Below are 57671 nucleotides of genomic sequence, written 5' to 3'. Positions count from 1 at the left end.
CCCTCGGCCGCGTGGGCGATCTTCATCACGCCGGTGATGCCGCCGTCCTCGTAGACTCCGGACCGCACGAAGTCCGTTCCCCCGTTGACGACGAAATCGACGTGCTGCTCCAGGCCGAAGATATGCTCGGTCTGCAGAATCGGCGTGGTGATGTGTTCCCGCAGCTTCTTGTGGCCGAATATGGACACGCCGCCGTCCTTGTAGGGATCCTCCAGCCAGAAGAATCCGGCTTCGTCGCAGGCCCGGCCCACCTTGAGCGCGTCCGCCCAGGTATTGTATTCGCAGGCGGGATCGATCATGAGGTCCATGCCGTCTCCCACGCGCTTTCCCGTGACTTTCACGTTGGCGACCTCGCGCTCGATGGGGGCGTTGCCCCAGCCATGGATCTTGAAGGCGCGGTATCCCAGGTCCCGGCACTGTTCGGCGAAGTCCGCGAAGGCCTCGGGCGTATGCAGCCCACCGTTTTCGTCGCCGTGGTACGTGCTCGCGTAAGCCGGCAGGGAGGTCCTGTAACCGCCCAGCAACTGGTAGACGGGCGCGTTGTAGTACTTGCCCGCGAAGTCCCACAACGCCACGTCCACCGCGCCGATCTGGGTGCGGTCAGTGTGCCGCAGCCCGCGCTTCAGATCATTGTAGGTCTTTTCCCGTTCGAAAGGATTGCTGCCCAGCAGGTACTGGACCGCCGGTCCCGACGGCGAGGGACCGCCCAGGTATTCGCCGACGATCCCCAGGTTGGTGTGTATCCGCAACAGGCCACCGCCGAGCTTGCGCGTGGCGCCTTTCTCGTACACCAGGTTAAATCCGTTATAGTCCACGCCCATGTTTTCGACGGTGTACTGAAAAACAACGGTTTCGATTTTAGTGATTTTCGGGGTCATAGCCGGCAGCCTCCCTCGGGATGGGTTACTGGGTTGGAAAAAGGTTTCAGGTGTGGTTTCATGGGGCGGATTCCGGTTTCATCCTTCTTTTCATCCAGTCTTCTTTCATCCAGTGCGTTTTTTGGTCAGGTCCGGCTCTCCATTCTTCTTTAATACGAAACGTACTATCGCTCATTTGCGGCGTCATCCGCGCTTCCACTTTCCCGCGTCTCGGCATTTCCACTTCCTTCTTCAGTCCTTTTGCCCTTTCATTCCGTCCGGTCTACTTTTTCATCAGTCTTATCTGATTCGTGTTGATATTGATCGTAACATTATTATCAAAAGTAATATTAATAACTATAGTACTAATCGTACTAAACTAATCCGCAGTATAAACCCTCGGATATTCGCCGCCGAAATGCACATTGATTTCGGGTTCACCTCACCTTCCTGATGTCCCGAATGGCCCCGTAGGGCACCCCGGTGATATCTACCATTTCCTGGGCCCGGCGCTCCGTCTCCTTGACCTCTTCTTTCACGTCATCCGGATAATAAACCCGACCGGCCCGCACGGTAAGTTGCGGCGTGATCATGCTTCCGCCGGTTTCCTCCCTGCCGTGGGCATCGGTAAAGGTATAATGCCCCTCCTCCACGCTGAAAACGGCGATGTCGGCGACGCTTCCTTCCTTCAGCGTTCCGATTTCATCCGAGCGTTTCAGGATACGTGCGGGATTGATGGTCGTCTGTCGTACGATCTCCTCGAAATCCAGCCCCATGTTCAGCAGTTTCGAGGCCGTTTCGGGCAGGCTGTGCACCGGGGACTTCAGGCTGTAGACGTGCAGGTCCGTGCTGATCACGTCGGACAGGAATCCCAGTTCGACCGCGCGCTTCGCGATACCGTAATGAAAGCTCCCGGCGCCGTGGCCCAGGTCGAAGAACACGCCGCGCTTTCTTGCGTCGTATACTTCCGGAATCACCCGGTCGTCGTCGCCGAGGATGTGATCTCCCTTGCCCTGGTAGCAGTGGGTCACGATATCGCCCGGACGAAGAAGTTCCAGGATATCCGGCAGAGCGACACCCTTGTCAATATGGACCATGACCCGGGTGTCCACCATTTCGGCCGCTTCGATGGCCCGACGGAGCGGTTCCACGCCGTGGCTTCCCACCTGGAAGGCCCCCTGACGGACCTTGACGCCCACGCAGTGTTGCGGCCACATGGAAATGACCCGGGCCGTGTGTTCGGGATCGGCGTTCTTGATGTCCTCCATCTCGCCGCGCATGGAATTCAGGAGCCCGATGCTGCTGATATGGACGAAGGTGAGCACTTCGGTCCGGGACGGTTCGATGATGTACTCGAGAAAGCCGCGCAGGTTCGTCCATCCCGGGCTTCCGGCGTCTACGATCGTCGTCACGCCGGTGGCCAGGCAGAGGGCGTCGGCCTTGATGCCGAAGGTCGTAGCGCCGGCGTAAACATGGGCGTGCAGGTCGATCCAGCCGGGCGTAAGATACTTACCCGAAACGTCGATGGTCGTGTGCGCGCCGGCTTCAATACGATCGGAAATCGCGGCGATTCTGCCGTTAGTGATCCCTACGTCGCCTCTTCCGTTCTTCTGCTGGGAGGGATCGACAATCGTCGCGCCCGACAGCACCAGGTCGAAAGCCATGAAAATCCTCCGGTATCGGTTTCATTCGGACGCCGCGGTCCTGATTCCTTTCAGCGCCCTAGTTGTTGACATTTGAAAAGTATAATCATATCGTTTTGTCGCATCAATGGACATAACCCCGATGGAATTAAGCCGGTCCAGCCACCTGAAGGATTCGCGCCATGGCGAGCGCTCTGACCGACCACCAGAAAAACCAGTATCTCGAAGACGGCTTCCTGCCCATCGAAGGGCTGTTCGACCCCGCTTCGCTCGATCCATTGATCGCGGAATTGAACCAGGTCGTCGATGCGTGGGCGGAGCGGTATCACGCGGAAGGGAGGCTGTCGGAACGGTTTGCAGGCGAACCCTTCGAGCGGAGACTATACCGGATCCATGAGGCCATGGACGGCCAGTGTCGTGAATTGCTCGAAGCCGTGCTGGGAAAACGGAAAACCGCGGGGATGTTTCACGTCATGACCCTGCCCGAGATCCTGGACGTGGTCGAATCCCTCATCGGCCCGGAGATCCTCGTCCACCCCCAGTTCAACTCCCGGGCCAAGCTTCCGGACCGGACTTCCGTCGTAGACTGGCACCAGGACATCGGGTTCCTGGATCCGGACGTGATGCAGACGTTCATGGTTAATTTCTGGCTGCCGCTGGTGGATACGGACGAACACAACGGCTGCCTGGAGGTCATCCGCGGCAGCCACCGCAGCGAACGCCTACCGTTCGACGATTCACCCGAGAACATCGTTCCCGGCGCCCTGCCTGCAGGAGAGCGGGTATCCTGTCCCATTCCCAGGGGCGGCGTGCTCCTGCTGCAGCACACCACGGTGCATCGTTCCGCGCCAAATTACTCTGATCACATACGATGGAGCCTGGATATCCGGTATAGCGACTGGCGAAAGCCCACCGGAAGGGACGATGTCCCGGGCTTTATCGCCCGCAGCCGGTCGCATCCTGAGAAGGTCGCCACCGGGCACGAAGCCTGGCAGCGGCTGTTCGAACTGGCTTAATGGTCCATGGTCAACGATAGCCCAAACCACCAGTCCGGCGTTCGATACGAGGCGGACGAAAGACCTCCGTTTCTCCTGGCCATCGGACTCGGTCTCCAGTTCGCCCTGCTCACCGTGGGTAGCGTGTTCCTGAAAGTCGCCATCGTGAGCCGCGCCGGAGGCGCCGGCGAGGACTATCTAGTATGGGCGGTTTTCGCCGCTGCCATCATCACCGGAACGACCACGATCATCCAGGTTTTGCGCGTAGGACGCATCGGAGCAGGCTACGTGCTCCTGATGGGCACGTCGGGCAGTTTCATCGCGATCTGCATTTCAGCCGTGCTGGAGGGCGGTCCCGCGCTGATGGCAACCCTCATCATCGTCTCGTCGCTTTTCCAGTTCCTGCTTTCCGCCCGTCTTTCGCTGCTTCGCCGGATCCTGACGCCGGTCGTCACCGGTACGGTCATCATGTTGATCCCGGTCTCGATCACGCCCGTCGTCTTCAGGATGCTGGGCGATGTTCCCGAAGGGTTCCCCGAGTCGTCCGCACCCGTTATGGTGCTCGCTACCCTGTTGGTCACCATAGTCATCGCATTGAAGGCGAAGTCGTCGCTGAGGCTATGGGCGCCTGTTATCGGCATGGTCACGGGATCCATCGTAGGCGGATACTATGGCCTGTACGACACGGAGCGCGTGATCGCCGCGGCCTGGCTCGGACTGCCGGACGGCCACTGGCCGGGTATCGATCTCTCCTTCGGCACCGCATTCTGGGCGCTGGTGCCCGCTTTCCTGTTTGTAACACTGGTGGATGCCGTCGATACGATCGGTGACTCGGTCGCGATCCAGCGCATATCGTGGCGCCGGCCCCGGGCCGTGGACTACCGGGCGGTGCAGGGCGCCCTGGCCGCGGACGGCACGGGCAACATCCTTTCCGGTCTGCTGGGCACGATTCCCAACACCACCTACTCCTCGAGCATCGCGGTGACGGAACTGACCGGCGTAGCCTCCCGCACGGTCGGGCTGGTCGTTGGGATCATCTATATCCTCGTCGCGTTTGTGCCGAAGGTCCCGGCGGTGGTCCTCGCCATACCGAATCCGGTCGTCGGCAGTTTCCTGCTCGTGCTGCTGGCCATCCTCTTCCTCATCGGCATGAAGCTGGTCGTGCAGGACGGGATCGACTACCGAAAGGGGCTAGTCGTCGGGGTTGGCTTCTGGATCGGTGTGGGTTTTCAGAACGACGCGATCTATCCGGCGCTGGTTGCCGACTTCGCGGGCGGTTTCCTGCGGAACGGGATGACTTCAGGAGGGCTTGCGGCGATCCTCATGACGCTGTTCCTGGAACTGGCCGCTCCCCGCCGGTACCGGATGGAGGCCGCCTTCGATCTCGCGGCACTGTCGAAGATCCGGGCATTTCTGGAAGCATTCGCCATCCGGCAGGGCTGGGCCAAGGAGACGGCGGACCGGCTCGTGGCGGCCAGCGAGGAAACGCTGTTGACGCTGAATCCACGGGAAAGCGAGACCGGCCAGCGCCGTCGGCTGCTCCTGGTCGTACGCCGGGAGGACGAGAGAGCGATCCTGGAATTTGTCGCGGCCACCGGCGAAGGCAACCTCCAGGACAGGATCGAGCTGCTTGGCGACGCGCGAGCCGTGGAAACGCCCGAGGAAATGGAGGTGTCGCTGCGCCTCCTGAGGCACTTCGCTACTTCGGTCCACCATCAGCAGTACCACGACACGGATATCATCACCCTCCAGGTCGAAGTCCGGCAGCCGGATCCGGACGCATCACGTCGATAGCGGACCGATCGGCGCGCCCGGTGTACGCCAGCGGTATACGCCAGCGGTGTACGCCGGATTTATCTACAATGGAATGCCTTGACTCGATGGCACGTGCATTTATTTTCCTAACCCTGTGAGCATTTTCCAGACCCCGTCGACAAACCGATTCCAGTCTCTGCGGTAACAAGGCTGTAGCGCTGGATTACGACAGGACCCTGCATGAACACAGATGCTTCAGCCCGCCAGTCAAGCGTACGCTACGAAGCGGACGAACGTCCACCGCTTCTCCTGACCATCGGACTGGGACTCCAGATCGCCCTGCTTACGGTCGGGGGCGTGGTCCTGACCGTGGCCATCGTGAGCCGGGCCGGCGGCGCCAGCGAATCCTTCCTGACCTGGGGGGTGTTCGCCGCGGCGGCGATCAGCGGCACGACCACGGTTATTCAGGCCATTCGAGTCGGCCGCATCGGCGCGGGCTACGTACTCATGATGGGTACGTCGGGCAGCTTTATCGCGGTCTGCATCGGGGCGCTCGCGCAAGGCGGCCCCGCGCTGATGGCGACGCTCATCATCATCTCATCGCTGTTCCAGTTCCTGCTGTCCGCACGCCTTTCCCTGTTGCGCAGGATTCTGACGCCGGCGGTCTCCGGGACGGTCATCATGCTGATCTCGGTCACGGTGATGCCCATCGCGTTCGACATGCTGAATCGGGTACCGGAAGGCATGCCGTCCTCGTCCGCGGCAGTCACGGCCCTGGCCACCGTGCTGGTCACCCTCGGCATCGCGTTGAAGGCGAAGTCGTCGCTGCGCCTCTGGGCGCCCGTGATCGGCGTCGCCGTTGGGTCCATCGTGGGCGGATACTTCGGTCTGTACGATGCCGGTAGGGTCGCCGCCGCTTCCTGGCTGGGGCTTCCGGACGGGAGTTGGCCGGGCATCGATCTCTCTTTCGGTCCCGCCTTCTGGGCGCTGCTTCCCGCCTTCATGTTCGTAACGCTGGTCGGCGCCGTGGAAACGATCGGTGACTCGGTCGCGATCCAGCGCGTTTCGTGGCGCAGGCCGCGGGCAGTGGATTATCGGGCCGTTCAGGGCGCGGTGGCCGCGGACGGACTGGGCAACCTCCTGTCCGGTCTTATGGGCACGGTGCCCAACACGACCTATTCCTCGAGTATCGCGGTGACCGAGTTGACCGGCGTGGCTTCCCGCATGGTCGGCGTGGTCGTGGGGCTGGCCTTTGTCCTGGTCGCGTTTATCCCGAAGTTCCTGGCGGTAGTCCTCGCCATTCCGGATCCCGTGGCCGGCGGCTTTCTGATCGTGCTGCTTTCCATGCTGTTCGTCATCGGCATGAAGTTGGTCTTACAGGATGGGATCGACTACCGGAAGGGGCTGGTCGTCGGGGTGGGTTTCTGGATCGGCGTTGGTTTTCAGAATGACGCGATCTTTCCCGCGCTGGTCTCCGACTTCGCGGGCGGACTCCTGCGGAACGGCATGACGGCCGGCGGACTGGCCGCGATACTCATGACGCTTTTTCTGGAAATTACCTCCCCCCGTCGTCACCGGATGGAGTCGGACTTCGATCTTGCCGCGCTTCCGAAGATCCGTGCGTTCCTTGAAGGATTTGCCCGCCGCCAGGGCTGGGACAAGGGGACGGCGGACCGGCTTATGGCCGCGAGCGAAGAAACGCTGTTGGCGCTGATTCCACGGGACGGTGAGCACAGCCAGCCCCGGCGGCTGCTGGTTGTTGCACACCGGGAGGGCGAAAGCGCGGTCCTCGAACTGGTCGCGGCGACCGGCGAGGGAAACCTGCAGGACAGGATCGAACTGCTCGGGGACGAAAGAGCCGTGGAGACGCCGGAAGAACTGGAAATATCACTCCGTCTCTTAAGACACTACGCGTCGTCGGTGCACCACCAGCAATACCACGATACCGATATCGTCACCCTTCAGGTGGACGTGCGACCGCCCCCGCCCCCGCCACGATAACCTCGGGTTCAGTGGACTTGAACGGACTGTCTTTCGTTGACCGGCAGTGCGTGGAAGCGTAGTGGTACTGGAGCGCCCTTCGGCGCCGGTCGGACGTATTCGGCGGCGTGTAGTGGTAGGTCTCGCCGTGGAACACTAGAGCGTCCCCGGACTTCATGACACAGGCCACCGCGTCGTCCGCCGTGGGCGCCGAAGACAGCCCGTAATCGTCCGCCACCCCCCCGTGTTCTCCGATCCCCGCGCGGTGCGACCCCGGAATGACGTGCATGCATCCGTTCGCCACGTCGGCGTCGTCGAGGGCGATCCAGAATCCAAAAACATCGTTGGGTTCCAGGCGGAAGTAGGCGTTGTCCTGGTGCCAGACCTTCTGGCCACCGAACCGGGGCGGTTTCATCAACAGCATGCTCTGAAACAGGGCAACGTCCGGCCCGATCAGTTCGACGGCGATACCCACCATTCTGGGATGGAGGGCCAGGGCGTGGAACAGCTCGCTGTGGCGGGTCATCCGGAATAGCTTCCTCACACCCAGCTCCCTGGATTCGGGCGTTACCGCACCGCGGCGTACGGCCGGCTCGATCTGCACCAGTTCCTCCGGGACGTCCGGGTACCGGTCCACGATCGCCGTGATCTCGCGCCGGATGGATTCGACTTCGTCCGGGGTCAGAAACGCTTCCGCGATGAAATAGCCGTCCCGGCTGAAGGCGGCTTTCCGATCTTGTGACAACAGCGTCTCGGCGGTCATAACTCAGTCCTTCCAGTTGAAGACGACGCCCATCATGTTCTTTTCACGCCTGTATATCATCTCGTAAGCTTCGTTGATCTGTGTGTAATGCATCCGGTGGGTAATCAGGCGCTTCGGTTCCAGCTTGCCCTCGCGCATCAGGTCCAGCGTGAAGCGGCACATTGCGCCCCATTCCCTCCGGTCGCCCCGCTCGGGGGGAAACAGGTAGCCGGCCCGCCCGTTGACCGCGATCAGGGATATCCCCTTGGCATAGAACCATTCCATGTCCAGGGGATTGAAGTCGAGCGGCGGTTCGCCCCGGCCGGGCAGGGCTACGATGCCGACCCGCCCGTTGTCGCGCACGATCTGACAGGAAGTACGCAGTGCGGGCCAGGGATTGGCCGTGAGTATGACCAGGTCGACGCCCTCGCCGTGGGTGAAGTCGTCCAGCTTGCCCGCGAGATCGGGATCGTCGTGCATGAAGGTCGCGTCCGCCCCCATGCGCTCGGCCATTTCCATGCGCACCGGGCTGTTCGCGATTCCGATCGTCCGCGCGCCGAGGCACGGACCGAGTCCTACGGCCCCGAGTCCGAGGACGCCCAGTCCCACGACGGCCACGTTCTCGCCGGGCTGGAACTGCGACTTGTAGTAGCACAGGGCGCTGAGTGTGTACAGGTGGCCGTATACCGCGTCCTCGTCATGTACGCCGTCGGGGACCTTGACGAGCATTTCATCATCCTTCGCGATGAACTCGGACTGGTGCGGGTACCGGGAGATGACCCGGTCGCCCACGGTGAAATCCTCGACCGCGTCTCCCACGCCGCGGATCACGCCCAGATTGCTGTCCCCGACCCAGCGAGGAAAATCCGGTGCTCCGGGCACCTGCTCCGCGCCTTCGTAGTTGCCCCGGTCGGTCCCGATCTTGAGCGCCGATATGACGGTTTCCACCCAGAGGTCGTGAGGGCCCAGGTTTTCCGTATCCAGGGGATGGTCTTCGATGCGGAGGTCTCTTGGGCCGTAGAGCATGGCGATTTTCATGGAATGCGCTCCAATCAGGCCGACAGGGCGGAGAGGCAGCGGTCGTAGACCTCGAATCGCTCGCCTTCCGTCTCATCGGGGTCCACCAGCTTGAGCCAGAGGGCGCTGCCGGGCTTTGCCGAGCTGTAGGACCGGTGGCTGCCGATCACGGAGGGATCCTCGCCGTGCCAGGCGATTTCCCCCTCCTGCATATAGATGAATTCTCCGCGGTGGCGGTCCACGATGTCCTTCTGGTGGTCCTGGTAGAACAGGCCCTGTTCACAGGCCGTACGCCTCAGCGTATGGATCAGCTCGGGCGCCTCATCGGGATCCGAGTCGAAGTGCGCCACCGGGGTTTGGACATCGCTTTCGAAATCGATTTCGTCCAGGTCTACCGTGCCGAAACCCCGCTGTGCGGCCACCAGGAGATGATTCCGGTCCCGGCGAAACGGCGGCGTCGGCCAGTCCGACGTGGGATCGTGCCCCATCAGGTAGGCGCCGCAGGCGTCCGTGGCCGTGATCTGATCGCCGGCGATCAGCACGTCGCCCACGCGCCCTTCACCGCCCCATTCCCTTCCTTTCTGTCCCACGAGTCCGTCGATGATGTTCAGGCAGGGGTTCGTGATCATGGCCAGGTCCGGAAGCACGTATGAGAGCCTGATCGCATGATGGAAATACGTTCGGACCCGTCCCCCCGGGGGAACGATGGGCGGAAGCCCGAAGAGATTCTTCATGCACAGCGTGATGCCCATGAACGAGTGATTCTTCATTTTCGCCACGGAAATGACTTCGTCCGCGTCCTCGAAGACGCCGCTCAGGATATACCGGTCGAACATGTTCCCGCCGCCCGGCACCTCGTAGACCGCCCAGGGCGGCCGGTTCGAGTCGTCGTACTTGACGTCGAATTCTCGGAGGTGGTGGACGTAATTGAACTCGTCCGGCGTGAGTTTGTCCGGCGCGTAGGGATTGGTGTCCGTGGCGTAGATCTCCGCATCGGTATGTTCCCGGATTAATTGCAGCACGGCCCTGCAGACCGCGTCGTCCACCAGTTCCTGCCGGCGCCCCTTGAACCGGATGACGTTGTCCATGGGTTTCATCATGTTGAACTTGATGACGATCTTCCGGGCTTTCTCGATGCGCGCCCAGGACTCCGCAAGCGGTTCGGTGATGCGCTTGAGGGTTTCGTAGACGCCTTCGTAGGGCGTCCGATGGTCGCAGGACGCCGCGCGAACGGTGTATGGCTTCTCCGGCATATCACGGTCTCCAGACGTTGCGGAATGCGAGGGGATACATTTCAAGGTGCAATATACATCCACCGGAATCGGCGACAAGGTTAAAGGGCCGATGGGGCCGGGTCCGGCGCGGTCCGGGTGAGGCCCGGTCGGTCTGGCACGCCCCGGCACGACCTGGGACGACCCGACACGGCCCGCACGGCTCGGCACGGCCCGGTCAATCAGGTGGGCGTCGTCAAGACGAAGGCAGTCAAAATGAAAGGCGCGGGTATTTTGGGTTGTATATTCAAGACCGATGCGGCATATTGAAAACCCCTTTGTCCTGTGATTCCCCCTCGGGAAACCGAATCGCCAACGGGAACGCGTTACGCCCGCGGACGTCGGACCGGCCCGGCCGGGCCATGCTGACCACGCGCCGCGGCCACCAGGAAGGTGAACACGGAATTGAACGCGCTTCGGAAATTCGTACGGTTCGTGGACGGGTTGAACGAACGTGTCGGCTCGGTCGTTTCCTGGTTTACGACCCTGCTCGTCCTGACCGTCTGTATCGACGTGTTCACCCGGTATTTCCTGCGTAGCAGCAGCGTGGCAGTGCAGGAACTGGAGTGGCACTTCTTCGCGGTGATCTTCCTGCTCGCCTCGGCGTGGGCCCTTAAACACAACAAGCACGTCCGCGTGGACGTGCTCTACATGAACTTCAAGCCACGAAACCAGGCCCTGGTCAATCTCATCGGCAGCCTGCTGTTTCTGCTTCCCTTCGCGGTGATCGCGATCTGGAGCTCCCAGAACTTCGTCCTGAATTCCTTCCGAATCGGTGAGGTTTCGCCGGATCCCGGCGGCCTGCCCGCCCGCTACATCCTGAAGGCCATGATCCCCCTCGGGTTCTCGCTTATACTCCTCCAGGGACTGGCCCTGGCGGCACGCTCCCTGGACCGGTTCATCCACGGAGGTGAAGATCCCTTGGGCGAAACGGACGAATCGCCCCCGAGAGGGCTTTCGGCCAGGGAGGAGGACGCGGTTTGACCGAAGCGATGCCCCTCATCCTCTTCCTGGTCCTCTTCCTGCTGCTCCTGATGGGGTACCCGGTCGCCTTTACCCTGGGCGGCGTGTCCGTACTCCTCGGGCTGATGACCTTCGGCGCGGATTTCTTCAACCTGCTGCCCCTGCGCATCTGGGGCGTCATGACGAATTACGTCCTGCTTGCCGTGCCCCTGTTCGTCTACATGGGCGTCATGCTGGAGAAATCGGGCCTGGCCGAGGACATGCTGGAGACCATGGCCCTGCTCTTCGGCCGGCTGCGGGGCGGACTCGCCGTGGCGGTGGTGATCGTGGGGGCCTTGCTGGGCGCATCCACCGGAATCGTGGGGGCGACGGTCGTGACCATGGGCCTGCTCAGCCTGCCCACAATGCTCAGGCGGGGCTACAGTCCCCAGGTGGCCACGGGCACGATCGCCGCGTCGGGGACGCTCGGGCAGATCATACCGCCCAGCGTAGTGCTCGTGCTGCTCGGGAGCATCCTCAACGTGTCGGTCGGCGACATGTTCATCGGCGCGGTCATACCGGGCGCGATTCTCGTGGGCATGTACCTCGTGTGGCTTGCCATCGTGGCCGTGATCAAGCCGACCGAGGCGCCGGCCATGCCGGCCGATGAACTGGCCGCCTTCCGGGAAAGCGGCATGTTCAGGAAGATCATCCGGGCCTTCCTGCTTCCCCTGGGCCTGATGACCGTCGTGCTGGGTTCCATCTTCGCGGGCATCACCTCGCCGACGGAAGCGGCGGCCGTGGGTGCGCTGGGCGCGACCCTGCTCACCGTTTTCCAGGGCAAGTTTTCTTATGAAACGCTGAAGGAGGTCATGAAGGAGTGCACGCACATCACGTGCATGGTCTTCTTCGTGCTGGTAGGCGCCGAGGCCTTTGGTCTGGTGTTCCGGGGCATGAAGGGCGACGCGTACATGACCAGCCTGATCATGGACGCCAACCTGAGTACCTACGCCTTCCTGGCCCTGGTCCTGGTCATGATCTTCATCGCCGGCTTCTTCATAGATTTCATCCAGATCACCTACATCATCGTACCGGTTGTCACGCCCATCTTCATCGCCTTCGGCGTCGATCTGCTGTGGCTCGGCATCCTGATCGCGGTGAATCTGCAGACATCCTTCCTCACGCCACCCTTTGGGTTTTCCCTGTTCTACCTCAAAGGGGTGGCCCCGCCCGAAGTGCAGACCCGCCATATCTACAAGGGTATTTTGCCCTTTATCGTGATCCAGCTCATCTGCCTGGGCTGCCTGGTCTACGCTCCGATGTTAGCGACCTGGCTGCCGGGCCTGCGCTAAGCGTTAATAACCGATCGCGCAACCGTCTTTCCGGGGCTCCGACGCGCCGTGCAGCATGCCGGATTCCGGATCGATGCGGATCGCCTGGTAGCCGCCGTACCCGTGGGCAGAACGGGATATCCGATGGCCCATTTCCTCGAGCCGCCGGAAGGCACCTTCGCCGATGCCGTCTTCCACGTTGACCCTGCCTCCTCCAGCCTCCATGGGGGCGCCCGTGGGTTCGGCCGAACCGAAGTGCTGGAATCGCGGCGCGTCGCCCGCCTCCTGCACGTCCATGCCGAAATCGATCATGCTGCAGAGGACCTGGACGTGTCCCTGCGGCTGCATGGCGCCGCCCATCAGGCCGAATGTGAGCCAGGGGCGCCCGTCCCAGGTCACCATGGCGGGGATGATGGTGTGGAAGGGCCGCTTGTGGGGCGCCAGGGCGTTGCGATGCGTGGGATCCAGCGAGAAGAGCTGCCCCCGGTTCTGGATGGGAAATCCCGTGCCCTCCGGCACGATGCCCGATCCGAAACCCCGGAAGATGCTCTGGATAAACGAAACGACGTTGCGGTCCTGGTCGACGACGGTCATGTAGGCCGTGTCCCCGTGCTGCAGGATGGGTTCGCCTTCCGGGACGTCGACGGCCGCCCTGCGGGGATCGATCCGTGCGCGCTGCCGGTCGGCGTAGTCCTTGGCAAGCAGCGCTTCCACGGGTACGTCCGCGAAGGCGGGATCGGCGTAGAACACGGCGCGGTCGGCGTAGGCGAGTTTCTTGGCTTCGATCTGCAGGTGCAGCGTTTCGGCCGACAGGCAGCCCGTTTCGGCAAGGTCGTAGCCTTCCAGGATGTTCAGCATCTGCAGGGCGGCGATGCCCTGCCCGCTCGGGGGCAGTTCCCAGACCGTATAGCCCCGGTAGTCGACGCTGACGGGATCGTCCCAGGTCGACGCGTGGTCCCGGAAATCCTCGGGGCTGAACAGCCCACCGACGTCCCGGGAACAGGCCACGACGGCCTCGGCGATTTCGCCTTCGTAGAACGCGTCGCGACCACCCTCGGCCAGGATGCGGTATGAACGGACCAGGTCCGGGTTCCGGAACACCGCGCCGGGTTCGGGCGCCTTCCCTCCGGGCAGGTAGACGCGGACGGACTCGGGCCACGGCTTCAGCAGCGGGGTGGATCCCGCCCAGTCCCGCGCAATGATGTCCGATACGGGAAACCCGTTCTCCGCGTAGTAGATAGCAGGTTCCAGCACCTGCCCCAGGGACATCGTTCCGAAGCGGTCGAGGAGGCAGGACCAACCGTCGACGCAACCCGGGACGGACCAGTTTAGCGGACCTGTACCGGGGATGTATTCATGTCCTAGCCCGTCGTAGTAGTCGATCGTGGCCGCGTAGGGTGCCCGGCCGCTCGCGTTGAGTCCGGTCAGTCCGCCGCTTTCGGCCTCCCGGACGATGGCGAACAGGTCGCCGCCGATGCCGCAGGACATGGGTTCCACCACGCCGAGTACGGCGTTGACGGCGATGGCGGCGTCAATGGCGTTGCCGCCGGATTTGAGGATCTCGATGCCGGCCTGGGCGGCCAGCGGCTGGCTCGTGGCCACCATGCCCCGGGGCGCCATGACGACCGAGCGCCGCGAACCACGGTAGGTGTGGGGATCGTATCGCATGGTCTGGATATTTCTCCGTTCGGAGGGTGATCAGCGGAAAAAAGTCTCGGCATCGTGCCGGGGCGCGTAGCCGATCTCTTCCTTCGGCGTCTGTAAGTCGAAAATGTTGTACGTATTGTCCGAAATGACGAAATAGTGCCGGGCGGGAGGCAACTTGCCGGCGAGATGGGCCGTGTACGCCGCGTGGACCATGGCCGCCGCGTCCTGCTGGTGGCACCAGACGGCGAAATACCCGCGCTCCTCCGTGATGGGCGTGTTGCGGGGGTTCACGCCTCCCCAGCGCGTGGCCACCGTGCCGCAACCCCGTTCTGCCGCCCTTTCCACCCAGGCCTCGACGTAGGCCTTCTCGTGGCCGTAGTCGTTGATCGGGCAGGCGGGCAGGCGTGCGGAGATCGGATCAGGCCATTCCTGGATCGAATCGAACCTCCGTTCCGCGATCAACGCGTACGCGCCCGATTCGAAAAAGCGATAGGCGTCGTCCACCGCGTGCACGGAACTCGAACCCACGATCATCGGCCGGTGGTCCGGACCTTCCTGACCACCTGGACCGCCCGGACCGCCCGGACCGCACAGGTCCAGCACCGATTCGAACACCAGGTCAGTCATCGCGTTCATGGCGGCGAGATCGCCCTGCCGGGCCAGGTAGACGACGAGATCGAACCCGGGGAGCATAGCCCGGAATCGATCCGGTTCTTCGACGATGTTCATATCGACGAACCGGCCTGAGGCGCGGCCCTCTGCCCGGTCGGGCGCCCCGGGCAGGTCGATGGAACAGAAGCGGTATCTCTCGTCCATCCCCGGCAGGTACGTCCTGAGTCCGGAGCCGATCGTCCCCCTGCCCCCGATGAGCAGCGTGTTAAACGCCATGCGGCTCCCTTCAGTAGGCTTCCAGGTAAAGCGATTTGATTTCTTCGGCCGTGGGCACGCGCGGATTGTTCTGCGGGCTCCCCGAAGCGAGGGCGTCGTCGGCCATCTTGTCCAGCGCGCCGGTCAGGGCCTCTTTGGAGATTCCGCAGTCCCTCAATCCGGGTATTTCGACGGTGTCGTTGAGTTTCTGCAGGCCATCGATGAGCAGTTCACAGGCGGCGGACGTATCGTCCTCCTCTTGCGCCCAGCCGAGCTTCCGAGCCAGTACCGCGTACCGCTCAGGCGCCGCCGGTGCGCTGAACCGGGTGACGGCCGGCAGCAGCACGGAATTGCTGAGGCCGTGGGGCAAATGGAAGACCGCGCCGAGGGGCCTGCTCATGCCGTGCACGAGGCAGACGGAGCTGTTGGCGAAGGCCATGCCGCCCAGGGAGGCGGCTTCCATCATGCCGCTGCGGGCTTCGTGGTCGCCGGGATGCTTCCAGGCCCGCACCAGGTGCCTGCCGACGAGGTCGACGCAGGAAAGGGCGAGCGTGTCCGTTATGGTGCCGTTCTTGCGCGATACATAGGCTTCGATACCGTGGGTCAGCGTGTCCACGCCGACGTTGGCCGTTAGCGGACGGGGCATAGACAGGGTCAGCGTGTAGTCGACGAAGGCCGCCGCGGGCAGCAGATGGGCATCCAGGATCATCATCTTCACGTTGCGCCGCGTATCCGTTATGACCGTCACCCGGGTCATTTCGCTGCCCGTCCCGGCCGTCGTGGGAATGGCGAACAGCGGCATGCCAGGCCGAGGAATCCGGTGATAGCCCGCGTATGCGGACAGGGGTCCGTCGTTGGCGGCCATGACCGCGATGGCTTTCCCCGCGTCGATGCTGCTGCCGCCGCCGACCGCGATGACGCCGTCGCAGCCGTTTTCGTTGAGCAGGGCAAGCCCTTCCTCGACGTTCACGTCCGTGGGCTCGGGGGTTACGTCGCCGTAGACACAGGCTCCTATGCCCGCCTGGCGGCACTGGTTCACCATGCGGGTGGGCAGGCCCTGTTCGACGAGGTAGGGATCGGAGACTACCAGCACGTTTTTAAGTCCGGCGCGGGCGGCCTGGGGGGCCGCTTCGTCGAATGCGCCCGCACCATTGAAGATGATGGAAGGGATATTGATCTGCACGGGACCGTTCACCGTCAGGTAACTCCCTTGATGACGGCGCTGTACTGCCGGAATGAACCGGACTGCACGACCTCGCGCAGCGCGTGCACGGCCGTGTGCAGTTCTTCATAGGTCGTGTAAAGCGGAGCGATGCCCAGCCTGATGTTGTCGGGCATGCGGAAATCGGAAATCACCTGTCTTTCCTCCCGGATCGCCTGGTCGATGCGATATCCCTCGGTATGGCCGAAGGAGACGTGCGACCCCCGCCGTGCGCCGTTCCGGGGCGAATTCAGCGTGAATCCGAGGGGCGCCAGTTCAGACGCCCAGAGGGCGACCAGGTACTCGGACTGGCTCAGCGACTTGGCGCGCGCGGGCTCCACGCCGGCTTCGAGCGCGAGATCCACGCCGGGTTCGATCATGGCCAGGGAAAGGACGGACGGCGTGCCCGTCAAATAACGGTCGATGCCGGACGCCGGTTCGAATTCGGTATCGAAATAGAACTGCTTACGGTGGCCGAACCAGCCTGAAATCGGATTGTCCAGCCTGGCCTGCAGGTCCTCGCGGACGTAAAGGAACGCCGGAGCTCCCGGGCCGCCGTTCAGGTACTTGTACGTGGAACCCACCGCCAGTTCGATGCCCAGGTCGTGGCATGCCATGGGCACGACACCGGCGGAATGACTCAGGTCCCACAGGATCATCGCGTCCCGGCCGTGGGCGATCTCGGTGATCCGCGCCATGTCGTACATGTAACTGGACTTATACATGACGTGGGAGAGGAGCACCAGGGCCGTATCGTCGTCGATGGCCCGGTCGAGGGCCTCCTCGGACACGGCAAAGCCATTGTCCACGGGGAGTACGACCAGTTCGTACGCGGGATCGAGCAGGTCCGCCACGGCCTTCAGGATATAGATGTCGGACGGGAAGTTCACGCTGTCGGTTACGATTCGGCGCCGCCCGGGCCGCTCCTTCAGCGCACCGGCAATCAGCTTGAAGAGGTTGACCGACGTCGAGTCGGCGATGATTACCTCGTCGGGCCGGGCGCCGATCAGGCCGGCCAGCTTGCCGCCGATACGCCTCGAAAGCCCCATCCATTCGTCATTCCAGGCCCGAATGAGCCGGTTTCCCCACTGGTGTCGGATCAGCCGGTCCATCAGGGAGATGGCTTCCTTGGGAACCCGCCCGAGGGAATTGCCGTCCAGGTATATCAGATCGGGGTCGTCGATCAGAAAGCGATCCCGGAACCCGCCCAGGTCATCGCGGTGGTCCAGTTTTCGCGCGTACTCGAGCGACGTGTCGAAATCCAAACACCTACCTCCACGGGTCGTGGTGTCGCGGGAATGCGGCTGAATAATCGGCGGAAAAGGAAAAACCGGAATGTATACGGAGGGGAAGGCCGGGACAAGTGGAATGTCAACGCCCTGTCGCGCGGCCCGTGCTCATCGGCTGGCCCGCGCGGCCCGTGCTCATCGGCTGGCCCGCGCCGCCCGCTCGTCCTGCTCCAGGGATCGCGGCTGGGTGTCGAAGATGTTCAGGTCGACAAAGGCCATCGCCCGGGCCAGCGTTTCGCGACTTCGCACCAGCAGGGACTGAGTATACGGGGTGTCTTCGGCACAGAAACCCGTCGCGGCGAGATCGACGGCATCCGCGAGGTAAAGCGCCCGCTCGCAGTGGAACTGCTGCGAAACGACGATGACGCGGTCGAGTCCGAACACCTTTTTCGCCCTGAAGACGGAGTCCAGGGTCCGCACGCCGGCGTAGTCGAGCATGATGAAGTCTTCCGGTACGCCCAGTTCGACCAGGTCCCGTTGCATCGTCGTGGTCTCGTCATAGTACTGTGTGGACGCGTCCCCGCTGACGAGAATAGCCCTGACCCGACCGGCGTGAAACAACTCGGCGGCGGCTTCGATACGGGCGCGGTAGTACTGGTTTACGTGCCCCTCGGTGTACTTGGAAGTACCCAGTACGAGTCCCACCTGGCACTCGGGCGTTTCCTCGGCCTGGTAGTACAGACGGGCGGATGCGTTGCGGGTAATGGCGAAGTCGTTCAGCAGGGCTGCGAAGAGACCGGTCATGGCGAGTGCCGTAATGACCCGGGTCCATACCGGCAGATGGCGAAACGCAGGTTTGCTTCGCATTGAAATTGGCGATTTCTGGAGAAATGGATCTTTGAGGGAAGAAGGACTGGGGTTATACTGTCATACTACCTGGCGCGGCCAGTATCGTCAAGCGGTAAACCTTGTATTTTCGTGTTTTCTCTTTTGATGCCGGAGTGATTCCATCATGCGTAGACGAGTGCCCACCCTTCTGCTCCCTGCGATCTGGCTGCTCCCCCTGATCTGGCTGCTCCCCGTCGCCGCGGCGGACAGCGGGCATGACGCGTCGGGTGAAGGGGCGCCGATGACCGTGCTGTTCTATGGCAACAGCCTTACGGCGGGGTTCGGGGTCGATCCCGACAAGGCGTTTCCGCAACTCGTGCAGATGAAGATCGACGGGCTCGGCTGGCCGTTCAAGGTGATCAACGGCGGCGTGGGCGGGGAGACCACGGCGGGTGGCCTGAGCCGTATCGACTGGGTGCTGCAGAACCGTCCGGACGTGTTCATCCTCGAGCTCGGCGGGAACGACGGGCTTCGAGGCGTCGATCCCAGCGTCACCCGCCGGAACCTGCGGGCCATCATCCAGCGCGTCCGGGAGCGGTATCCAGCGACGAAGATCATACTCGCCGGCATGCAGGCGCCGCCCAATATGGGCCAGCGCTTTGTGACCGAGTTCAGGGAGATCTACCCGGAGCTGGCGCAATCGGAGCGTGTCTCGCTGATCCCCTTCATTCTCGAGGGTGTCGGCGGCATACCGGAGTTGAATCAGCCGGATGGCATCCATCCGACCGCGGAAGGGCACGCGATCATGGCCGAGTTGGTCTGGAAGGCGCTCGAGCCGGTTCTGAAGGAGCTTCTGCCCTGATCGACCGGATCGTCTAGATTTCCGCCCGAAGCACTTCCAGCGGGGACTGGCGGTAGATGCCGGCGCTGGCGGCCATGCCCACCAGGATGGTGATCGACGCGATCCCACCGACCACGGCCAGCACGGGGAAGTAGGCCGGCACGTAGGAGATGTTGAATACGAAGACGGCCAGGATCCACGTGGCGGTAAAGGCCAGCACGACCCCCGTCAACGCGCCGATCGCGCCGAGGAACAGGTACTCGATCGTCATGATCTTCAGAATCTGGTTCCGAGAGCCGCCGAGGGTCTTCAGGAGTACGCTTTCCTGCATCCGCTGGTAACGGCTGTTGGTCACGACGCCCACCAGGACGATGACGCCGGTGAATACGCTGAACAGCGCCATGAAACGGACGATGAGGGAGACCTTGCCGAGTATGTCGTTGAGGGTATTCAGGATGAGGCTCAGGTCGATCAAGGAGACGTTGGGAAACCGGCTCACCGTTTCACGCTGAAAGCGCGCCGAGACCTGCGGATCGTCGATCCGGGTCACGACCACGTGGAACTGGGGCGCCTCTTCCAGGACGCCCTCCGGGAAGACCATGAAGAAGTTGGGCTGCATCCGCTGCCAGTCGACGGCGCGCACGCTCCCAACGGTGGTCTTCACCGGCACGCCTTGCACGTCGAACACGACCTCGTCGCCGATACTCAGCCCCAGGCGGTCGGCGATGCCTTTTTCCACGGATACGAGGACGGAATCCCCACCGGCGTCGGCGCGGGGCTGCAGCGACCCTTCCAGGAGCGTTTCCGCGTCTTCCAGGTGGGCCCGGTAGGTCGAACGGTATTCCCGGCGCAACGGCCAGCGCGATACCCTTTCCGTCGTATCTGCCATCACCTCCGCGATCGTCCGCCCTTTCAGGCCCGCCAGCCGCATGCTTACCACCGGCGTCTGCTGCATGACCGGCAGTCCGTTTTGGCGCATCGACGCCAGGATATCCTCCCGCTGGCCGGGTTGTATGTCGAAGAGCACCAGGTTCGACTGCCGGTCGCCACCGACCTGGGAAATGTGTCCCACGAGGGAGTACTGCAGGAGGTACAGCGTCGTGATCAGGAAGGCGCCCAGCCCGAGCGCGACGACCATAGTGACGGTCTGGTTGTCCGGGCGGAAGAGATTGGCCAGGCCCTGCCGCCAGACATAGGGCCACGTAGCCGGCACGATGCGCCGGGCCAACGTGATCAGGCTCCGGGCGACCAGCGTCAGCAGCAGGAAGGCGCAGATCAGTCCCCCCGCGAATCCCACGCCCTGCAGCCAAACCCGGGTCTGGCTGATGCCGAAGAGCACGACGCCGGCCACGAGTACGGCGATCAGTACAATGCGCCGCGGATCCGCGTTGCCGCGCCGTGTTGTTTCAACGGAGGAGCGCAGCGTGAGCAGGGGAGAAATGTCCCTGATCGCAAGGAGCGGCAGGAGGGCGAACAACAACGCCATGAGCAGCCCGAGACCCATGCCCTGGAGCAGCGGAAGCCAGGTAAACCCCACCACCAGTTCGAAGGGAACGAAGTCCTGGATCAGCATGGGCAGTACACCGAGGACGAGATATCCGACGGCGGCGCCGATGGCGGAACCGATCACGCCAATGGCCATGGCCTGGATAACGTACACCGCGAAAGTGTGCCGCCCCTCGGCGCCCAGGCAGCGCAGCACGGCAATAGTGCCCCGTTTTCGCCGTACGTAGGTGTGAATGGCGCTGGCGACCCCAACGCTTCCGAGGATCAGGGCGATGAACCCGCTCAGGTTGAGAAACCGGTAGAGATTGCCCAGGGACCGTTCCAGGCCCGCCTGGCGGTCCCTCACGGTGTCCCAGTCCATCCCCCACCTGGCCGCGGTGTCCGCGCCGTAGGTTGCCGCGAGTTCATCCGCATCCACACCGTCGTCGAACCGGAACAGGGCCCGGTAGGTGACACGGCTGCCCGGCTGGATCAACCCCGTGGATTCGAGTTCCGACATGGGGATGTAGATCCGGGGACCGATCGTGCTCATGGCCGCGGTTTCGCCCGGTATGCTCACCAGGCGGCCGGAGATCTCGAGCGTGCGCATCCCGACGCGGATCGAGTCGCCCACCTCCACGCCGTGCTGGATCATCAGGTTGTCGTCCACGAGGGCCGTGCCGTCCGTCTTGAACGATTGCGCGGCGGCGGCGGGGACCGTTTCCAGCACGCCGTAATAGGGGAACGCGCCCTCGAGTGCCCGTACGTTCGACAGGCGTGACGAGTCCGTCCGGGGGAAGGAGACCATGGAGACGAAACTGGATTGGCGCGACTGCTCGCCGCCCAGGTTCCGGAGAAAGACTTCGGCCGAATCCGAGAAGGCTGTCCGGGTGTTAATGTCTAGGTCGGCGCCGAGCAGGGCCTTGGCCTCCACGTCGATCGCGGCCGCCATGCTATCGCCCAGGGTACGGATTGAGACCAGGGCGGCGGTGCCCAGGATGATGGACGACATGTAAAGGAGCAGGCGGCGCCGGTAGGTCCGGCTGTCCCTCCAGGCCATGCTGAGCAGCCAGCCTGCCCGTACCGGCGTCTTATCAGATGCGGGAGGACCGCTCATGACTGAGGATCGGGGGTAAGGGAAAGGGACGGCGCTTCCGGGATATCGGAATGCACAGGATGGTAGTCTTCGACCATGCGGCCCCCGCTCAACCGGACGATGCGGCGGGTCCTCCGCGCCAGCTCGAGGTTGTGGGTCACGGTGACCAGGGTCGTCCCGGATTCCTCGTTCAGTTCAAACAGCAGGCTTTCCACGGTAGCGGCCGTATCGGCGTCGAGATTGCCCGTGGGTTCGTCCACGAAGAGCAGCGCCGGACGGTTGATGAAGGCCCTGGCCATGGCGACCCGCTGCTGTTCGCCCCCGGACAACTGCACCGGGTAGTGGGTGGTCCGGTCCGCCAGCCCCACGCGGTCCAGGAGTTCCTCCGCCCGGCGGTAGACCGCCTTTTCGCCGCGCAGTTCGGCCGGGACCATGACGTTCTCGAGGCTGGTAAGGGTAGGGATGAGCTGGAAATTCTGGAATACAAAGCCCACGTGACGGTTGCGTACGCGGGCCCGTTCATCTTCATCGAGATCGTCCAGCACGATGCCGTTCAGTGAAACGGATCCCGTAGTCGCCCGGTCCAGGCCGGCGCAGAGGCCAAGCAGCGTCGTTTTCCCGCTGCCGGAAGGTCCGATAATCGCCAGGGAGTCGCCCGGCATCAGGTCGAAATCGATCTCCCGCAAAACGGTAAGCGTCCCGCCGCCGCTCGGGTAGGTCTTGCTCAGGTCCCGGACCGACAGGATAGGCTGTTCGCTCATGGTGTCGGCGCTTCTCCTTCCCCGTTGTCCGGTTCCCGCAATTCCGGGTACCGGTCCAGTACCTGCAGGAGACGATCCGGATAGTCCGTAATGATGCCGTCCACGCCGTGATCGACATGGCGTTTCATTTCCGCTTCCTCGTTGATCGTCCAGACATACACGTCCATGTTGTGCCGGTGGGCGCCCGATACGAACCGGTTGCTTACCAGGGTCCGATCCTGAAAACTGGGCGGTACCTGCATCGTCTCTCCCCCGGGAACAAAGGCGAACCCGAGTCTCAGGGAGTTCAGCACCCAGAAGCCGAGTACCTCGCCGGCCGTGGACGATGTCGCGATGCCCGGGTTGTTGTCTCGAATGTATTTGACGCTCTCGGACTGAAAGGAAGCGATGACCTTCCGTTCCGGGTACGAACACTGCGCGATTGCCTCGGAAAAACGGACCCTGGCGGCATCGGACACGTCTTTCAGCTCGATGATCATCCGGGTATCGGGGAGTGCGTTCAGTACCTCCTCCAGGGATGGTACCCGCAAACCCATGCCCCGGAACGGAAAGCTCGCGCCGTCGTCCGCGGTCCACCGGTAACCTGCGTCCAGTTCCCGCAGTGCGTCCCAGGTCATCTCGTCGACCCGGCCCGCGCCGTCGGTCGTACGGTCGACCGTGGCGTCGTGGATGACCACCAGTTCACCGTCGCTCGTGGCGTGCACGTCGAATTCCAGTGCGTCCGCACCGATTCTGACTGCGTTTTGAAAGGCAAACAGCGTGTTTTCCGGCCACAATCCCGCGCCGCCTCGGTGAGCGATGGCCAGGAGATGGTCCGTATCCGTGAATGTATGCTCGGGCATGGGGCGGGATATAATCGAAGTGTATGCCAGGACCGCGACAAGTATGACCACGGCTGCAACGGCCAGCCGAAAAAACCATTTCCAGATGAATCGAAGCATTCAGCCGCCGCGGTTGGAGTTACAGGGGCCAGTCCCGAAGGATGCGTTCCACTTCTTCGGCGTGACTGCTCTCGTCCCGGATCATGTCTTCCAGCTGGACCATGAGGCCGTAATCGCCGTACTCCTCGGCCTCGGACCTCCGCTGGACGTACCGCTCGACGATCGTGCGTTCGTCCTCAAGCATGGTCTCCAGGTTCTCGCGGTTCGAATTGCTTACCTTGACGGGACGGGGAACGGTCGTGGGCTCGCCGCCCAGCACCACGATCTTGTCGGCGAGGTATTGGGCGTGCAGTTGCTCATCGGCAACCTCGTCCTGAAAGAACTTGGCCAGTTCGGGCCGATAAGGACCGCTGGCCTTGGCCGCGTAGATGGTGAACTGGATGATCGCGCCGAGTTCGGCGGCCAGGTCTCCGTTCAGGTTATCGATCAGGGTCTGCTTGTCCATGATTCCTCTCCTTTTACTCGCTGTCCTCTTTGACAAACAAAAACGTCTTATCCTTCGGTTGTTTTCATGATACGTATCGCCGCCGGAATACACAACGCGTTAGTTTCTACACGCCGCACCTTGACCGGCACTCGTCCTGGTTCGATTCTTGATCAAGCCATTTCCAGTACGGCCTTGACCACGCCGCTCTCCGGGTCGAGCCACGAGGGAAAATCCATCAGCATGCCTTCCGGATCGGCCCTGTGCGTAATCCAGGGTGAGGTGTCGATCCGTCCTGCTTCGATATGCCCGATGACCCGCTGGAGGTCGACTGTGCGGGCGTTCCTGCTGCTGAGGAGGGTCATCTCTCTCCGGTGGAAGGCCGGTCCGTCGAAAGTAATGCGCGAGCCGGTGATGCCGACGTAGACCAGGCGTCCGCCGTTGGCGACGTAGTCGTGGGCCTGCGTCATGGACCCGGCGTGGCCGGTGGCGTCGAAGACGGCCGTCGGGAGATCGTTGCCCAGGAGGGCGTGCAGCTTCGACTGCACGTCCGCGGTGTCGGAGATAACCTCGAAGAGGTCGTAGCGACGCTTGCAGAATTCGATGCGCCGCGCGCTGATCTCCAGCAAAACCACGCGCGCGCCGGCCAGGAGGGCGAAGGTCAGCACGGATAATCCGATGGGGCCGGCGCCGATGAGCAGGACCGTCTCGCCCCTTTCGATCGCGGCGCGGTCCACGGCGTGGGCGCCGATGCCCAGGGTTTCCACCAGGGCCAGCTGTTCGAGGGACATGACATCGGAACGCAGCAGCTTTTCGGCCGGAAGCACCAGGACGTCCCGCATGCCGCCGTCCACATGCACGCCCAGGACGTCGAGATTCGAGCAGCAGTTCGTTTTGCCCATGCGGCAGGGCACGCAGTTCCCGCAGTCCATGTAGGGCACGACGGCGCACAGGTCGCCGGGATGGATGTCCGTCACCTCCCGGCCGGCCGCGACGACTTCCACCCCCAGTTCGTGCCCGAGGATGCGGGGGTAGTCGAAGAAGGGCTGCGTACCCTCGAAGGCGTGCAGGTCCGTGCCGCAGATTCCGACCCGGCGAATGTGCACCAGCACCTCGCCGGGCCCCGGAGGCGTGGGCTCGGGGGTATTCTCCAGGACGAAACGGCCGGGTTTTTCGAGAACGATAGTGGGCATGCGGGTAGGACTCGCTTTCAGGTGAGCAGGGCGGACAGCAGGGGCGGCTTGCGTTCAAACTTCTCGACGTACGCTTCGAAGGTTGGCGCCAGACGCATCTTTAATTTGATCCGGTGGTCTACCGCGATGGATTCGAGCCGGTGGTCCAGGAAAGGATTCCGGAATCGTTCGATGCAGTCCTCCGCGAAGGATCGGGCGTCTTCCACCTCGTCCGGCAGCGCCGGGACGATTTCCTCCAGCATCAGTTCCCGCAGCCAGGGACCCGTTTCCGCATGGTCGACGGCCTCCCGGACGGTCCGGATGCCCAGCGGCATGGCCCGGCAGACCAGCGCCGTGTGGGCGCCGTTGAGCACCCTGACCTTGCGCAGCGCGTAGGGACGGACGTCCGGCGTGCGAGTAATGGCCGGATGCTCGATGAACGGCGCGGTGCCCGGACGGTCCTCCAGGGCCCAGAAGGCGAAGGGTTCGGTCAGCGCCAGCAGCCCGTCGCCGTGGGGATTGGGAAACCCCGGCGGCGGCTCGATGGTGATCCGGTCCACGAGCGTATGCAGCCAGGTCACCCCTTCTACCAGCCAGCCCAGAAAACCGTCGCCCAGACGCCGCTTCCGCCCCAGTGTCCGGACCAGCCCGCACAACGCCCCGGCGTTGTCGTCGATCAGTTCGCAGGGGATGATGGTCACCGGCGCGCCGCCGTGTTCATAACGCGCCAGGAGCACGGCGAGCAGCTTTCCGGGGAAGGAAACCGGCGGCGCGCCGTCCAGCCGCTCCGATTCCGGCACGTCGTACCCGGTTTCCGAGGTGTTGGAGAGGATGTACTCCGTGGCCGGGTCGCGGCCCGCGGCCAGTACGGCTTCCCAGTCCTCCGCGGCACTCAAAGCCCTCGAAACGCTCTCCACCTCGACGGACTCGTCGATCCTCCTGCCGTCGCGGACCCCCCGTACACGGATCCGGTAGCGGCCGCACTGGTCGTTGAATAATCGGGCCCGCCGGGTGCCCGTGGACTGGACCACGACGATCCGGCCGATGTCCTGCCCGGCCTGCCTGGCCTCGTGGATGAAGAGGTCGGCGAAGGCGCGGAGGAACCGGCCGCTGCCGAACTGGAGCACCGTTTCAGCCGGCGTCGCCATCCGGCTCCCTTCGCTTGGCCTCGTCCCAGAGGGCGTCCAGTTCCTCGAAGGTGGCCTTTCCCAGGCTTTCTCCCTTGAGTTCGAGAGCGGCCTCGATAAACCGGAATCGGCGGATGAACTTGTCGTTGCTCCTTCTCAGGGCATCCTCCGGCGGCACGTTGAGGTGGCGGGAAAGGTTCACCAGGGAGAACAGCAGGTCGCCCATCTCCTCCTCGATCTTCGCCCGGTCCCCGTGCTCCAGGGCCCGGCGTACCTCGCCGATCTCCTCGCCGACCTTCTCGAGCACCGCTTTAACGTCGTCCCAGTCGAAGTTGACCCGGGCGACCTTCTCCTGGATGCGGTAGGCGCGGAGCAGGGCCGGCATGCCCGCCGGGAGGCCGTCCAGCACTGATCTGGGGCCTTCCTCGCCTTTCTCTTCCTGCTTGATCTTCTCCCAATTGGTCAGCACCTCGTCGGCCGTGTCCGCCCGGATGTCCCCGAAAACGTGGGGATGGCGCCGAACGAGCTTGTCGTTGATCGCCCGGGCGACGTCATGGATGTCGAACCGCTGCTCCTCGGTGGCGATCTGCGCGTGGAAGACGACCTGGAGGAGAAGGTCCCCCAGTTCGTCCCGGAAGTCGCCGTCCTCGCCGTTGTCCAGCGCGTCCAGCACCTCGTAGGCCTCCTCGATCAGGTACGGCCGCAGGGTCTGGTGGGTCTGTTCCCGGTCCCAGGGACAGCCTCCCTTCGACCGGAGTTTCGACATGATGTCCACGAGTTCTTCGAAGGGGGTCATAGGGGTTGTGTCAGGTGGCGATTTGAGCATGGAAAATACGATTCAGGTAGTCGTTCGGTTCAGGCTGGGATTTCCAATTTGCTCTGGCGACGTACCGATATTCAGATCGCGTGAACCGAAACCGTATCTTACAATAACCAGAACCGGTCAGGAATCAAGCCGTAATTTGCCGTGTTGCTACAGGTTGCCACCGTGCCTGAAACTCCGTTCCACCCGCCCGTATCCGCCAAGAAAACTATTGACGTAAGCCCTTGATAAATCTACATTGTCTAGGTTTAGCGGGGATCGTTCCCGTAACCGGTTCAGGATCGTTTCGCAAGGGAGGAACAGGGGTCTCGGAAAGGCGTGCAAGGCATGGTAAGCGAACATGTCCTCGTTCTGAACCAGAACTACGAGCCTTTGAGTGTTTGTACGGCAAGACGGGCGGTCATTCTCGTTTTTCTGCGCAAGGCGGAGATCATTGACAAATATGCGGACCCGGTGCGGGGCGTATACTCGCTGTTCGACCGGCCAAGTATCGTCCGGCTCGTGAACTTCGTCCGCATACCCAGCAAGGGCATCATGCTGTCGCGCAAGAACATCCTCAAGCGCGACGGCCACCAGTGCCAGTACTGCAGCACGACGAGAGGCCCCCTTACCGTGGATCACGTCCTGCCCAGGTACCTGGGCGGTAGGGACAGCTGGGAGAACATGGTCTGCGCCTGCCAGCGGTGCAACAACAAGAAGGGGGACAGGCTGCCGGAAGAGGTGAACATGGCGCTGCGGCGCAAGCCCAAGGCGCCCACCAGGATACACTTTATTCGAGACTTCATTGGAATCCACCATCATTCCTGGCGGCCCTACCTGTTTCTGAAGAACGAACAACCGGAAGAATTGCTATGGCCTACCAGGTAAGGCTCGAACACTTCGAAGGACCGCTGGACCTCCTGCTGTTCCTGATCAGGGAACACGAGGTGGATATCTACGACATTCCCATCTCGCTGGTCACGCAGCAGTACCTTCAGTATCTCGAGCTGCTCAAATTGCTCGATCTCGAAGTGGGCAGCGAGTACCTGCTCATGGCGGCGACGCTCCTTCGCATCAAGTCGAAGATGCTCCTGCCCCGCAGGTCCGAAGAGGAGGAAGAGGAAGGCGCGGACCCGCGGGAAGAACTCGTGCAGCGCCTGCTGGAGTACCGGCAATTCAAGGAAGCGGCCGGCGTGCTGAACGAGCACCAGGACCGCAACGCCGATGTGTTCTATCATCCGCCCGCGGAGCACCCGGACGAGGACCTGAACGGCGTGGAAACGCTCGATACCCGGCTGGCGGGCAACCTGAATCTCTGGGACCTGCTGCAGGCGTTCAGGTTCACGCTGGACCGCGCAAAAGACGATTTCGACCGGACCGTGGAACGGGAGTCCCTGTCGATCGAGGACCGGATGGACGATATCCTGGATCACCTGAAGCGACAGAAGAACCTGTTCTTCAGCGCGCTCTTCCAGGAGGATCTCTCCCGGCCCTTCCTGATTATCACCTTCCTGGCCCTGCTGGAACTGATCCGGCAGAACCGGGTGGTTTTCGAGCAGACCGATACGCTGGGCGAGATCTGGCTGACCCTTTCCGATTCGGTAGGTACCTCGTCGTGAAGGAGCAGGGGACATGCAGAAGAAACTGATCATGGACCAGGCGCAACTGGACGAATACCGCGCGATCACGGAAGCCGTGCTGTTCGCCAGCGACGCCCCGCTCAGCCTGACCGAACTCAGCCGCATTATGGACGACGTGGGCGAGGACCTGGTCGGCGGATGCATCGAAGCCCTGAACGAGAAGTACGCACAGGGCGGCCACGGCTTCGAAATCCGGCACGTGGCCAACGGCTACCAGCTCAGCAGCAAGGTGGATTACGCGAAATGGATACGCCGGCTCTACCGGGGCAGGATCCCGTCGCGGCTCACCCAGGCCGCCCTGGAATGCCTTTCGATCGTCGCGTACAAGCAGCCGATCAGCCGGTCCGAGGTGGAGGCCATTCGCGGGGTGAACGTAGACGGCGTGCTTCGGACGCTGCTGGATCGCAACCTCATACGCATCGCCGGCCGGGGAGAAGGTGTCGGCCGGCCGATTCTCTACGCGACGACGGGTGATTTCCTCCGGTATTTCGGGCTCAACAAGCTAACGGACCTGCCCAAGCTGGACGAGTTGAACGAACTGTTGAAGGACCAGGATATCGAGCTGGACGAAGTGGAAGAGCAGCTGGACCCGTCGTTGTTCGCGCGGCCTAAACAGTCAGGCAGTCCAGGCAGTCCAGGCGATTCAGAAGTTCCGGAGGGTCCGGCGGGTGAGACGCCGGACGGAACGGATGAGAAAATAGTGTCCACCGATGAGACTGAATAGATACATGGCCCAGGCGGGAGTCGCCTCGCGGAGGCACAGCGAGGCGATGATCGCGGCCGGCCGGGTCAAACTGAACGGCGAGACGGTCGTTTCCCTGGCCACGCAGGTCCATCCCGATTCGGATGTCGTGACGGTAGATGACCGGACGCTGGAGGTAACGGCGGACCGGAAATGTTACCTGCTCAACAAGCCGGCCGGATACCTGACCACGTTGAGCGATCCCTTCGGCCGGCCGACGGTGGCCTCGTTGATCCGGGACATCCCGGAACGCGTCTTTCCCGTCGGCAGGCTGGACCGGGACTCGGAGGGCCTGCTGCTCCTGACGAACGACGGCGCATTGGGAAACAAGCTGATGCATCCGCGTTTCCGTTGTGAAAAGGAATATCACGTCCTCGTAAAGGGCGTGCCAAGGGAAGACTCGCTGCAAAGGCTGAGAGAAGGCGTTGTATTGGACGGCAGGACCACGGCGAAGGCAGCCGTGGAATCGATCCGGCGCACGGAGAGCGACACCTGGCTTTCAATCGTGTTGCACGAGGGTCGCAAGCGCCAGATCCGAAGAATGTGCGATATGGTGGGGCATCCCGTGATGCGGTTGATCAGGGTGCGACTGGGCGGACTGGCCGACAGAGGCCTTTCCGCCGGGAAATGGCGTACGCTGACCCACGGAGAAATCGAGGAACTTGAGCCGGTGAGCTCCATGACCGGCTGAAGGACTTTTTTCGTTCGGGCGGACCGTTCCGGATGTGTCGGCGGTCCGTGTTTTTCATCCATCAAGGAGGAGTGACATGTCAGAGGACTCACCGAAGACCACCGAGGTCGAGGAGACCGAGGCGTCTTCTTCACCCGCCGAACTCGCGGAGGCGGCTAAAGAGGTATCCGCGGAACCACCCGCAACGGATTCGGAGCAGGACGGGCCGGCGGAGCCTTCCGCCGAGCCGGAGACCGCCGTGGCGACGGAGACGGCCGTAGCAACGGAAACCGCCGAGGCGACGGAAAACGCCAAGCCGGCCGACGAAACGGAAACCGCTTCCCCGAAGCGTCCGTACCGGCTGCCCAAGTGGGTGGACGAGCAGGACCTGAATCAACAGGAACTCGAAGAATACGAACAGATGTTCCAGATGTATGACGAGACCCTGAAGGACATCGTGGAAGGCGAGATCGTTCCCGGCCAGGTCATCGCGATCGAGAACGGCGAAGTCATCATCGACGTCGGGTTCAAGTCGGAAGGCGCGATCTCTCTGTCCGAGTTCACGGACCCCGACGAACTCGAGATCGGCCAGGACATCGAGGTCTTCCTGGAGGATATCGAAGCCCAGGAAGGGCAGCTTGTGCTGTCCAAGCAAAAAGCCGATTTCATGAAGGTCTGGGACAAGATCAAGGACGCCCACGAGGAAGGCGCCGTGGTGGAAGGCCAGATCCTGAGGCGCATCAAGGGCGGTCTGGTGGTCGATCTGTTCGGCGTGGATGCCTTCCTGCCCGGTTCGCAGGTGGCGTTGAAGCAGACGCCGAACCTGGACCAGTTTATCGGAGAAAAGCTTCCCTTCAAGATCATCAAGCTGAACAAGAGCCGCAGGAACATCGTGGTGTCCCGTCGCGTGGTGCTCGAGGTTGAGAAGGAGAAGCAGAAGCAAGCCATCATCGCCGAACTCGACCGCGGCCAGGTTCGTAAGGGCGTGGTCAAGAACATCACGGATTTCGGCGCTTTCGTGGATCTTGGCGGCATCGACGGACTGCTGCACATCACGGACATCTCCTGGGGGCGCATCGGCCATCCCTCCGAACTGGTGACGATCGGCAGCGAGATTACCGTGGCCATCCTGGAATTCGACCGGGAACGCGAACGGATTTCGCTGGGCCTCAAGCAACTCGAGCCCTACCCCTGGGCGAACGTCGAGGAGAAATACCCCGTCGGTACACGCATCACGGGGCGGGTCGTCAGCATCACCGACTACGGGGCCTTCGTGGAACTCGAACGGGGCGTCGAGGGGCTGATCCACATCTCCGAAATGTCCTGGACGAAGCACGTTACCCACCCTTCGAAGATGGTGACGGTCAACGAGAACGTGGACGCCATGGTCCTCAAGGTGGATCAGCAGAACGAGAAGATCTCCCTGGGTATGAAGCAGACCCAGCCGGACCCCTGGCTGTCGCTCAACGAGCGGTACAACGTGGGCGCCATGGTTCGTGGACGCGTGCGAAACATCACCGCTTTCGGCGCTTTCGTGGAAATCGAAGAGGGCATAGACGGGCTGGTCCATATCTCCGACATGTCCTGGACGCGACGGATCAAGCACCCGAGCGAAGTCGTCAGGAAGGGTGAAGAGATCGACGTGATGGTCCTCAACATCGATCCCGAAGCCCGGCGCGTATCCCTCGGCATCAAGCAGGTCTCCGAGGATCCGTGGATCTCGCTTGCCGAGGTCTATCCGGTGAACACCGAGACGACGGGGGTCATCATCCGGCTTCTCGAACGGGGCGTGGTCGTCGAGCTTTCCCACGAAGTGGAGGGATTCGTCCCCATTTCGCAGCTCAATCATCCGGAGATCAAGCGACCGGGCGATGCCTTCAAGGAAGGCGAGGAGATCCCGCTGAAGGTCATCGAATTCGACGGGAAGAACCGTCGGGTCGTCCTCAGTGTGAAGGCCTATTTCCGCGACCGGGAACGGGCTGAAATCGACGACTACCTGAGCAAGCACCCCGTGGCGGGTACCGTGATCGGCGATGTCGTGGCCGTTGAAGAAGAGGCTGGCAAAGACGAGGCCGCCAAGGCCGAGAAAACCGCCAAGGCCGAGAAAACCGCCAAGGCCGAGGATTCCGCCAAGGTAGAAGATGCTGCCACGACTGGGAACGCCGCCGAGGTGGAGGAAACCGCCGAGGTAGAGGAAACCGCCGAGGTGGAGGAAACGGCAGAGGCAGAGGAAACCGCCGAGGTGGAGGAAACGGCAGAGGCGGAAGAAACCGCCGAGGCCGAGGTCACCGCCAAAGCCGAGGACACCGGTAAAACCGGGGAAACGGACGGATAAACACCCGTCCGTGACCAGCGGGACAGAGGTCTTTCGTGACTCAACCTGGCTTGGCCCCGGCGCATGATACGCCGACGGTAGCCTTGCATACGCTTGGCTGCCGTCTGAATCAATACGAGACCGAGGCCATTCGCGAGCAGTTCGTTTTGCGGGGCTTTCATGTCGTGCCCTTCAGCGGGCCCGCGGATGTCTACGTCGTCAATACCTGCACGGTGACCAACCAGGCCGATGCGTCTGCCCGGCAGGCGCTTCGCCGGGCTGTCCGGACTGTGCGGACCACCGGGCGCGATCCGACGTCCATCGTCGTCGCCACGGGTTGTTACGCCCAGACGAATCCCGGCCAGCTCCTGGAAATCGAGGGTGTGGACCTCGTCCTCGGCAACGCGGAAAAGGGCGATCTCGTCGACCACGTGCTGACGATGCGCGCGGGTGATCCTCCCACTTCTCGGGTGACCCGCAGGGCGGAGATGGCGCAATTCGACGAGCGTCTCGACGTCTCCGCTTTTGAAAACCGAACGCGGGCTACGCTGAAGATCCAGGACGGCTGCGATCAATTCTGCTCGTTCTGCATCATTCCCTGGGCCCGCGGCCGGCATCGAAGCCTGCCTCCGGACGCCGTGATGCGCCAGGTTCAGACCCTGGTGGACAGAGGTTACGCCGAGATCGTGCTCACCGGCGTACATCTCGGAGAATACGGCACCGACCTGCCCACGCCCGTCACGCTCAATGACGTCGTTCGACAGATCCTGGAACGGACTACGCTGCCCCGCCTGAGGCTGAGCTCCATCTGGCCCACGGCGGTGGACAGGGAACTGATCGACCTGTTCGGGAACCACGCGCCGAGGCTTTGCAGATACACGCACCTGGCCGTGCAACACGGCGACGACCAACTGCTGGGGGCCATGCGCCGGACCTACACGGCCGGTCAGGCCGAAGAGGTGGTCGAACGGCTGGTCGACGCGGTGCCGGATATCTGTATCGGCGCCGACGTCATGGTCGGATTCCCGGGGGAAACCGACGCCTCCTTTCAACGCATGTACGACCGGCTGGACCGCCAGCCCTACGCGTATTTCCACGTGTTCTCCTATTCCAAAAGGGATCATACCCGCGCCGCCCGCATGCCAGACCAGGTGCCGCCTCCGACGGCACGGGAACGGAGCGAGTTGCTTCGAACGATGAGCGATCGGAAATCAGCGGCCTATAACAGCCGATTCAGGGGCAGGAAGCTTCTCGTGCTGGTCGAGGAAGAATCGGATGAAGGAAAGATGACCGGGCGGACGGACCACGGGCTGAGATGCTGGTTCGAGGGACGGGCGGAGCAGGTGAATACCTTCGTCGAAGTGGAAGTAGACGCGACCGACGCCCGGGGCGCGACCGGCCGGCTCTCCATACCCGACGCCCGGGACGCCGGAGCCGACGACACTGTACCCGCAATTGGGGGCGCGACCGGCCGGGTTCCCGTGGCCGACGCGACCCTTTAATTGGATTGACAGGCGGAGCATTCGCCCGTTATATTGCGGGCTGGAAAGTCTTGCGCCAGTAGCTCAGCTGGATAGAGCGACGGCCTCCGGAGCCGTAGGTCAGAGGTTCGAATCCTCTCTGGCGTATATCCACCCGGTTCAGCCCTTCCCCCGGTCCAGATCCACTCGTCCCGGTCCAGATCCACTCGTCCCGATCCAGTCCAGCTTATCGCCGGATCAGTCCTTTTCCCCGGCCGGGCCGTCTTCCTCTTCTTCGGCAAGGTAGAGTTCGTTTTTCAGCAGGTACCGGACCGTGGACGCGTACCAGCGGGTTTCTCTTGAAACCGCCGCGGCGCGCTTGGTGGGGATCCCCATACCGTTGAGTTCTTCCGCGATGCTGCGCAGGCTCCTGCCTTCGGTCCGCCAGTGCTTCACCTTCCGGATAATCTCCTGCTCCCTGGTGTTGGGCACCAACTGGTTGCCGGACAGGTCGTAACCGTAGGGGACTGCGCCATAGACGAACCGGTTGTTCTTCTTCAGCCGTATCCGGTTCCTCGTCCGCTCGGCGGGCAGGTCGTGGGCCATCCCGGCGAGCACGTTGAGCGTGCTCATGACCAGCTTGCCCTGCTCCTGGTCGGTGCGGACGGATCGGCCGTCGAGGTCAAGCACGTGGCACGCGATGTCTTCGCCGGACCAGGCCGCGAGGCAGCCCGACATTTCCGCCGCGGATCTGAACAGACGGTCGAGCCGCCAGATGACGACATGCTGGATGCCCTTCGATTCGATCGTATCGACCAGGTCCCGGCCGCCCAGACGTTCCTCGAGCGGGATGAACGCTTCGACACGGATATCGCGGATCACCAGCAAGATGTCGAGATCATTTTCCGCGCAGTAGGCGCGAAGCCGTTTCTCCTGGTCCGCCCTTCGAAAGGGATGCTTCCGGGTCTCCATCGAACCGACCCTGATATAGCAAACCGCCTTGTTCATCCGGTATCTCCTGGACGGCCTCGACCGTGCGTTTGACATGTCCCTTCAGGACTAAACATATTTTGTGTCTTTTCGTGATCCAAGGACTTTTTTAAAGCCGCCCGGAACGGGCCGGGAATCGACGTAAAACTTTTTGCTTGCTTGGTTTAATGTTCCCCCATATATTAGAGTGGTGCTGCAGACAGTGGGCGAAGTAGTGCCCGCTTTTTTTTGTGTGTTTTTGGTGCTGGAACTCGAAAATACGCGATGGAAACTGACCGCGATTCGATCGTCAGGATCGTCTCTTCACTCGCCGGTCCGATCGTCGATGAAGCCGGGTTCGAACTGGTGGATCTGGAACTTGCGGGCAGGCAGGGAAGTTACGTCCTCAGGCTATTGATCGACAAGCCGGGCGGCGTTACGATCAACGACTGTGCAAAGGTAAACCGCGAACTGTCCAGCCTGCTCGATCTGGAAGACCCCATTCCGTCCCGCTATACGCTCGAAGTTTCCTCACCCGGTCTGGACCGGCCTTTCAAGACGGCAAGAGACTTCCGCAGGGCCCTGGGAAAGCGGGTCAAGGTCGTTTCCGCGGACGGGAACGGCGGAACGGTCACGCGGGTGGGCCTGCTCGAAGGCATTGAGGACGGTACGGTAGAAATAGTCTGCGAGGGGGAGAAGCATCGCATACCCGTCGCAAGCATCCGGAAAGCCCACCGGGAACTGGAACATGGTTGGGACAATGGTTAGGAGAGGGAGCACCAGGTAATGAACTACGAGGTCATTGAGGCGCTGGCGCAGATCATACGAGAGAAAAACGTGGAGCGTGATGTGGTCTGGGACACGGTGAAGACCGGCCTGATCACGGCGGCCAAGAAGCGGTTCGGCACGGGCGACGACAACGTTCAGGTGCGGATCGACGAAAAGCTGGGGACGATCGAAATGGCGGCGGTCTGGGAAGTCGTGGACGAGGTGGAGGATCCCGAGACCCAGGTCAGTCTCGAGACTGCGCAGGGGATCGACCCGCATGCGGAGCTGGGCGGTAGCGTCGAACAGGCCCTGGCCTTCGAGGAGTTCGGGCGCAACGCGATACAGGCGGTCAAGCAGGTCGTCGTGCAGCGCGTCCGTGAGGCGGAGCGGGAAAACGTCTACGAACTGTACAAGGACCGGGTCAACGAGATCGTAATCGGCAGCGTGCAGCAGGTGGACCGCGGCAATATCATCGTAAAGATCGAGCGCACCGAGGCGCTGTTGCCGTGGCGCGAGCAGATACGGCGGGAAAGGTACCGGCAAGGCGAGACCATCCGCGCCTTCATCCTCGACGTGCAGAACGCCATTAAGGGCCCGCAGGTCATACTTTCTCGGAGCTGCGAGGCGTTCCTGGAACTGTTGTTCCGAATGGAGGTGCCGGAGATCCACGAGGGTATCGTGGAAATCAAGGCATCCGCCCGGGAGCCGGGCGACCGGTCCAAGATCGCCGTCCTTTCACACGACGACCGGGTCGACGCCGTCGGTGCGTGCGTGGGCATGAAGGGCACGCGGGTACAGGCGGTCGTCCGCGAGCTCAACAACGAGCGGATCGACATCGTGCCGTGGAGCAACGACCCGTCCGCCTTCGTGACCCAGGCGCTTCGTCCCGCCGAAGTGGCCCAGGTGCAGATCCTGGACATCGAGAAGAAGGACATGCGCGTGGTCGTCGAGGATGACCAACTCTCGCTGGCTATCGGCAAGGCGGGCCAGAACGCCCGGCTCGCTGTCAAGCTTACCGGATGGAACATCGACCTGATCAAGCGTTCTGATCTCGAGAAGCAGCTCATTTCCGAGACCTTCGGCGCTGACGATACCGATGAGGAAGAAGCCGGGTCGCTCGACGAAATAGACGGCATTTCCGATAAGCTGCGCCAGAAGCTTGAAGACGCCGGTTACACAACGGTGGAGTCCCTGCAACAGGCCACCGCCGACGACCTGCAGGAAATTTCCGGGATCGGCGGCGTGACGGCCGATAAGATCATGACGGCGGTTCAGTGAAGAGTAGAGGAACTCCAGTGAATCAGCGTAACGATCAACCATCCGTGACCGGACTCCTGGGCCTCGGCGTGCGCGCCGGCCAGGTAAGGGGCGGCGCGGAAGCCGTCAAGAAGTCCATTCACGGCGGGAAGTCCCGGCTCGTCATCCTGGCCGGGGATGCCTCCGAGGGGACGAAGCGTTCTTTCAGAAGACTGGCCGGTTCCCGGGGCGTACCCGTACTCGAATGTCATACCCGTTTGGAACTGGGCGCGTGCCTGGACCGGGCGCCCATGGCGGTGCTGTCCATTTCGGACCGGCACCTGGCGAGCGGAATGCTGAAGAAAGCGTCTCCGGAAGGAAACGATTAGACCTATGGCGTCAAAGAGAATCTACGAAGTAGCCAAGCAGTACAACATATCGAGCAACGCGCTCGTCCAGATGCTTCGGGACCTGGACCACACGGTCAAGAGTCATATGAGCATCATGGACGAAAAGATGGTCCTCGACGTCAACATGCGGTTCGAGCAGGAGAAACTAGCGGCCCGTGAGGAACAGGACCGCAAGAGGAAGATGGCCGCGTCGGAGACTAAACCCAAGCCGAAGACCGTGAAGGAGGGCCCGGGCCGGGCCCGGCCGAAGGCGGAAGCGGGAAAGCCGGCCAGGAAGGACGGAGCCCCCGCCACCCAGGCGGTAAAGGGTGATGGGGACGTACGCGGGCGCCGCCGTCGATCCAAGAAGAAAAAGAAGGCGAAGGTCGACCAGAAGGAAGTGGAAGCCAGCGTGCGCCGGACTATCGCCCAGATGGACAGCACCCGCACACGACGACGCCGGCGCCGGGGCGACCGGGAAGAAGGGGAAGCCGACGACGAGGCTTTGAGCGTCATTCGGGTACCCGAGTTCATTTCGGCCGGTGAGCTGGCCGAGCACCTTTCCGTCTCCCCGACGGAAATCGTCTCGAAATGCCTGCAGCTCGGACTCATGATCACGATCAACCAGCGGCTGGACATGGACACCCTGATGACCGTCGCGTCCGAGTTCGGTTTCGAAATCGAGGAGCAGTCCGAGTACGGCCTCGAGTATATCGAAGAAGACGAAGAAGAAGAGGACGAGGGCGTCCTCGTGTCCCGTCCCCCGGTGGTCACCATCATGGGACACGTAGACCACGGAAAGACCTCCCTCCTCGACTACATCCGCAAGAGCAACGTGATCGCCGGCGAGGCCGGGGGCATCACGCAGCATATCGGCGCTTACGAAGTCGACCTGGAAAGCGGACAGATCACATTCCTGGATACACCGGGTCACGAGGCCTTTTCCGCCATGCGCGCCCGGGGCACGCAGGTGACCGACATCGTCATCCTCGTGGTGGCGGCGGACGAGGAAGTCATGCCGCAGACTATCGAGGCTATCGACCACGCCAAGGCCGCCGAAGTCCCTATCATCATCGCGCTGAACAAGATGGATCTCGAAACGGCCCGTCCCGACCGCATCAAGGAACAACTGAGCCAGCGCGGTCTTCTCGTAGAAGACTGGGGCGGCGACGTCATCGCCTGCGAAGTGTCGGCCCTGACCGGAGCGGGCGTGGACCACATCCTGGAAATGGTGCTGCTGCAATCGGAGATGCTGGACTTGAAAGCGAACCCCGCCAGGCGGGCGCAGGGCGTGGTCGTGGAAGCGGAACTGGACCGCGGCCGCGGAACGCTCGCCACCGTCCTCATCCAGCAGGGCACGCTGCGCGTCGGCGACGCTTTCGTGGCGGGCCAGTTCAGCGGCCGGGTCAGGGCGCTGCTCAACGAAAGAGGCGCGCGGATCGGGGACGCGGGACCGTCGGTACCCGTTCAGATCATGGGATTCTCGGGCATGCCCCAGGTCGGCGACTCCTTCGCCGTCGTGGAATCGGAATCGCTGGCGAGGGAGATCGGCAACCGGCGCCGGCAAATGCGCAGGGAGCACGAGTTCCGCCAGGCCAGGCCGATCACCCTGGAAGACATATACGACCAGATCAAGGAAGGCGAGATCCAGGAACTGCCCGTCATCGTCAAGGGCGACGTGGGCGGTTCCGTGGAAGCGTTGAGCGATTCGCTGCTGCGCCTCGAGAACGACGAGGTCAAGATACGGATCATCCACACGGGCATCGGGGCCATCAACGAATCCGACGTCCTGCTCGCCACGGCGTCCAACGCCATCATCATCGGATTTCACGTACGGCCCAACGCCCAGGCGAGGGCGCTGGCCGAGCGGGAGAAAGTCGACATACGCCTGTACGACATCATCTATCGTGTCATCCAGGACGTCACGGACGCCCTGGAAGGCATGTTGAAACCGGATATCGAAGAACAGGTCGTGGGCGTAGTGGAAGTAAGAGAGATTTTCAGGGCGCCGCGCGTGGGAACGATCGCGGGCTGCTACGTCCAGTCCGGCAACGTGACCCGTAACGCCAACATCCGGCTCATTCGCGACGGAATCGTCGTCTACGAGAGCACGGTCGGATCGCTGCGCCGGTTCAAGGAGGACGTCCGCGAGGTTCAGACCGGGTTCGAATGCGGGCTGACCGTCGACGGGTTCCAGGACATCAAGCAGGACGATACCATCGAGGTTTACGAGACCCGGGAAGTCGCCCGGCAACTGCAGACGCGTTGATTGAATCATGATCGTAGGGCTGTGCCGAATCGACCTGTTTCTGCCCGAAAGCCGCTCGCTGAAGGCCAAGAGGCAGGTGATCAAGGGGCTGAAGGACCGGATCCGAAATCGATTCAACGTGTCGGTCGCGGAGGTGGAGCACCAGTCGCTCTGGCAGCGGGCCACCCTCGGACTCGCGATGGTTTCCGAAGAGAAAGGTTACGTCGACCGGACGCTGCGGCAGGTGCTGAATCTGGTTCAGGCGGAACCCAGGCTGCTGGTACTGGATCACGCGTTCGAGTGGTACTAGCGGCCCAGGAGCGGTAAATGGCACACCGTCGAACGGCACGGGTGGCTGACCTGGTCAAACAGGAAGTCAGCCAGATCATTCAGCACGAGATGAAGGACCCCCGTATCGGATTCGTGACGGTGACTTCCGTGGACGTATCGGTCGACCTGAGGCACGCGCGGGTCTATTTCAGCGTGCTCGGTACGCAGGAGGATCAGAAAGCGAGTCTGGAGGGACTCGAACGGGCGAAGGGATATATCCGGACGCAGCTCGGGCGGAGAATCAAGCTGAGGCACATTCCGGAACTGCTCTTTCGGTACGATGAGTCGTTCGACTACGCACAGCGTATTTCGAATGTCATGAGGAGCATAGAAACCACGGACAACGAATCCGGTAGTCAGACGGACCAAGTAAAGGCGGACCAGGTGCCGGCGGACCAGGTGCCGGCGGACCAGGTACAGGCGGACCAGGGAGACGACGAAGGCCGATGAAGGTCCTTCGCTCCGTTGAGGAAGCCGCAACCCGTTATCCCCGGGCCGTGATCGCCGTTGGCAACTTCGACGGGGTCCACCTGGGGCACGGCGCGATCATCGAGCAGGCGATCGACCGGTCGAAAGCCCTGGGCGCCCCCTGCGTGGTCGTGACCTTCGATCCGCATCCGCAACTGGTCGTCGGCAGAAAACCGTCCTTGCCGATCCTGACGCCGACGGACCGGAAACTGGAGCTGCTGTCGCCATTCGAAATCGATGCCGTGCTCGTCATCCCCTTCACGGACGCGTTTGCCCGGATCGAGGCGGAATCCTTCGTTAAAGCGACGTATGTAGACACACTGGATATACAGGAGATTGTCGTAGGCTACAGCCACAATTTCGGAAGACACGGACGGGGAGACCGGTTGCTGCTGGACCGGCTGAGTGCGCGATACGATTTTGCGGTCCACGTGGTGCAACCGATTCAGGTGGAGGGGAGCCCGGTAAACAGCAGCCAGATCCGAGCTGTCCTGTCAGAAGGAGAAATCCACGAAGCCGAGCGTCTGCTCGGCCATCCCTACGCGATCACCGGCACGGTGGTCCGCGGGGACGGAAGAGGGAGCGCGTTGCGGTTTCCCACTGCAAACCTGGAACCGCACGATCCCGACGCCCTGATCCCCAGGCGGGGGGTATACGCGGTTCGCGTCGGCCTGGGCGAGAGGGTGCTCAACGGCGTGATGAACATCGGCGTCCGGCCCACGTTCGGCCAGGAGGTCGAACACTGCGAGGTGCACATCCTGGATTTCGAAGGGGACCTTTACAACCAGTCCATCCGGGTGGAATTCGTCGAGCGTATCCGGGACGAGAAGAGGTTCGAGACCGTCGAAGCGCTCAAAGACCAGATTTCAAAGGACGTATATACGACGTACAACATGTTGAAAGCGTGATCGAAACGGGCGGCGCCCGTGGCGCCCCCGGGGAACCGGTCACAGTCAATCCATTCAAGGAGATCGTTAGTGAGCATTGAGAAAGAACAGAAAGAGCAGATCCTTACCGATCACGGACGTCACGAGAAGGATACGGGATCGCCCGAGGCGCAGATCGCCCTCATGACCGCCCGGATCACCGAGCTGACGGAGCATTTCAAAGTCCACAAGAAAGACCACCATTCGCTGCGTGGCCTGCTCAAGATCGTTGGCCGCCGGCGCCGGTTGCTTTCCTACCTGCGCAAGAATGACCTGGAACGGTATCGGAAACTGATCAAGGATCTGGGTATCCGCGGATAGAAGGACAGGATCCATTGAAGTAAGATTCACAGATGAAGAATGATCCATTGATGATGTACGACCCACTGGTGGCGGCAAAGACCACCATCTGTCGACGATTTAAGGAGAAGACCAAGTATTATGGCTCATCGTGTAGAACTTGAACTGGCTGGCAGGACGCTGTCCCTCGAAACCGGTAAGGTCGCCAAGCAGGCGGATTCATCCGTATGGGTGCAGTATGGCGAGAGTGTGATTCTGGCCAACGTCGTTTCAGAAAACAAGTACGTGGAAGGCCGCGATTACCTTCCGTTGATGGTGGATTACCGCGAGCGGATGTACGCGGCGGGACGTATTCCCGGCGCCAGGCTTCGCAGAGAAGGACCTCCTTCAGAGAAAGAGATCCTGAGCGGTCGGCAAGTCGATCACGCCATCCGTCCCCTTTTCCCCAAGGACTATTTCTACGAGACGCAGGTTTCCATCGTCGTGCTGTCGACGGACATGGAAAACGACCACGACATCCTGGGCGTTATCGGCGCCGCCGCGGCCCTGCAGATCTCGGATATTCCATTCAAGGCCCCCCTGGCCGCGATCCGAATGGGTCGGGTGGACGGCGAATTCGTCGTCAATCCGACGTACAGCGACCTGGAGGACAGCGACCTGGATTTCGTGGTGACCGGCACGCCGGATCACATCATGTCGCTGGAAGGCAGCGCCCACGAGATCTCGGAAGAAGACCTGACCGACGCGATCCTGCTCTGTCATGAGAACATCAAGGCCGTCATCGAGAAGATCGAGGAGCTTCGCCAGATGGTCGGCGCGCCGGAGCGGCGTGCATACGATTCGCCCAAGACGGATGCCGAACTCGCCGACAAGGTGCGCGAGGTCGCCCTTCCCCTCGTCCAGGAAGGCAACCGGACCCGGGAGAAGCAGGCGCGTGGAGACTGTTTCAGCCGCGCGGCCGACCTGGCCGTCGAGCAATTGGCGGAAGCGTACCCGGACAGCGAGAACATCATTCGCGACCTGGTGCGGGACGTGCAGAGCGCCGATATGCATGACATGATCAAGAACGAAGGCGTGCGCGTCGACGGACGGGGCATGGACGATATCCGCCCCATCTGGTCGGAAGTCGGGGTGCTGCCGAGGACCCACGGATCGGCGCTCTTCACGCGGGGCGAAACGCAGAGCCTGACCGTGACGACCCTGGGTTCCAAGCAGGACGAGATGAAGCAGGACGATCTCGAAGGCGATTCGCTGAAGTCCTTCATGCTGCACTACAATTTCCCGCCGTACAGCGTAGGAGAAGTGCGCATGGCCCGGGGACCCAGGCCGCGCGATATCGGCCACGGCTCGCTGGCGGAACACGCCATCGCGCCCGTGATCCCGTCGGAGGACGTGTTCCCCTATACCATCCGTATCGTCTCCGAAATCCTGGAGTCCAACAGTTCGTCGTCCATGGCCACCGTCTGCGGTGCGACCCTTTCCCTAATGGACGCGGGCGTGCCCATCAAGAGCCCCGTCGCCGGCGTGAACATCGGTCTGATACCGGACGATCCCAAGCCCCAGTACCTGGTCGACATCCAGGGCGTGGAGGATCACCTGGGCGGCATGGATTTCAAGGTGGCCGGCACGCGCGAGGGCATCACTTCTGTGCAACTCGACGTCAAAGTCATGGAAGTGAACGAGGAGATTCTCCGCGAGTCCTTCGCCAGGGCGAAGAAGGCACGGCTGTTCATCCTGGACAAGATGGCCGAGACCATCGCCGAGACGCGGCCGCAGCTTTCCGAGCACGCTCCCCGCATCCTGACCGTCCAGGTCAAGCAGGACCAGATCGGTTCCGTGATCGGTCCGGGCGGCAAGGTGGTGCGCGGCATCCAGGAGGAGACGGGCGCCCAGATCAATATCGAGAACGACGGGACGATCACGATCGCCGCCGTCGACGCGGCCGCCGGAGAGAAGGCCAAGCAGATCATCGAAAGCATGACGGAGGAGCCCGAGATCGGCAAGGTCTACCAGGGCACCGTGAAGCGGATCGTCGATTTCGGCGCCTTTGTCGAAATCCTTCCGGGCAAGGACGGCCTGGTGCACATTTCCGAATGGGAAAACCACCGGACGAACTCCATGCAGGATGTGACCAACGAAGGCGACGAGGTGACCGTGAAGATCATCAATATCGACAATCAGGGCAAAGTCAAGCTGAGCCGGAAGCAGGTGCTCGCCGCGAACTGACCGTAGCGAACGGCCAGTATGATCCGAACATCGCCGCCATGGCAGACGTCCGATCGGGACGCCATGGCGGCGGTCTTACCTGTACGATCCTCCCTTGCCAGAATCCACCGACCGTACCAGAAAAACCGTGCTTCCCAACGGCATCCGGGTGGTTACGGAGCACATGCCGCACGTCCGATCCGTGACGATGGGCGTCTGGGTGTGGTCCGGCACGCGGTTCGAACCCGCCGAGAAGCCCGGAATCGCCCACTTTCTAGAACACGCCGTGTTCAAGGGCACCGAGAAGCGCAACGCGTTCCAGATCGCCCAGAGCATCGAGAGCCTCGGCGGGTACCTCAACGCCTTTACCGGCCGGGAACTCAACTGCTACTTCGCCCGGGTGATGGACAGCCACCTGCCCGTCGCCGTGGACGTGATCGGCGACCTGCTGCAGTCCTCGAAGTTCGACCCCCATGAGATCGAGAAGGAAAAGATGGTGGTCATCGAGGAGATACACGGCCTCGAAGACAACCCGGAAGACCTGGTCAGCGAGCTTTACGCCAACCTGATCTGGCAGCCCCATCCTCTGAGCCGGCCGATCCTGGGTAATGTGCCTTCCGTATCGTCCTTCACGCGGAACCACCTCGTCGCGTACCTTGCGGCACGTTATCGGAACGACTGTATATACGTCATCGCGGCGGGGAGCGTGGACCACGAGGCCCTGGTCGATCTGGTGCGAGAACAGTACGATTTCGCTGGAGAAAGTCAGCCAGCGGATACGGATGTCGACGCGGATGTCGCCGGGGATTCTGACGCGGATGTCGACACGCATGTCGACGCGGACGTACGGCTCGGTTCGACGCAGCGAGGGAAGCGGCACAGGAAGCGTGTGCTGAGCAAGGACATCGCCCAGTTACACCTCTGCCTGGGGGGCGTCGCCCTGCCGTACGGCCACCCGTCGAAATACGCCCTGTTCCTGCTGAACGCTATATTGGGCGGCGGGATGACCTCGCGGCTGTTTCAGAAGATCCGCGAAGAGGCCGGGCTGGCCTACTCGATCTATTCGGACCTGGATTTCTACCAGGATACGGGCCAGATCTGCATCAGCGCCGGTGTGGACCCGAAGGACGCGCAGCGTGCGATCGACCTGATCCGTCAGGAATGCCGGGTGTTGTGCGAGCAATCCGTGCCGGAGGAAGAGCTCCGGGATACGCGGTCCCAGCTGACTGGAAGCCTGTACCTGTCGCTGGAGGAGTCCGGCAGCGTGATGAACCGGCTTGCGAGGGCGGAGATCTACGAAAATACCCACACCAGCGTGGACGAGACCGTCCGGAAGCTGGATGAAGTGACCACGTCCGATATCGCCGAACTGGCCGAGTCCATTTTCTCGCCAGAGAACACGTACCTGACGGCCGTCGGCCCCCTGTCGGAAAGCGATATCGACCTGTGAGCGGTCCATGAGCACGCCCGTCGTCATACCCATCGCCTCGACCCGGCCCGAAAGAGTGCATCCGGCGCCGCGAAGGATGACGCCCGGATCCGCGGGGCTCGACCTGTACGCCTGTGTCGACGAGCCGGTGGAAATCGCGCCGAAACAGCTCGAACTGATCGGGACGGGATATGCCATCGCACTGCCCCCGGGATACGAAGGGCAGGTACGCCCCCGGAGCGGCCTGGCGCTCAATCACAAGATCGGGGTGCTGAACAGCCCCGGCACGATCGACTCGGACTACCGCGGAGAGATCAAGGTAATTCTCTTCAATTTCGGTGATCAGCCCTACAGCGTAAGCGACCGGGAAAGAATCGCCCAGCTCGTCATCGCCACCGTACCATTCGTCGTCTTCGAAGAGGTCGACCGCCTCGATGAAACCGGTCGCGGCGCCGGTGGATACGGCCACACGGGAAGATAACCATGATCCTGAAAATGATCCTGACGACCCTGGCCATACTGCTGGTGACCAACGTGTACAGCGGCATCCAGGTCGATTCGGTAACCACCGCAATCATCGCAGCCGTCGTCCTGGCGCTCATAAATACGATCGTGCGGCCCGTCATCGTCCTCCTGACCCTGCCCATCAGCATGCTCACGCTGGGTCTCTTTCTCCTCGTCATCAACGCGGCCATGCTGTACGTGGCCGCCTGGCTCGTCAACGGGTTCGACGTGGGCGGATACTGGGACGCCCTGATCGCGTCCTTCATCATCTCGGTCGTCGTGGCTCTGCTGAACGGGCTGATCAAGAGCAAGAGCTGACCTTCCGCCGGGTCTCCGCCGTGTCCATATCATTCCTAAGGCCGACATGCGACACATCGGCGACTGTCCTGCAGTCAATCACGGGCTCTCGACAAAGCCCTGCCGGCTCAGGAAGTCCAGCATCACCGCTGCGCACTCCTCCGGTTTCTCGAGTTGCAGAAAGTGTGTCGTTCCGGGCACGAACTTATAGTCGACGCCTGCGGCGGCGCTGTAGTCAAACTTCGGACGGTTAGGATCCAGGGCGGGATCTGATCCGACGATCCGGGTGGGACAATGCAGGGAGGCGAAGTCCACAGACACCGCAGGTTGCGAGGCTTCATACCAGATCTGCGCTTCGTACTCGCGCGGGCATCGGAGCTCGTAACCCTGTCCCGTCCCGGACTCCCTGAGGGTCGTCCTGGCAACGAGATCGTAAACACCCGGCACAGCGTGCTGGAAGTAATGCAGATTGGCATGTAGTTCGGCGAGCTCTTCCCGGGCTCGAAACCACGGCTCCCTCACTCTGAGCATGTTGCCCGTTCGCACCGCCCGCAGCTCGAACTCCCTGTATATCGGGCCCTTGTTACACAGAGGCGGCGTGAACAGCACCATCGCGGAGTAGTGGCTGCCCCTCGATGGCAGGTGCATGGCGGCCAGGGCAGAAATGGAGTGGAAGACGCCCACCGTGGGTTTCACGCCGTAGAGCCTTTCGATCGCTAAGAAGATGCTGTCGTGGTCGCGTGAAAAAGCATCGAAACGATGGTTCTCCAGGGCTCCGACTTCGTTCCATCCATGGTTCCTGAGATCATGGACCACCAGGTCGAAACCGGCGGCCAGCAGCGACCAGAACGGGTAGTAGAGGTCGATGGCGAGGCCATTTCCGTGACTCAGGACAAGCCGGGGTCCCGCCGGATTCCCGTGGCGTCTCAGGACGATGACGGCGTCGTCGTTCACCTTGACGCTGTCAGTGGACAGCGGCTCGGGGATCTCCCAGATTGCTGGAGGTACTGTCAAAACAGCTTCCCTGCTCTTGATCTAGCGAAATCGAGCCAATTACAGTGGATCTCGATACGGACCTTCTGGTCCCATTCCCCTACGTGACAATATATCCCCATCCCAGCAGGGTTACAATATGACTTGGAGGGATAGCATTCACCGGTTGCATTTCACGATGACCCGAAGGTTACAGATGAAACGCGCCGAAATCCTCCCATTGGTACTCGCGCAGCAGGTCCGAACGATTCGGTGCGACGACAAGCGATCCATCAGGAACGCTGCCTAACCCTTGACAGCAGATTCATTGGCTTTTATCAATAGGCTTCCAAGCTGGCCTGGTCCGATGAGCAGGTCGCCGCACGCGCGGCTCGAGTCAGCGGTGCGAGCTCGACAGTATCAAAGGACGTAGAGAGAAACAGAATGATCCAGATCAAAGAAATCGACCTTCGCATCCAGAACATGCGCACGCGCATGCCCTTCAAATTCGGCATATCGACCATGACGGCCGTGCCGCACCTGGTACTCGGCATGGCTCTCGAGGTAGACGGCCGGACGGGCAAGGGTTGCTCGGCGGACCACCTGCCTCCGAAATGGTTCACAAAGAATCCGGAGACGTCCCTCGAGGAAGAAGTGGGGGACATGATCGCTGTCATCCGGCATGCCAGCGACGCCGCGTTGACCATTGGGCCCGCCCCCGATCTTTTCACGCTCTGGCAGGCACTGTACGAGGCACAGAAGACCTGGGGCACCGAGCGCGGCTTTGCGCCCCTCCTGTGGGGCCTGGGCACCAGCATGGTGGAAAGGGCCATGATAGAGGCTTTCTGCCGCCTGCAGGGCACGGATTTCGGCCAGGCGATGCGCGCAAACGCCTTTGGCCTCCAATTGGACGCTTTCAACCCGAATCTGAAGGGCCTGGAACCGGCCGATGTGCTGCCCGACGCCCCGATCACCGTCACGAACGTGCGCCATACCGTGGGGCTGGGAGACCCCCTGACCCGGCCGGAGATCCCGGCAGAAGAGCTGTGCAACGATGGATTGCCTCAGTCGCTGGACGAGGTCATCGATACCTACGGCATATCGTATTTCAAGATCAAGTTGTTCGGTGACGAAGAACGGGATTTTGACCGTCTTAAGCAGACGGCCGGGATCGTCGACGGGCGCCTGGACCGTTACGCCTTTACCCTGGACGGAAATGAGAATTACGGCGACATGGATTCGTTCCGGTCGTTCTGGGAGGCATTGCGGGCAGACCGCGACCTGACCGGGTTTCTGGGGCGACTGATCTGCATCGAACAGCCTCTACACCGCAACATTGCGCTGGACGAAGCAGCCAGGGGCCACTTTCAGGCCTGGCCGGACCGTCCCCCCTTCATCATCGACGAATCCGACGGTGATATCGGCGACGTGGAAAGGGCCGTGGAGATCGGTTACGCCGGGACGAGCTACAAGAACTGCAAAGGCGTGTTCAAGGGCCTTTCCAACGCGGCCTATCTGAAGTACCGGTCGAACCGACACCCGGAACATGCGTACGTGTTGACGAGCGAAGACCTTTCCAACATCGCACCGATCGCCCTGATGCAGGATCTCGCGGTGTTGGCCACATTAGGGGTTGACCACAGCGAGCGAAACAGCCACCATTATTTCAAAGGGATATCGGTCTGGCCCGATGACATACAGGAACAGGTAGTGAAATGCCATCCGGATCTGTTCGACTTGCATACGGACGGCTTTCCGTGCATGCGTATCCGCCAGGGCCAAATCAACATGGAAAGCGTCACGACGAGTCCCTTCGGGGTCGGTTTCGAATTCGAAGACCAGTTCAGTGCGCAACTCACTCCGCTGGATGAATGGAGTTATGCATCCCTGGAAGTTGAATAATCATTTTGGATGCGTTCGGGAATGTTCCGTTACGGTCTGTGAACGACGTTATATCGTTGGGAGCCACAAACCCAGAGAATGTGTCCATACTGTTGTACAATTAGGAATGGATTTGTACAATATTGATTGGACGATGTACAAATTATAAACTTATTGTACATACAACGCTTTCTATTTGTACAGACAACATATAATTTGTACAAAGGCTAAAAACGGACAGAAACGTCAAATTGTACACGCGAACAGTAACCAGGACCGGATTTCGATCGATTTCGGCAGGTGTGAGGAGCTGGATAAGGCACGTTTCGGGCCGAAAATGGGGTTTTTAGGGGTGGTTTCGAGCCACCCCCTGACCCTCCGGTAACCGGATTAGAGACGAAATAGATTTACATAATATCTATTATGCGAAGTAGGGTTTTGGAGGGGTAAACGATAGATTTTGGGGCCAGGAGCTATAAATCGGGCTAGAATGATACAAAAATCACCATGTACAAAAAGAAAGAGTGTTGTACATTTGTAATGGACGTACGTACAAAAATATAGATATTAGTACAAATGGCGATACATGGTATACAAAGACATATAGTATTGTACGGCGTCAATTTATACAAACCAGTGAATAATTGTACATAGTGTGGGCACGATTGTACATTAAGTAGATAAATTGTACATTCGTCGAATTGGGTTCCTCTTGGCATTCAGGTACATTCCTACCGGTTAAAGACAATAATCCGCGTTTCATAACAATAAGTTACTTCATTGCGTCCACGTCGATTTATCAGCACAGAGTTACGAAAGATTGGACTAGAGGAGTATGATCTTCCTCCGGTACCGAATGATGGCGTACTCGTCCAGAACGAGTATACGGCTGTTAGCGTGGGCACGGAGATATACAACTATATAAATGGATGCGAACCTGGTGGAACGCCGAGGTTTCCGCGATACACAGGTTATTGTAATGCGGGCGTTGTTTTGGAGGTTGGAAAGGATGTAAAGGAAATTGTTCCGTGCGACCGTGTCACCGGACAGGGGAATCACTCGAGTCATTCGATAATGTCTGGCTTAATCTACAAGGTGCCGGCGAACGTATCATCCAGGGCCGCGGCTTTCATGGTAATGGGGGCGACTTCGCTGCATGGCCACCGCGTTGCCCGTCCGGAACTTGGCGAGGCCGTAGTGGTGATCGGCATGGGCATCGTGGGCCAGTTGGCCGCCACCTTTGCGACATTGAGCGGCGCCGTACCCGTAATCGGCGTGGATCTGGATGACTTTCGCCTTCAGAAGGCCCGTGAACGCGGGGTCGACGTATGTATCAACCCGGAGAAAGAACCCGATGTGGCCGAAGCAGTGCGCCGGCATTGCATGGCAGACGGTGCGGACCTGGTCATCGAAGCAACCGGCATTCCCGCTGTATATCCGATGGCGCTGACCCTGCCGCGCCTCGGCGGACGTCTGCTCGCCCTCGGTTCCCCGCGCGGATCGGTGGAGGTGAGCTTCTTCCACGAGGTCCATCTGCGCGAAGTCACGATTTTGGGCGCTCACCAGCCCAAAACGCCCGACGAGTCCGACCTTTACTACCCCTGGAGCCAGCGAAGGGACCGCGACCTCGTACTTCGGCTCATGAGTGAAGGAAAACTGCCAATCGAGGACCTAATCACCCACGAAGCCAGCCCCTCCGACTGCAAGGCGGTCTACGACATGCTTGCGGATGATCCCAGGGAGGTGCTGGGGGTGGTGTTCAGGTGGCACTGATGTAGCGGGCAGGACTGGCGGCCGTCCTGGTCGTCATGCCGGAAAGGAGGCTAGCAGGTGAGTTCATTCTACGTAGCATTGCTGAGCGCGATTACCATGATGTTGGTCATAACCGTGGTAATATCCGCCTGCGGTGACTCGCCGACGGAACCGGTCGAACAGGAACCTGAGGACGAGCACGAACACGAGCACGACGAAACAGAGCGGCCACCCGGCGAGTTGATGCCCACGCTATCGAGCATCCAGAGCCTTGTGTTCAACCCCTCGTGCGTCTCGCATCATGGATTAGACGATGCCGCCGCTGGTCTCAATCTCGCCGAAGGCCACTCCTTCAAAAACCTGGTGAACGTACGCAGCACCCAGGTGATGCTCGACCTGGTTCGACCCGGTGATGCAGAAAACAGCTACTTGATACATAAGCTCGAAGGCCGTGAGGGCATTGAAGGCAGGCAGATGCCTTTGGGCGCTTCTCCTCTCTCGGCCGCTGATATCGCCGTCATCAAGGCGTGGATAAACAGTGGCGCTGAAGAAGGCGACCATCACTGATAGATGGTGGACGCGGTAAGATAGACTCCCCTGAACATCCGCCCCCATTTTCTCCTTGATTGAACCGTGATTTTCCCGTAAAGTTAACGGTCAGGAATCACCCATGAACGGGTATGTCCGGGCGCGCATAACCATCTGTAAAACAGGTATTTACCGATTACTAGAACTGGAGAGGATGCCCCATGACCGTTTCCGTCAAGCTCTTTGCCACGCTGAGAAAATACCTGCCCGAGGACGCGGTCAACAAGACGGCGACGATTGAGCTCGGTGACCAGGCCAAGGCGAGCGACATCATCTCGCAACTGGCCATCCCCGATGGACACATACATCTGATCCTGATCGACGGAAAACACTCGGCTGAAGATACCCCGCTGACGGATGGCGCGGTGGTCAGCTTCTTCCCGCCGATAGCCGGCGGGACCTAGAGCAGGTGTCCTGCCATACTTATTTCGGATTCAAGCTGGAAGACGCCGTCCGGGGCCTGAAAAGAGCGCTGCGGGACGAGAACATCCCCGTGGTGTCCGTCCGCGAGGCCGATGATCGGGTCGTGTTCGCGGTCGATGTCGCATCCAAAACCGGAGAGATCATCGTGGCCTACCATACCACGAAGTCCCATCCCCTGGCCAGGCTGGGTGATATCCCTGCGATTGAGGTCACGGTCGACGATCACCTGCCCGATGTCAAACCCGTGCTGACCATGGCCTTCCTGAGAGGCGGAGGTTGACCTCATGCGTGCCGGTTTCCTGGTTTCCCTTTGCCTGTGTATTTCCTCCTTCCTGACGGCTCCCTTTCCGGCATCGGCGCAGGGTTCCGGCAGCAGTAGCAGTAGTGCGGCCGGCCGGATCGCCGTGGCCACCGCCTCCCTGAATCAGCTTTCCGATCAAGACGCCGGTTTCCTGATTCCTGATACTTTCAACAAAGTCCGGGAGGCCTACGACCGATATACCCGCGATATCCGGGAAGGCAAATCGTCCCGGGATATCGAGCGGTCCTATGCCGAATTCGAGGCTGCACTTGCCCAGGCGCGGGAACGGCTGGAACGCGTGAACGAAATGCTGATGGTGCCGCTGGAGAAACGGGCGGCGGCCCAGCGGGCGAACGCCCCCGCGATGGTTCCGGAGGCCTTTGAGGAGGCCGAGAGACGCCTCGAACGGGCCATTTCCAGGCTGGAAGACGACCGGGTCTCCGATGCCTTCGCCGAGGGACAGGAAGCGGCCATGCGCTACGATGAAGCGAGATCGTCGGTAATCGAGATGTCGCTTATCGGATCGGCGCAGATCGGACTGGCCGAAGCCGAGAATCAGGATTGGGACCGGTTGGCCCCGGCGTCCTTCGCGCAGGCCCGCCGGTTGGTGGACGAAGTAACCGGTGCGCTGGACCGCGGGGAACCCCTGTCCGCCGCGCTCAGAAACAAGGCCCAGACCGCCGATTACGCGGTACGGCGCGCGATCGAGATTGCGGCACAAGTCGATGGTCTTCGCAGCGATCCAGGTAACTGGGAGCGCATGTTGCTGTCACAGGAGGATCTCGCCCGGCAGGCCGCCGACATGGCGGGGGTCGGCGCCGACTTCCTGGCCAATGATCCGCAGACGATCATGACGGAAAGTCTGCGCACCCTCGCCGCCCGACAGGATTCACTTGGCCGCCTTCTCCAGCTGGCAGAGGTCGACGTCGCGGCGCTCAGGGCCGAGGTCGATTCCCTGCACCAGGCGATCGAGGAACAGCAGATTCGCCTTTCGTCCATGGTGGAGAGCTACCAGCAGGACCTTCAGCGCAGGAAGGAGGAGTTGGATCGGGAACGCCGGGAACTCAGGGACTATCTGTACGAGAAGACCCAGCTGGATGCCGCAGCACAGGCCCAGGAGCGTTTTTCGGATGACGAAGCGATCGTGGTGCGAGACGCCGAACGTCTTACCCTAAGGCTCATCGGGCTGTCCTTCCAGGCGGGAAGAACGGAAATTCCCGGGAGTGCGCGCGGGTTGCTCGAGAGACTCGGGGAGTTTCTCCTGTTGTATCCTCAGACACGCGTTGCCGTGGAGGGCCACACGGACGCCACCGGCGCGGAGGACAAGAACGTCACTCTCTCGAAGTCCCGCGCCGACGCGGTCATGCAGTTTCTGGCGGACCGATCCGGTGTTGAGACCGAGCGTATGACGTCCTCCGGCCTGGGCAGCGCCCAGCCCATCGACAGCAACAATACGCGCAGGGGCCGGGAACGGAACCGGAGAATCGACGTGGTCCTGACCTTCACCAGAGATCTTTAATAGCACACGCGCCGGCGCATATGCGCGCGATGCGTGTGTTACGCGCGATGCGTCCGTTGCGGGGAGAACGCGAAATTGAGCAAAAAAATAAGCAGCGATATGTACGAGGATATGAAGGAGAAGCTGTTTTCGGCGGTCATCGCGGACGCCCTGGACGCCTGCGGATACCGCGACCAGATCCTCCGGCACGATATCAGGCCCCTGTTTCCCGATGCGGTTGTAATGGGCCGGGCGCTGACCGTGCTTTCCGTCGACGTGTACGACATTCCGGATGAGCCCTACAAGCTGGAGCTTGAAGCCGTGGATGCGCTGAAGCCCGGGGACGTCTTCGTGGCGCAGACCAACGGCACGACGCGCAGCAGCCTCTGGGGCGAGCTGCTCTCGACCGCCGCGGAGGCCCGGGGCGCGCGCGGCGCCGTGATCGACGGGTTTACCCGGGATTCGCAGGCCATCGCCGACATGGGCTTTCCGCTGTTCGTCCGTGGTATCGCGCCCTATGATTCGAAGGGCAGGAGCGACGTCATCGCCTACAATACGCCCATCGATTGCGGCGGCGTGAAGGTCTGTCCGGGCGATCTCGTTTTCGGAGACTTCGACGGGGTCGTGGTCGTCCCCCGGGTCGTGGAAGAACAGGTACTGAAAGCGGCCTTTGAAAAGGCGGCCGAAGAGAAAGAGGTCAAGCAGGCTCTGAAGAACGGCATGTCCGCCACCGCCGCCTTCGAGAAATACGGCATTCTCTGATGAAGCCCCTTGTCGAGTGCGTGCCCAATTTCAGCGAAGGGCGCGATTCCGGCATCGTGGAGGCCATCGCCGCCAGCATCGCCGCCGTCGACGGTGTCCACCTGGCTGGCATGGAAATGGACGGAGACCACAACCGCTCCGTAATCACCTTCATGGGTGCGCCCGAGGAAGTCGCCAGGGGCGCTTTCGAAGCCTGCAGGACGGCTCGGGACCTGATCGACCTGAGACACCATCGCGGCGTACATCCCCGGATCGGCGCCACGGACGTCATCCCCTTCATACCCCTTTCCGACTGCACCATGGACGTCTGCGTCTCCCTTGCCCGGGACTACGGCGGGGAGATCGGCCGATCTCTCGGGATTCCGGTTTATTTCTACGGGCATGCCGACCTGGATGCACGGCGTGGCGAGCTTCCGGATATACGCCGGGGTGGATTCGAACGTCTGGTCGGGGAGATGGAAACAAACCAGGACCTCGCGCCCGACGCGGGACCGGGCACGGTTCACGTTTCCGCCGGCGCCACAGCGGTCGGCGTCCGCGATATCCTTGTCGCCTACAACGTGAACCTGGACACCGATGACGTTCGTGTCGCCCGGCGAATCGCGCAGAAGGTCAGGGAGAAGAACGGCGGCCTGCCCGGGGTCCGAGCTCTTGGACTGCTGTTGCCGGAACGGCACCTCGCCCAGGTGTCCATGAACCTGACCGACTACCGGCAGACGGACATGGCCCGGGCTTTCGACGCCGTCGCGCGCCTTGCGGAAGCGGAAGGGGTCGAGGTCCTGGAGAGCGAACTGGTCGGACTCGCCCCCCGTGACGCCCTGGGCGGGGCGGTGCCCGGGGACCTGCGCATGGAACCCATGGATTCCTCCCGGTTCCTGGAATACCACACTCGCCTGTTCGCCTGATCCCCGATCCGGTTTCAGCCCCTCGTCAGATCCGTATTTTCTTGACTCCGTACCGCTCTCCTCTTATAATGTTGACTAAATTAGTAAACTAAAATCCGGTGGCCAGGGAGGACGGATGAGGGTTTCAGCCAAGGCGGAGTACGCGTGCAGGGCCGTGCTGGAATTGACAAGGTACCACGACAAGGCGGAAGTCATCCACATCAGCGACATCGCCGTCCGCCAATCCATTCCCGAAAAATACCTCGTTCAGATCCTCCTGCAGCTTCAGCGCGCCGGCCTGGTGCGGAGCAAGCGCGGAGCGACCGGGGGCTACTCGCTGGCGCGGGCCCCGGGTGAGATCTCCCTGGGCGACGTGATCCGGGCCATGGACGGCGCCCTGATCTCCGTCGAAAGCCTTTCCGGCGACGCCGAGATAACGGACCAGCTGAGCGGCCAGCACGTATTGAAGGACGTTTGGATGGGGGTGCAGGAGAAGCTCGGCGAGATCATGGACGGCATCACGTTCGAAGACATTTCCAGGCAGGCGCAGAAGAGCCTGTCCATGTACTACATCTGAAGGATAGCCCGTGGCCTCCGGGAACGGAATATACGACAGCGCGCTCGACCTGATAGGCAACACCCCCCTGGTTCGCCTGAACCGGATCAATCATGTCCCGGGGATCGACCTGCTTGGCAAGCTTGAGTCAGGCAACCCCGGCGGCAGCGTCAAGGACCGCGTCGGCCTGAGCATGATCCTGGACGCCGAGCGACAAGGCCTGCTCAATCCGGGCGGCACGATCGTGGAGCCGACGAGCGGCAACACGGGGCTAGGCCTGAGCATGGTGGCCGCGGTTCGGGGCTACAAGGTCATCCTCGTAATGCCGGACAACATGAGTTCGGAGCGGCGCGTGCTGCTGACCTCCTACGGCGCGGAGCTGGTGCTGACACCGGGCATGCTGGGCATGGCCGGCGCCGTGCAGAAGGCGGAGGAGATCCTCGCCGAACATCCCGACTACTTCATGCCCCAGCAGTTCAAGAACCCCGCCAACGTGGAAATTCACCGCAAGACCACGGCCGAGGAGATCTGGGACGCGACCGGCGGAAAAATCGACGCCTTCGTGGCCGCCGTGGGCACCGGGGGAACGCTGACCGGCGTAGGGCAATTCTTGAAAGAGAAGGACGATCGCATCCGCGTGATCGCCGTGGAACCCTCGTTGTCCCCCGTGATATCGGGCAAGCCCGTGGAAAGCCTGGTGCACGCCATCCAGGGCATCGGCGCAGGGTTCATTCCCGATATCCTGGACCGGTCGATCATTGACGACGTGATGTTGATCGATGACGAGGACGCCTACCAGACGGCCCGTCGCGTGGGCCTGGAGGAAGGACTCCTGGTGGGCATCTCGGCAGGCGCCAACGTATGCGCCGGCCTCAGGCTGGCGGAGGACTTGGGAGAAGGCCGAATCGTAACCATCCTGTGCGATACCGGAGAGAGATACCTGAGCATCCGGGAGTACTTCGAAGGACAGAGCGATTAAGCACGACTAAGAGGAGGATCCGTTAGATGGCCGTTACCGTTCGCATACCAACCCCGCTGCGCAAGTTGACCGATAACCGGTCCGAAATCGAAATTGACGGCGAAACCGTCGAATCGCTGATCGGAAACATGGAGGCATCCTACCCCGGCATCAAGGATCGGCTCTGTGACGAGTCCGGAAAAGTGCGGCGGTTCATCAACATCTACATCAACGAAGAAGACATCCGGTTTCTGGACGGTACGGACACCACAATCAAGGCCGGAGACCGGATTTCCATCGTGCCCGCCATCGCGGGCGGCCAGGACGATCCGCACGGTTCAGGCAGTCCGCGGGACCGCGGCTGATGTCCTCCGTGCGGGTGCGCGTTCCCGCGACCACGGGCAACCTGGGTTCCGGCTACGACTGCGCCGGCATGGCCCTCGGCCTCTACAACACCATCGAGTTATCCGAAACGGAATCCGGCCTGGACGTGGTCGTGGTGGGTGAAGGGGCCGAAGTGGTACCCCTCGATGAAGGCAACCTGTGCATCGTCTCCGCCCGGGCTGTTTTCGACGCCGCGGACTGGCAGCCCGCCGGTCTCAAGGCGCGCATGCACCACGCCATTCCCGTCTCACGGGGACTGGGCAGCAGCGGGGTCGCCATCGTGGCGGGCGCCGTGGCGGCCAATGCCCTCGCGGCCAATGCCCTCGCGGGGCGGCCGCTGGGCACACCGGAACTCCTCCGTATCTGCTCCGATTTGGAAGGGCATCCCGACAATGTCGTTCCGTCCCTGCTCGGCGGTCTTTCCGTAAGCGGCGAGCGGGCGGGAACGATCGTATACCAGACCTTCGCCGTGCCCTCCGACCTCAAGGCCGTCGTGGCCATCCCCGAATTCACCCTCGATACCAAGGTTGCCCGCGGCGTCCTGCCGGACACGGTGTCCATGGAGGACGCGGTCTACAACCTCTGCAGCGTGGGCATGTTGGTGGGCGGGATGGCGTCGGGGAATTACGCTTTGCTCCGGGAGGGCATGGCCGACCGCTTGCACCAGCCCTACCGGCAGCACCTGGTTCCTGGTCTGGCGGAAGTCACCATGGACGCCCTGGACGCCGGCGCCCACGGCGCGGCCCTCAGCGGCGCTGGACCCACGGCCATCGCACTGGCCACAGAAAACCACGAGGGTATCGGCGAAGCCATGGTCGATGCCTTCGCCCGGCACGGCGTTACCGGACAATACCGGATCCTCC

General features: G+C 61.8%; 54 protein-coding genes, 1 tRNA gene and 1 pseudogene (2 of these 56 running past the window's edge). 37 read left to right on the top strand and 19 right to left on the bottom strand.

Going from position 1 to position 57671, the window contains the following annotated elements:
- Both F4X08_09405 and F4X08_09400 read right to left on the bottom strand, forming a co-directional pair.
- A protein-coding gene (locus F4X08_09405; protein MYD26014.1) for a mandelate racemase crosses the window boundary here: on the bottom strand, positions 1-878 show its 5' portion. The gene continues 274 nt to the left of window position 1, outside the view; 878 of the gene's 1152 nt are visible here — the first part of the coding sequence; it begins with the start codon at positions 876-878; its stop codon lies off the left edge, out of view.
- A 416-nt stretch (positions 879-1294) separates the two neighbouring features.
- The gene (locus F4X08_09400; GenBank protein MYD26013.1) at positions 1295-2521 is read right to left on the bottom strand and encodes an amidohydrolase/deacetylase family metallohydrolase; all 1227 of its coding nucleotides are present in this window, start codon (positions 2519-2521) and stop codon (positions 1295-1297) included.
- A 161-nt stretch (positions 2522-2682) separates the two neighbouring features.
- Between F4X08_09400 and F4X08_09395 the strand changes: the two genes are divergently transcribed.
- From F4X08_09395 to F4X08_09385, 3 genes are all read left to right on the top strand, one after another.
- The gene (locus tag F4X08_09395; protein MYD26012.1) at positions 2683-3516 is read left to right on the top strand and encodes a phytanoyl-CoA dioxygenase family protein; all 834 of its coding nucleotides are present in this window, start codon (positions 2683-2685) and stop codon (positions 3514-3516) included.
- 6 nt (positions 3517-3522) lie between these two features.
- On the top strand, positions 3523-5289 hold the full coding sequence (locus tag F4X08_09390) for a hypothetical protein (GenBank protein MYD26011.1): 1767 nt from the start codon (positions 3523-3525) through the stop codon (positions 5287-5289).
- Between the two features lie 201 nt (positions 5290-5490).
- Positions 5491-7251, top strand: a complete 1761-nt coding sequence (locus F4X08_09385) for a hypothetical protein (GenBank protein MYD26010.1) — start codon at positions 5491-5493, stop codon at positions 7249-7251.
- On the opposite strand, the gene F4X08_09380 is transcribed toward F4X08_09385, so the two are convergent.
- From F4X08_09380 to F4X08_09370, 3 genes are read right to left on the bottom strand one after another with little or no spacing between them, the layout of a single operon-like run.
- Complete coding sequence (locus tag F4X08_09380) at positions 7205-7993, bottom strand: phytanoyl-CoA dioxygenase family protein (protein MYD26009.1); 789 nt, start codon at positions 7991-7993, stop codon at positions 7205-7207. The genes F4X08_09385 and F4X08_09380 overlap by 47 nt on opposite strands.
- A 3-nt stretch (positions 7994-7996) precedes the next feature.
- Complete coding sequence (locus F4X08_09375; GenBank protein MYD26008.1) at positions 7997-9010, bottom strand: zinc-binding dehydrogenase; 1014 nt, start codon at positions 9008-9010, stop codon at positions 7997-7999.
- Positions 9011-9024: 14 nt separating this feature from the next.
- Complete coding sequence (locus tag F4X08_09370) at positions 9025-10242, bottom strand: DUF362 domain-containing protein (GenBank protein MYD26007.1); 1218 nt, start codon at positions 10240-10242, stop codon at positions 9025-9027.
- Positions 10243-10665: 423 nt separating this feature from the next.
- On the opposite strand from F4X08_09370, the gene F4X08_09365 reads away from it, so the two are divergent.
- Together F4X08_09365 and F4X08_09360 are read left to right on the top strand one after the other, a co-directional pair.
- Positions 10666-11244 carry a TRAP transporter small permease subunit gene (locus tag F4X08_09365; GenBank protein ID MYD26006.1) on the top strand — a complete coding sequence of 193 codons (579 nt, stop codon included), beginning with the start codon at positions 10666-10668 and terminating at the stop codon, positions 11242-11244.
- Entirely contained in the window at positions 11241-12554 is a 1314-nt protein-coding gene (locus F4X08_09360; GenBank protein ID MYD26005.1) for a TRAP transporter large permease subunit, read from the top strand. Before F4X08_09365 ends, F4X08_09360 begins: the two co-directional genes overlap by 4 nt.
- Positions 12555-12557: 3 nt before the next feature.
- On the opposite strand, the gene ggt is transcribed toward F4X08_09360, so the two are convergent.
- The 5 genes from ggt to F4X08_09335 form a co-directional block, all read right to left on the bottom strand.
- A complete protein-coding gene (gene ggt / locus F4X08_09355; GenBank protein MYD26004.1) occupies positions 12558-14201 on the bottom strand; it encodes a gamma-glutamyltransferase in 1644 nt (547 codons plus the stop codon).
- Positions 14202-14231: 30 nt separating this feature from the next.
- The gene (locus F4X08_09350; protein ID MYD26003.1) at positions 14232-15068 is read right to left on the bottom strand and encodes a hypothetical protein; all 837 of its coding nucleotides are present in this window, start codon (positions 15066-15068) and stop codon (positions 14232-14234) included.
- Between the two features lie 10 nt (positions 15069-15078).
- Positions 15079-16284, bottom strand: coding sequence for an iron-containing alcohol dehydrogenase (locus F4X08_09345; GenBank protein ID MYD26002.1), 1206 nt, complete (start codon positions 16282-16284; stop codon positions 15079-15081).
- Positions 16245-17513 carry a kynureninase gene (gene kynU, locus F4X08_09340; GenBank protein ID MYD26001.1) on the bottom strand — a complete coding sequence of 423 codons (1269 nt, stop codon included), beginning with the start codon at positions 17511-17513 and terminating at the stop codon, positions 16245-16247. Before kynU ends, F4X08_09345 begins: the two co-directional genes overlap by 40 nt.
- Positions 17514-17672: 159 nt before the next feature.
- Positions 17673-18344, bottom strand: a complete 672-nt coding sequence (locus F4X08_09335) for a hypothetical protein (GenBank protein MYD26000.1) — start codon at positions 18342-18344, stop codon at positions 17673-17675.
- 145 nt (positions 18345-18489) lie between these two features.
- On the opposite strand from F4X08_09335, the gene F4X08_09330 reads away from it, so the two are divergent.
- Entirely contained in the window at positions 18490-19167 is a 678-nt protein-coding gene (locus F4X08_09330; protein ID MYD25999.1) for an arylesterase, read from the top strand.
- Between the two features lie 13 nt (positions 19168-19180).
- Here the strand turns inward: F4X08_09330 and F4X08_09325 are convergent, their stop codons facing one another.
- The 7 genes from F4X08_09325 to mazG form a co-directional block, all read right to left on the bottom strand.
- Positions 19181-21748 (bottom strand): FtsX-like permease family protein, encoded by a 2568-nt coding sequence (locus F4X08_09325; protein MYD25998.1) that lies wholly within the window; start codon positions 21746-21748, stop codon positions 19181-19183.
- Positions 21745-22488 (bottom strand): ABC transporter ATP-binding protein, encoded by a 744-nt coding sequence (locus F4X08_09320; GenBank protein MYD25997.1) that lies wholly within the window; start codon positions 22486-22488, stop codon positions 21745-21747. Before F4X08_09320 ends, F4X08_09325 begins: the two co-directional genes overlap by 4 nt.
- Complete coding sequence (locus F4X08_09315; GenBank protein ID MYD25996.1) at positions 22485-23429, bottom strand: glycerophosphodiester phosphodiesterase; 945 nt, start codon at positions 23427-23429, stop codon at positions 22485-22487. Before F4X08_09315 ends, F4X08_09320 begins: the two co-directional genes overlap by 4 nt.
- Positions 23430-23448: 19 nt before the next feature.
- Positions 23449-23874 (bottom strand): ferritin-like domain-containing protein, encoded by a 426-nt coding sequence (locus F4X08_09310; protein MYD25995.1) that lies wholly within the window; start codon positions 23872-23874, stop codon positions 23449-23451.
- A 152-nt stretch (positions 23875-24026) separates the two neighbouring features.
- Positions 24027-25046, bottom strand: coding sequence for a zinc-binding alcohol dehydrogenase family protein (locus F4X08_09305; protein ID MYD25994.1), 1020 nt, complete (start codon positions 25044-25046; stop codon positions 24027-24029).
- 17 nt (positions 25047-25063) lie between these two features.
- On the bottom strand, positions 25064-26173 hold the full coding sequence (locus F4X08_09300; GenBank protein MYD25993.1) for an altronate dehydrogenase: 1110 nt from the start codon (positions 26171-26173) through the stop codon (positions 25064-25066).
- Positions 26157-26948, bottom strand: coding sequence for a nucleoside triphosphate pyrophosphohydrolase (gene mazG, locus F4X08_09295; GenBank protein MYD25992.1), 792 nt, complete (start codon positions 26946-26948; stop codon positions 26157-26159). The genes F4X08_09300 and mazG overlap by 17 nt, the downstream gene beginning before the upstream one ends.
- Positions 26949-27302: 354 nt before the next feature.
- On the opposite strand from mazG, the gene F4X08_09290 reads away from it, so the two are divergent.
- The 7 genes and pseudogenes from F4X08_09290 to F4X08_09260 all read left to right on the top strand — a co-directional run bounded on the left by F4X08_09290 (position 27303) and on the right by F4X08_09260 (position 33948).
- Positions 27303-27842 (top strand): HNH endonuclease, encoded by a 540-nt coding sequence (locus tag F4X08_09290; protein MYD25991.1) that lies wholly within the window; start codon positions 27303-27305, stop codon positions 27840-27842.
- Positions 27827-28573 carry a segregation/condensation protein A gene (locus tag F4X08_09285; protein MYD25990.1) on the top strand — a complete coding sequence of 249 codons (747 nt, stop codon included), beginning with the start codon at positions 27827-27829 and terminating at the stop codon, positions 28571-28573. Before F4X08_09290 ends, F4X08_09285 begins: the two co-directional genes overlap by 16 nt.
- Before the next feature lie 46 nt (positions 28574-28619).
- On the top strand, positions 28620-29318 hold the full coding sequence (scpB, locus tag F4X08_09280; GenBank protein MYD25989.1) for an SMC-Scp complex subunit ScpB: 699 nt from the start codon (positions 28620-28622) through the stop codon (positions 29316-29318).
- On the top strand, positions 29305-30027 hold the full coding sequence (locus F4X08_09275; protein ID MYD25988.1) for an rRNA pseudouridine synthase: 723 nt from the start codon (positions 29305-29307) through the stop codon (positions 30025-30027). Before scpB ends, F4X08_09275 begins: the two co-directional genes overlap by 14 nt.
- 76 nt (positions 30028-30103) lie before the next feature.
- A pseudogene (locus F4X08_09270) lies at positions 30104-31963 on the top strand (30S ribosomal protein S1).
- 413 nt (positions 31964-32376) lie between these two features.
- A complete protein-coding gene (mtaB, locus tag F4X08_09265; protein ID MYD25987.1) occupies positions 32377-33822 on the top strand; it encodes a tRNA (N(6)-L-threonylcarbamoyladenosine(37)-C(2))-methylthiotransferase MtaB in 1446 nt (481 codons plus the stop codon).
- Positions 33823-33874: 52 nt separating this feature from the next.
- Positions 33875-33948: transfer RNA gene (locus F4X08_09260), tRNA-Arg, on the top strand.
- 90 nt (positions 33949-34038) lie between these two features.
- Here the strand turns inward: F4X08_09260 and F4X08_09255 are convergent.
- Positions 34039-34827, bottom strand: a complete 789-nt coding sequence (locus F4X08_09255) for a recombinase family protein (GenBank protein ID MYD25986.1) — start codon at positions 34825-34827, stop codon at positions 34039-34041.
- Between the two features lie 207 nt (positions 34828-35034).
- On the opposite strand from F4X08_09255, the gene F4X08_09250 reads away from it, so the two are divergent.
- From F4X08_09250 to F4X08_09195, 12 genes are all read left to right on the top strand, one after another.
- The gene (locus F4X08_09250) at positions 35035-35517 is read left to right on the top strand and encodes a ribosome maturation factor RimP (protein MYD25985.1); all 483 of its coding nucleotides are present in this window, start codon (positions 35035-35037) and stop codon (positions 35515-35517) included.
- An 18-nt stretch (positions 35518-35535) separates the two neighbouring features.
- Positions 35536-36795: a transcription termination factor NusA gene (nusA, locus tag F4X08_09245; GenBank protein ID MYD25984.1), complete on the top strand. Its 1260-nt coding sequence runs from the start codon at positions 35536-35538 to the stop codon at positions 36793-36795.
- A complete protein-coding gene (locus tag F4X08_09240; GenBank protein MYD25983.1) occupies positions 36792-37142 on the top strand; it encodes a 50S ribosomal protein L7 in 351 nt (116 codons plus the stop codon). Before nusA ends, F4X08_09240 begins: the two co-directional genes overlap by 4 nt.
- A gap of 4 nt (positions 37143-37146) precedes the next feature.
- Entirely contained in the window at positions 37147-39411 is a 2265-nt protein-coding gene (gene infB / locus F4X08_09235) for a translation initiation factor IF-2 (GenBank protein MYD25982.1), read from the top strand.
- A gap of 7 nt (positions 39412-39418) precedes the next feature.
- Positions 39419-39700: a DUF503 domain-containing protein gene (locus F4X08_09230; GenBank protein MYD25981.1), complete on the top strand. Its 282-nt coding sequence runs from the start codon at positions 39419-39421 to the stop codon at positions 39698-39700.
- 17 nt (positions 39701-39717) lie between these two features.
- On the top strand, positions 39718-40170 hold the full coding sequence (gene rbfA / locus F4X08_09225) for a 30S ribosome-binding factor RbfA (GenBank protein MYD25980.1): 453 nt from the start codon (positions 39718-39720) through the stop codon (positions 40168-40170).
- A complete protein-coding gene (locus F4X08_09220) occupies positions 40167-41096 on the top strand; it encodes a bifunctional riboflavin kinase/FAD synthetase (protein ID MYD25979.1) in 930 nt (309 codons plus the stop codon). The genes rbfA and F4X08_09220 overlap by 4 nt, the downstream gene beginning before the upstream one ends.
- A gap of 69 nt (positions 41097-41165) precedes the next feature.
- On the top strand, positions 41166-41435 hold the full coding sequence (gene rpsO / locus F4X08_09215; protein ID MYD25978.1) for a 30S ribosomal protein S15: 270 nt from the start codon (positions 41166-41168) through the stop codon (positions 41433-41435).
- Between the two features lie 120 nt (positions 41436-41555).
- Complete coding sequence (gene pnp, locus F4X08_09210) at positions 41556-43640, top strand: polyribonucleotide nucleotidyltransferase (GenBank protein MYD25977.1); 2085 nt, start codon at positions 41556-41558, stop codon at positions 43638-43640.
- 94 nt (positions 43641-43734) lie between these two features.
- Complete coding sequence (locus F4X08_09205) at positions 43735-45069, top strand: insulinase family protein (GenBank protein MYD25976.1); 1335 nt, start codon at positions 43735-43737, stop codon at positions 45067-45069.
- Positions 45070-45076: 7 nt separating this feature from the next.
- Positions 45077-45529, top strand: coding sequence for a dUTP diphosphatase (locus F4X08_09200; GenBank protein ID MYD25975.1), 453 nt, complete (start codon positions 45077-45079; stop codon positions 45527-45529).
- Positions 45526-45870 carry a phage holin family protein gene (locus tag F4X08_09195; GenBank protein MYD25974.1) on the top strand — a complete coding sequence of 115 codons (345 nt, stop codon included), beginning with the start codon at positions 45526-45528 and terminating at the stop codon, positions 45868-45870. The genes F4X08_09200 and F4X08_09195 overlap by 4 nt, the downstream gene beginning before the upstream one ends.
- 78 nt (positions 45871-45948) lie before the next feature.
- On the opposite strand, the gene F4X08_09190 is transcribed toward F4X08_09195, so the two are convergent.
- Positions 45949-46884: an alpha/beta hydrolase gene (locus tag F4X08_09190; protein ID MYD25973.1), complete on the bottom strand. Its 936-nt coding sequence runs from the start codon at positions 46882-46884 to the stop codon at positions 45949-45951.
- A 381-nt stretch (positions 46885-47265) separates the two neighbouring features.
- Here F4X08_09190 and F4X08_09185 point away from each other — a divergent pair, with 381 nt between their 5' ends.
- From F4X08_09185 to F4X08_09130, 12 genes are all read left to right on the top strand, one after another.
- Positions 47266-48723: a hypothetical protein gene (locus F4X08_09185; GenBank protein ID MYD25972.1), complete on the top strand. Its 1458-nt coding sequence runs from the start codon at positions 47266-47268 to the stop codon at positions 48721-48723.
- Positions 48724-49776: 1053 nt separating this feature from the next.
- Positions 49777-50475 (top strand): zinc-binding alcohol dehydrogenase, encoded by a 699-nt coding sequence (locus tag F4X08_09180; protein ID MYD25971.1) that lies wholly within the window; start codon positions 49777-49779, stop codon positions 50473-50475.
- 57 nt (positions 50476-50532) lie between these two features.
- Positions 50533-51021 carry a hypothetical protein gene (locus F4X08_09175; GenBank protein MYD25970.1) on the top strand — a complete coding sequence of 163 codons (489 nt, stop codon included), beginning with the start codon at positions 50533-50535 and terminating at the stop codon, positions 51019-51021.
- A gap of 182 nt (positions 51022-51203) precedes the next feature.
- On the top strand, positions 51204-51446 hold the full coding sequence (locus tag F4X08_09170) for a MoaD/ThiS family protein (GenBank protein ID MYD25969.1): 243 nt from the start codon (positions 51204-51206) through the stop codon (positions 51444-51446).
- Between the two features lie 5 nt (positions 51447-51451).
- Positions 51452-51745 carry a hypothetical protein gene (locus tag F4X08_09165; protein MYD25968.1) on the top strand — a complete coding sequence of 98 codons (294 nt, stop codon included), beginning with the start codon at positions 51452-51454 and terminating at the stop codon, positions 51743-51745.
- A gap of 4 nt (positions 51746-51749) precedes the next feature.
- Positions 51750-53285 carry an OmpA family protein gene (locus tag F4X08_09160; GenBank protein ID MYD25967.1) on the top strand — a complete coding sequence of 512 codons (1536 nt, stop codon included), beginning with the start codon at positions 51750-51752 and terminating at the stop codon, positions 53283-53285.
- A gap of 75 nt (positions 53286-53360) precedes the next feature.
- Entirely contained in the window at positions 53361-54026 is a 666-nt protein-coding gene (locus tag F4X08_09155; GenBank protein ID MYD25966.1) for an RraA family protein, read from the top strand.
- Positions 54026-54931 carry a glutamate formimidoyltransferase gene (ftcD, locus tag F4X08_09150; GenBank protein MYD25965.1) on the top strand — a complete coding sequence of 302 codons (906 nt, stop codon included), beginning with the start codon at positions 54026-54028 and terminating at the stop codon, positions 54929-54931. The genes F4X08_09155 and ftcD overlap by 1 nt, the downstream gene beginning before the upstream one ends.
- Positions 54932-55046: 115 nt before the next feature.
- Positions 55047-55487 carry an Rrf2 family transcriptional regulator gene (locus tag F4X08_09145; protein MYD25964.1) on the top strand — a complete coding sequence of 147 codons (441 nt, stop codon included), beginning with the start codon at positions 55047-55049 and terminating at the stop codon, positions 55485-55487.
- Between the two features lie 10 nt (positions 55488-55497).
- A complete protein-coding gene (gene cysK / locus F4X08_09140; protein ID MYD25963.1) occupies positions 55498-56445 on the top strand; it encodes a cysteine synthase A in 948 nt (315 codons plus the stop codon).
- Between the two features lie 26 nt (positions 56446-56471).
- Positions 56472-56789, top strand: coding sequence for a MoaD/ThiS family protein (locus tag F4X08_09135; protein MYD25962.1), 318 nt, complete (start codon positions 56472-56474; stop codon positions 56787-56789).
- Positions 56789-57671 carry the 5' portion of a homoserine kinase gene (locus F4X08_09130; protein MYD25961.1) on the top strand. 38 nt of this gene lie beyond the right edge of the window, so the window shows 883 of its 921 coding nt (coding positions 1-883); its start codon is at positions 56789-56791; its stop codon lies beyond the right edge, outside the window. Before F4X08_09135 ends, F4X08_09130 begins: the two co-directional genes overlap by 1 nt.

This window comes from Gemmatimonadota bacterium (assembly GCA_009841265.1).
Taxonomy (GTDB): domain Bacteria; phylum JAAXHH01; class JAAXHH01; order JAAXHH01; family JAAXHH01; genus JAAXHH01.
Note: the sequence above shows the minus strand (reverse complement) of the source record. Positions and strands in the feature narration are given on the sequence as shown.

Coding starts and splice junctions, on each gene's coding strand:
- pnp (MYD25977.1), top strand. CDS start 41,556: ATGGCTCATCGTGTAGAACTTGAACTGGCTGGCAGGACGCTGTCCCTC.
- F4X08_09335 (MYD26000.1), bottom strand. CDS start 18,344: ATGCGAAGCAAACCTGCGTTTCGCCATCTGCCGGTATGGACCCGGGTC.
- rbfA (MYD25980.1), top strand. CDS start 39,718: ATGGCACACCGTCGAACGGCACGGGTGGCTGACCTGGTCAAACAGGAA.
- F4X08_09315 (MYD25996.1), bottom strand. CDS start 23,429: ATGCTTCGATTCATCTGGAAATGGTTTTTTCGGCTGGCCGTTGCAGCC.
- F4X08_09160 (MYD25967.1), top strand. CDS start 51,750: ATGCGTGCCGGTTTCCTGGTTTCCCTTTGCCTGTGTATTTCCTCCTTC.
- F4X08_09300 (MYD25993.1), bottom strand. CDS start 26,173: ATGGCGACGCCGGCTGAAACGGTGCTCCAGTTCGGCAGCGGCCGGTTC.
- F4X08_09395 (MYD26012.1), top strand. CDS start 2,683: ATGGCGAGCGCTCTGACCGACCACCAGAAAAACCAGTATCTCGAAGAC.
- F4X08_09220 (MYD25979.1), top strand. CDS start 40,167: ATGAAGGTCCTTCGCTCCGTTGAGGAAGCCGCAACCCGTTATCCCCGG.
- F4X08_09290 (MYD25991.1), top strand. CDS start 27,303: ATGGTAAGCGAACATGTCCTCGTTCTGAACCAGAACTACGAGCCTTTG.
- F4X08_09370 (MYD26007.1), bottom strand. CDS start 10,242: ATGCCGGAGAAGCCATACACCGTTCGCGCGGCGTCCTGCGACCATCGG.
- F4X08_09285 (MYD25990.1), top strand. CDS start 27,827: ATGGCCTACCAGGTAAGGCTCGAACACTTCGAAGGACCGCTGGACCTC.
- F4X08_09255 (MYD25986.1), bottom strand. CDS start 34,827: ATGTCAAACGCACGGTCGAGGCCGTCCAGGAGATACCGGATGAACAAG.
- F4X08_09380 (MYD26009.1), bottom strand. CDS start 7,993: ATGACCGCCGAGACGCTGTTGTCACAAGATCGGAAAGCCGCCTTCAGC.
- F4X08_09275 (MYD25988.1), top strand. CDS start 29,305: ATGAGACTGAATAGATACATGGCCCAGGCGGGAGTCGCCTCGCGGAGG.
- F4X08_09230 (MYD25981.1), top strand. CDS start 39,419: ATGATCGTAGGGCTGTGCCGAATCGACCTGTTTCTGCCCGAAAGCCGC.
- F4X08_09375 (MYD26008.1), bottom strand. CDS start 9,010: ATGAAAATCGCCATGCTCTACGGCCCAAGAGACCTCCGCATCGAAGAC.
- F4X08_09145 (MYD25964.1), top strand. CDS start 55,047: ATGAGGGTTTCAGCCAAGGCGGAGTACGCGTGCAGGGCCGTGCTGGAA.
- F4X08_09200 (MYD25975.1), top strand. CDS start 45,077: ATGAGCACGCCCGTCGTCATACCCATCGCCTCGACCCGGCCCGAAAGA.
- F4X08_09305 (MYD25994.1), bottom strand. CDS start 25,046: ATGCCCACTATCGTTCTCGAAAAACCCGGCCGTTTCGTCCTGGAGAAT.
- F4X08_09310 (MYD25995.1), bottom strand. CDS start 23,874: ATGGACAAGCAGACCCTGATCGATAACCTGAACGGAGACCTGGCCGCC.
- F4X08_09325 (MYD25998.1), bottom strand. CDS start 21,748: ATGAGCGGTCCTCCCGCATCTGATAAGACGCCGGTACGGGCAGGCTGG.
- F4X08_09400 (MYD26013.1), bottom strand. CDS start 2,521: ATGGCTTTCGACCTGGTGCTGTCGGGCGCGACGATTGTCGATCCCTCC.
- mazG (MYD25992.1), bottom strand. CDS start 26,948: ATGACCCCCTTCGAAGAACTCGTGGACATCATGTCGAAACTCCGGTCG.
- F4X08_09135 (MYD25962.1), top strand. CDS start 56,472: ATGGCCGTTACCGTTCGCATACCAACCCCGCTGCGCAAGTTGACCGAT.
- F4X08_09350 (MYD26003.1), bottom strand. CDS start 15,068: ATGGCGTTTAACACGCTGCTCATCGGGGGCAGGGGGACGATCGGCTCC.
- F4X08_09185 (MYD25972.1), top strand. CDS start 47,266: ATGATCCAGATCAAAGAAATCGACCTTCGCATCCAGAACATGCGCACG.
- F4X08_09320 (MYD25997.1), bottom strand. CDS start 22,488: ATGAGCGAACAGCCTATCCTGTCGGTCCGGGACCTGAGCAAGACCTAC.
- F4X08_09330 (MYD25999.1), top strand. CDS start 18,490: ATGCGTAGACGAGTGCCCACCCTTCTGCTCCCTGCGATCTGGCTGCTC.
- F4X08_09390 (MYD26011.1), top strand. CDS start 3,523: ATGGTCAACGATAGCCCAAACCACCAGTCCGGCGTTCGATACGAGGCG.
- nusA (MYD25984.1), top strand. CDS start 35,536: ATGAACTACGAGGTCATTGAGGCGCTGGCGCAGATCATACGAGAGAAA.
- F4X08_09250 (MYD25985.1), top strand. CDS start 35,035: ATGGAAACTGACCGCGATTCGATCGTCAGGATCGTCTCTTCACTCGCC.
- F4X08_09180 (MYD25971.1), top strand. CDS start 49,777: ATGTCTGGCTTAATCTACAAGGTGCCGGCGAACGTATCATCCAGGGCC.
- ftcD (MYD25965.1), top strand. CDS start 54,026: ATGAAGCCCCTTGTCGAGTGCGTGCCCAATTTCAGCGAAGGGCGCGAT.
- F4X08_09385 (MYD26010.1), top strand. CDS start 5,491: ATGAACACAGATGCTTCAGCCCGCCAGTCAAGCGTACGCTACGAAGCG.
- F4X08_09170 (MYD25969.1), top strand. CDS start 51,204: ATGACCGTTTCCGTCAAGCTCTTTGCCACGCTGAGAAAATACCTGCCC.
- infB (MYD25982.1), top strand. CDS start 37,147: ATGGCGTCAAAGAGAATCTACGAAGTAGCCAAGCAGTACAACATATCG.
- ggt (MYD26004.1), bottom strand. CDS start 14,201: ATGCGATACGATCCCCACACCTACCGTGGTTCGCGGCGCTCGGTCGTC.